Here is a 54,389-nt window from a genome sequence, read left to right as displayed (position 1 = left end):
GTGTTGAGCAGGGTAGAATTCGTTGCATTGCTTCACATCGCTGAAACAGCACTGCAACGATATGACCGACTCCGAATTTCCCTCCACCGACGACGCCATCCACGAAGACCGCCTCTGGCGCGACGACGGCTGGACTGCTCGTGTAATCAAGAACGAAGACGACGACGGCTGGGCCGTCGAGATGATCCAGGCAGGCGAGGCGGAACCCGCGCTCGTCGGCCCCTGGACGATGGGCCGCGACAAGAAGAATCCCAAGCCGCTGAGTTCGGACGCTTTCCGTACGCTGGTAAAGACCGCGTCGGAAGTGCTGCGACGCCACGAGCAGCAGCGGCACGCGATGCTGCACAAGAACGTGACCATCGACGTGGGCGGCGAGGAGATCACGGTGTCGCTGGAAATCGTTCCGGACGAGGACGACCCGTACGCGAACCTCAAGGCCTTCGATCCGTTCGGCACCCAACTGGCGCACGTACGCGTGTCGCCTGCGTTCAAGCTCACGAAGGCGAGCGCCGAGCGATGGGCCGAGAACGGCTTTTCCAAGCCGAACTGACGTTTTCTCCTACAGATACGCAAAAAAATGCCGTCGCGCTTGCGCGCGACGGCATTTCTGTCTGACAAACGAATCACGCGGCTTACTTCACGACGAACTCGATGCGACGGTTCGCAAAGCGCCCGCTGGCCGTCTCGTTGTCGGCCACCGGATTTGCGTCGCCGTAGCCCGTTGCCGTGAGCGACTGAGGCGGCACGCCGTTCTTCACGAGAAACGCACGAACGGCTGCGGCGCGTTCCTTCGACATTTCCATCTTGGCAGGCGCGCTGCCGACGCCGTCCGAATAGCCCGCCACTTCGAGCTTCACCATCGAGCCCTTCGCCGCGCAGTTCTTCAGCAGTTGCGCGGTTTCGCCGAGCGTCGCAAATGCGCCGTCGGGCACGGTGGCGCTCGATCGCGCGAAGTTGACGACCTGCAGGTCTAACACACGGGCGAGCTTGTCGCCGGAGCAGGCGTCGTCGGTGGCGAGCAGCGATTTCATCGCGCCGCGAAACGACTGCGTCGCCGTTGCTACGGCGGTGTCGACATCGAAAGAACTCACCTCGAACATGCCGCCCAAGGCCTTCTTCAGGCGTTCTGTCCAGCCGAGCCTGGAGTCGGCGGCCGCACCGCTCAGTTCGACCTTCGAGCCGATCAGCTTCGCCTCGGCGCCCGGCACCGCCATCAGCGGTGCAAGGTCGTTCAGGCGCGAGAGCCACGTGGCGGGAAGTGTGCCGGGAACGACGGAGACGTTCGCGGTGTAGCCGTTGCCGAAGCGGCGACTGAGCGCGTCGATCAGTTCCTGTTTCTCGGCCTCCGTGCCGACCGTTGCCTGCACCGAAGGAACGCCGGCGTCGCTGACATTGAACACGAGGCGTGCATCCTTGCGGTTCGCCGTCGATGCCGACGCGTTCGGCGCCGCAGCGGGCGCTTCGGTCGAAACTGCGGTCGACGCCGGCGCCGCGGCCGGCGCCGGCGCGTGGTCACTGAAGCCCCCGGTTCGCGCCGACGCGTCGCGCGCTGCCTGGCCAACGGTTGCGACTGGCGTGCCGGCGCTGGAACTCAGGTCGACGCTGTCCTTTTGCGTGAAGCCGCGGTAGTAGACCAGGGCGAGAATGCCGGCAAGGATCGCGAACAGCACCCAGACCCACTTGTTCGACCTCTTTTTCGGGCGTGCCTGCGTACGGGGGCGCAGGGGAGCGGACGCCGGCATGGCCGGCGACGCCGGAGCAGCCCGCGGTGGCGTAGGAAGCGGCTTGGGCGCGCTCATCGGCGCATAGGTGGTGGCAGCGCCAGGCGGGACCGCGACCATCGCTGCAGCGTCCTCGGGAAGTCCGAGCGTCGAGCCGACGGCGTCCAGCCGCGCGCCGATGCTGCTGACGAAGCCGTCCACATTGCCGAGTCCGAGCGCGCCTGCGACGCCGGGCGACAGCGATGCGCGCACCTCGCCGATCTGGTCGCGCAGCAAGCCGGGAAGATTCGATACGTTCGCTTGCGAGAGCAGGAAGTGATGCTTGAGGATGCCGAACAACACGGCGGCGAGCATGCCGGCGAGCGCCGAGGTAGCCTGAACGGGCACGCCGGTTTCGGCCGATACGGCATCGGTCAGGGCGTCGATACGCTGACCGCTGGCGCGCGAGGCGAGGGAATGGCCGGATACTTCGAGATGCTTGAGACCGGTCGTCGTGGTGATCGCATTGCGCAACTGGTCGACGACCAACGCGTTTGCCTCGGGCGACATGATGACTGCGTGCACCGACCGTGCACCGTCGCCGATCGCCGAACGGTCCATGATCGACGCGACCAGTCCCGGAACGGTGCGCGCGGCGAGTTGCTGGACGACCGGCGCAGGAATGCCGAATTTGTGCGATAGCTGTTCGGCGATCTCACTCGATATCGCGGTCTTGACCACCTGAACCAGATTGATACTCATCGACTGCTATCCTTTTACTAAAACGCCGAACGCGGGCGTAATGACGCGTGCATTCTATCCGCGCCGGTATCCTGAAAAGACACCGGCATATTTCTTTACAGAAGTGCCGTGCGCGCGCCACTCCATCGAGGATGGCGAGACTTCGCGCTTGACAGCGCGCGCTCAGTGCACATTCGGCACGCGCTTACAGCGGGCGTGATGAAGAATGGGAGAAGAGCCGCGCGACGCACCTGGCGGCGGCGGCAAGCCAGGACTGTTCGGCGAGGCTTTCCGCGCCTTCGTTCGGGCGCGCGGCGCGCACCGACAGAACCGAGCCCGGCGGAACGAACCTGCGATACGATGCGTCGAGCGGCGACGTCCAGGCGCATGTGCGGCAATCGTGCTTCGTGCACGCATTGCAAGGAGGTTGATCGCGATACATGGGAGGGTCCGAATTGGAGTACCTGCGCATGATGTGCGATCTCGTCGCGAATGACGATCGGACGAGTCTGAAGACCTCTTAGAATTGCAGCAAATGGCGGCAAAAAACGTTCGGATAGCCAATCGGCCGACGGATCGGCCCATCAACAAGGAGACGCGAATGCACTATTTATTGATCTACGAACTGGCGCCCGACTATCTGGAGCGCCGGGCGCAGTTTCGCGACGAACACCTCAAGCTGGCGTGGCAAGCGGTCGAGCGCGGAGACGTCGTGCTGGCGGGTGCGCTGGATAGCCCCGCCGACCGCGCGATGCTGCTCTTCGAAGGCGAATCGCCGGCGGCGGCCGAGGCGTTCGCGCAAAGCGATCCCTACGTGACGAACAAGCTCGTCGAACGCTGGGAAGTGCGCAAGTGGAATACGGTGGTGGGCGAGGACGCGGCCACGCCCGTGCGCTGAAGGCGCTGAACGGTCACGCGCCGGCGGTTTCTTCCGAGTGCTGATCGTCGGAACGCCGCCGTGCCGTGCGATACAGGCTCGTGAGCGTATCGTCCACCTGCTGCGAGCGCTCGAACAGCGCCGCGAGCCAGTCGACGAAAGCCGATACGCGCGGCGTCGCCTGCCGGCTTTTGACGAACGCAACCGATACCTTCAGCGGCGGCGATTTCCATTGCGGCAGCACTTCCCGCAACTGCCCGGAGCGCAGGAAAGGCTGCGCCGCGATCCGCAGCGGCTGAATGAGCCCGAGTCCTTCGAGGCCGCACGCGAGATACGCGTGCTCGTCGGCGACCTGCACGAAGCCGCGCATGCTCATCGTGTACGGCTTGCCGTTCACGTCGAATTCGAAATCGGCGGGGCGGCCGCTCTTTTCTGGCATGCAGTTCACCGCGACGTGCTGCGCCAGTTCGTCGAGATTTGCCGGGGCGCCGTGTTTTTCAAGGTACGCAGGGCTCGCGCACGTCACCTGTTCGAGCATTCCGAGCCGCCGCGCGATCAGCCCGGAGTCCGGCAATTCACCCAATTGCACGCTGCAATCGACACCTTCGCCCACCAGATCGACGTTCCGGTTGCCGATGCCGATCGACAGCTCGATCTGCGGATAGCGCGCATGAAACTCCGGCAGCGCGGGCACGACGATCGACGTCGCGACGGTATCCGGCATCTCCACGCGCAGGCGTCCGCGCAGCCGCTCTTCGCCCGCGGCGAAGCCGGAGTCGAGCTCGTCGATATCGGCGAGAATCCGGGCGCAGCGCTCGTAGTAGGCGGCGCCGTCGACGGTGAGGTTCAGGCGCCGTGTCGTGCGGGCGAGCAGTTGCACGCCGACGAGCGCTTCGAGTTGTTGCACGGTCGTCGAAACGCTCGCGCGCGGCATGCCGAGCGATTCGGCGGCGCGCGTGAAGCTGTTCGTATCGACGACACGCGTGAAGACACGCATGGCATGGACGCGATCGATCACGTGAGTTTTCCCTGGTTCCGATGAAATGGCGATGCGATGCGACGCACCGGCGATGACATCATCGTAAGGATCGTGACTGCGCGCGTGAATACATAAAAATCGAGGATTCTTGCCTGATTCTTCCGGGCACGGGTCAAAGCGTCGGCATCTCGCCGCGCAGCCGCCCGGCGACGCCCGAGAAGTCCGTTCCCGACGGCGCCTGATACAGCCGCAAGCCCATCTCCGGAAGAATGGACAGCAGGTGATCGAACACATCGCCCTGAATGCGCTCGTATTGCGCCCACGCGGTCGTCGCGGTGAAACAATACACTTCGATCGGAATGCCTTCCGACTCCGGCTCCATCATGCGGACCATGATCGCCATGTCCTGCCGTATCTCCGGATGATGCTGCAGATACGCAAGCCCGTACGCGCGAAACGTGCCGATGTTCGTGAGCCGCCGGCGATTCGCGGGCTCGGCCGCCAACTCGCCGAGATTGCGGTTCGCCTGTTCGACTTCGGTCTGCTTCTGCTGCAGGTAATCGTGCAGCAGCCGAAAGCGCAGCATGCGTTCTGTTTCGTCATCGGTGAGAAAACGCACGCATTGGGCGTCGATACGCATCGTCCGCTTGATGCGTCTGCCGCCCGATTCGAACATGTGCCGATAGTTGCGATAGCTCTCCGAGAAGAGCTTGTAGGTCGGCACGGTGGTGATCGTGTTGTCCCAGTTCTGCACCTTGACCGTATGCAGCGCGATGTCCTTGACGGCGCCATCCGCGAGCGCTTGCGGCATCTCGATCCAGTCGCCGATGCGCAACATGTCGTTCGACGTGAGCTGCGTGCTCGCCACGAGCGACAGCAGCGTGTCCTTGAACACGAGCAGCAGCACCGCGGATAGCGCGCCCAGACCCGAGAGCATCCAGAGCGGCGAGCGGTCGATGAGGATCGAGAGCACGAGCACGCCGCACACGAGCGCGAGCGCCAGCTTGCCGATCTGAATATAGCCCTTGATCGAGCGCGTCTGCGCCTCCTTGCTCGCGGCATAGACGTCCTGCCACGCCGAAAGCGCGCTGCCCGTCGCGAGGAACACGCAGATCCACGCGCCGCCGTGCGCAATGCGTCCGATCGGCTCGGCCCATCGCCCGATATGCGGCACTTCGCCGATGCAGAGCGCGACGACCGCGAAGGGCGCCGCATACCACAGCCGCTGATACGCGCGATGCCGGATGAACGCCAGGTCCCACGCCGAGTGCCCCGCGAGCACCAGAAGCCGGTGCGCGATGCGCAGCAGCACGCGCGCAATGATCCACTGCACGAACTGCGCGACGACGAACAGCGCGGCCAGCCCCACGATCAGTTGCGCCCAGGGTTGCGTCGGCAGGTGTTGCGTGAGGGCGTCGGGAAGAAGGTCGATATTCATGCGTCGATGTCGGCTCGTGAGCGATACGTCCCGTATTGTGCATGAACGTGCACATGCTTTTCGCGCGTCGCGCGGCCTCATCGAAAACCCGAGTCCGATGAAAATGAATTTTTTTCGACGGCCGTTTGGGGTAAATATGCTTTCATCGCGACTACCCGACGAGCGTGCCGCCGAGTCATGTCCCGCCGATTTCCGGTCTCCCCGCCGATGACCGCCGACGAACCGATCGCGACGCGCATCGCCACCGCCATGCCGACGCTCACGCCGATCCATCAGCGCATGGGCGCGTTCGTGATGGCGAACCTGTTTCGCTCGGCAACCATGCGCATCGACGAATTCGCCGATGCGGTCGGCGCGTCCATCGCGACGGCGAACCGCTTCGCGCGGGCGCTCGGCTTCTCGGGCTATCCGGCGTTCCGCGATGCGCTCGTGCGCGGCTTCGAAGCGACCATCGCACCGGTCGAACGCTTGCGCTCGTCGCTCGAAACGTCCGTGAGCGGGGCCGAGGTGTTCCAGGCGGCGCTCGTGCAGGCGGCGTCGAACGTGCGGCTCGCGCAGGCATCGGTCGATGCTTCGAAGGCCGACACGCTCGTCGACGCATTACTCGACGCGCATCGCGTGTTCGTGCTCGGCTACGGCGCGAGCGCGTTTCTCGCCGGGCTGATGGAGCACGGTCTCACGCCGTATTGCGCGAACGTGCAGTCGCTCGCGCTCGTCGGCGGACCGTCGCATGCGGCGCGGCGGCTCTTCACGGCATCGCGCGAGGACGTGCTCGTCGCCATTGCGTTTCCACGTTATGTCGACGACACCATCACGCTCGCGCGGCAGGCCCGCGAGCACGGCGTGCGCGTCGTCGCGCTGACCGACAGCGGCGTGTCCCCGCTTGCGCGCGTCGCGGATCTCGTGCTGACCATTCCCGCCGAACGACGGCTCGCCGCGAATTGCGACACGGCCGTGCTCGCAGTCATCGAAGCACTGTGCGATGCAGTCGCGCATCGCGCGAAACGATCGGTGGAAGCGGCGTCGGGGCTCGCCGAATGCGTATTGCCGTGGCTTGCGACGGCATCGACCGGACAACACACTCGACGGGAGCCGCGCGAATCATGAGCGCCATTCCAGTGATTGCGATACACGGCGGCGCGGGCACGATCCTGCGCTCGGCCATGAACGCCGACACCGAAGCGCGCTATCACGCGGCGCTCGCCGACGTGCTGCGCGCGGGCGAACGCATCCTCGCCAGCGGCGGCCGCGCGCTCGACGCCGTCACCGAAGCGGTGCGTCTGCTCGAAGACTGTCCGCTCTTCAATGCGGGCCACGGCGCGGTGTTCACGGCGGCGGGCACGCACGAACTCGACGCGTCGATCATGGACGGTTCGACGCTCGATGCCGGCGCGATCAGTTGCGTGACGCGCGTGAAGAATCCGGTGCTCGCCGCGCGCCGCGTTCTCGATGTCAGCGAGCATGTGATGTTCACTGCCGCCGGTGCGGAAGCGTTCGCGCGCGAACAAGGGCTGGAGTTCGTCGAGCCGTCGTACTTTCATACCGATGCGCGCTATCAGCAATGGCTCAAGGCCCGCGGCACATCGCGCACGCTGCTGGATCACGATGCAGCCGCGCAGGCCACGGACGAAGACGACCCCATCGATCCCGCGAGGAAGTTCGGCACGGTCGGCGCGGTGGCGCTCGATGCGAACGGTCATCTGGCCGCTGCGACATCGACGGGCGGCGTGACGAACAAGCAGGCCGGGCGCGTCGGCGATGCGCCTCTGATCGGCGCGGGCTGCTATGCGAACAATGCGACCTGCGCCGTCTCGACGACCGGCACGGGCGAGATGTTCATCCGCATGCTCGCCGCCTATGACGTGTCGGCGCAGATGGAATATCGCGGCCTCGCGCTCGAAGAAGCGGCACGCGATGTCGTGATGAACAAGCTGCCGCGCATCGACGGACGCGGCGGGCTCATCGCCATCGATGCGAAGGGCAATGTCGCGTTGCCGTTCAATACGGAAGGCATGTATCGCGGCCATGCGCGTGTGAACGAAGCACCCGTCACGGCGATTTACCGCACATGACCGCGACGCTCACCTTGCCCGATGCGCGCGTGATCGAGGTGCATGATCTCTCGGTCACGTTCCGCTCGCGCTCGCGGCTCATCGAAGCCGTGCGCGGCGTCTCGTTCACGGTGGATCGCGGCGAGACGCTTGCGATCGTCGGCGAATCCGGCTCGGGCAAGTCGGTGACGTCGCTTGCGCTGATGCGGCTCGTCGAGCACAGCGGCGGCGCGATTGCTGCGGGCAGCATCGCGTTTTGCAGGCGCAACGGGAACGTGCTCGATCTGGCGCGCGCTTCGTCCGCGACGATGCGTACCGTGCGCGGCGCCGATATCGCGATGATCTTTCAAGAGCCGATGACATCGCTCAATCCGGTTTTCACCGTCGGCGATCAGATCGCGGAGGCGATTGCGCTGCATCAGGGCAAGAGCCGTTCGCAGGCGCGCCAGGAAGTGTTGCGCCTGCTCGACCTCGTACGCATTCCCGAAGCGCGCCGCGTATTCGGACGTTATCCGCATCAGCTCTCGGGCGGGATGCGTCAGCGCGTGATGATCGCGATGGCGCTTTCATGCAGGCCCGCGCTGCTGATCGCCGACGAACCGACGACCGCGCTCGACGTGACCATTCAGGCGCAGATTCTGCAACTCGTGCGCGGCCTGCAGGACGAGATGAACATGGGCGTGATCTTCATCACGCACGATATGGGCGTCGTCGCGGAAGTCGCGGACCGCGTGCTGGTGATGTATCGCGGCGAGAAGGTCGAGGAAGGGGCGTCTGAGACGCTATTTCGGAACCCGAATCATCGCTACACGAAGGCGCTGCTCGCTGCGGTGCCGACGCTCGGCGCGATGCACGGCACGCATCGTCCGGCCAAGTTTCCGATCGTCGAAGTCGAACCGGCGGACGCTGCTCCCGACGATGCCAGCGCGCTGCGGCCATCGGCGGCGGTGGAACATCAGATGCAGCCCGCTGTCGACGAAAGCAGTCCGCCGATTCTGCGCGTGCGCGACCTGATCACGCGCTTTCCCGTCAAAACGGGCCTTTTCGGGCGTACGACCGCGGCGGTGCATGCGGTCGAGCGCGTCAGTTTCGATCTGCGGCAGGGCGAAACACTCGCGCTCGTCGGCGAATCCGGATGCGGCAAGTCGACGACGGGGCGATCGCTTCTGAGGCTCGTCGAAAGCCAGAGCGGTTCGATCGAATTCGACGGACGCGAGATCAGCGCATTGCAAGGCCCCGAGTTGCAGGCTTTGCGCCGCAATATCCAGTTCATCTTTCAGGACCCGTTCGCGTCGCTCAATCCGCGTCTGACTGTCGGATTCTCGGTGATGGAACCGCTGCTCGTGCATGGCGTGGCGAGCGGAAAGGAAGCGCAGGCGCGAGTCGACTGGCTGCTCGAAAAGGTCGGCTTGCCGCCGGAGGCCGCGCAACGCTATCCGCATGAATTCTCCGGCGGGCAGCGTCAGCGCATCGCGATCGCACGCGCGCTTGCGCTCAACCCGAAAGTCGTCATCGCCGATGAATCCGTCTCTGCGCTCGATGTCTCGGTGCGCGCTCAGATCGTCAATCTCATGCTCGATCTCCAGCGCGAACTGGGCATTGCGTATCTCTTCATCTCGCATGACATGGCGGTGGTGGAGCGCGTGAGCCATCGGGTAGCGGTGATGTATCTCGGGCAGATCGTGGAGATCGGGCCGCGCGCCGCCGTCTTCGAAGCGCCGCGTCATCCGTACACGAGGAAGCTGATGAGCGCCGTTCCGGTTGCGGACCCCGCGCGCCGTCATGCGAAGCGCATGCTCGCCGCCGATGAAATTCCGAGCCCGATACGCAAGCTCGGCGACGAGCCGACGGTCGCCAGGCTCGTTGCGGTGGGACCGGATCATTATGTCGCCGAGCATCACGTCGGCGGCGCGTATTAGATGCCGGAAAATCGCCGGAAGCACATCGTAGCGAACCATAACGTCAAGCAAAGGAGTTCACGATGCCGTCCTCTCGTTCGTTCAAGTTTCGCAGTTGCGTTGCAGCGAGTGCAGTCGCCTCGATGTTCGCGCTCGGGCCCGTGACCGCCCATGCGCAAAGCACCGCGGTCATGGCCGTCGCTTCGACGTTCACGACGCTCGATCCCTACGATGCCAACGACACGCTGTCGCAAGCGGTATCGAAGTCGTTCTATCAAGGGCTGTTCGGCTTCGACAAGGACATGAAGATTCAGAACGTGCTTGCGGCGAGCTACGAGGCGAGTCCCGATGCGAAGGTCTATACGATCCACTTGCGTCAGGGCGTGAAGTTCCACGACGGCACCGACTTCAACGCCGATGCAGTGAAGGCATCGTTCGATCGCGTGATCGATCCGGCGAACAAGCTCAAGCGCTACAACCTCTTCAACAAGATCGAGAAGACGGAAGTCATCGACCCTTACACGGTCAGGGTCACGCTGAAGATTCCGTTCTCCGCGTTCATCAACGTGCTCGCGCATCCGTCGGCGGTGATGATGTCGCCGGCCGCGCTCCAGAAGCATGGCAAGGAGATCGCGTTTCATCCGGTCGGCACGGGACCGTTCGAGTTCGTCGAATGGAAACAGACGGACGACCTCAAGGTGAAGAAGTTCGCGGGCTACTGGAAGAAGGGTTATCCGAAGATCGACATGATCGACTGGAAGCCGGTCGTCGATAACAACACGCGTGCGGCGCTCATGCAGACCGGCGAAGCGGACTTCGCGTTCCAGGTGCCGTTCGAACAGGCGGCCACGCTCAAGTCCAGCCCGAAGGTCGATCTGATCGCCGCGCCGTCGATCATTCAGCGCTACATCAGCATGAACATGGGCCAGAAGCCCTTCGATAACCCGAAGGTGCGCGAGGCGCTCAACTATGCGATCAACAAGGAAGCGCTGGTCAAGGTCGCGTTCGCGGGCTATGCGGTGCCGTCCGAAGGCGTCGTGCCGCAGGGCGTCGACTATGCGACGAAGCTCGGCCCCTGGAAATACGATCCGGCCAGGGCTCGCCAGTTGCTGAAGGAAGCCGGCTATCCGAACGGCTTCGAAACGACGCTCTGGTCCGGCTATAACCACACGACGGCCCAGAAGATCATTCAGTTCGTGCAGCAACAGCTCGGGCAAGTAGGCGTGAAGGCGTCGGTCGAAGCGCTGGAAGCGGGGCAGCGCGTGCAGCGCGTGGACAGCGCGCCCGATCCGGCCACCGCTCCCGTGCGGATGTACTACATCGGCTGGTCGTCGTCGACGGGCGAAGCGGACTGGGCCATCTCGCCGTTGCTCGCGAGCTCGTCGATGCCGCCGAAGCTGTCGAATACGGCGTACTACCGGAACGAAAACGTCGACGCCGACTTGCAGAAGGCGCTCGCCACCACCGATCGCAACGAGAAAGCCGCGCTCTATGCGGATGCGCAGAAGCGCATCTGGGCCGATGCGCCGTGGATCTTTCTCGTCACCGAGAAAGTGGTCTATGCGCGCAGCAAGCGGCTTTCCGGCGCATACGTGATGCCTGACGGCTCGTTCAATTTCGACGACATCGCCATCAAGTAACGATGCTCAACTTCCTCGCGAAGCGTCTGCTGGGGCTTCTGCCGACGCTTTTCATCGTCGCGGTGCTGGTTTTCCTGTTCGTGCATCTGCTGCCCGGCGATCCGGCGCGTCTCGCGGCCGGGGCCGAAGCGGACGAAGCGACGGTCGCCCTCGTGCGTGCCGATCTCGGTCTCGACAAGCCGCTGCCGCATCAACTCGTGAGCTTCTTCAGCAGGGTCGTGCACTTCGACTTCGGCATGTCGACGCGCAGCAAGCGGCCCGTCAGCACGGAAATCGCCGAGCGCTTCATGCCGACGCTATGGCTCACGCTCGCCAGCATGGCGTGGGCCGTGGTGTTCGGAATGGCGATCGGCATTGTGTCGGCGGTGTGGCGCAACAAGTGGCCCGATCGCATCGGCATGACGCTCGCGGTGTCGGGCATATCGTTTCCGGCGTTCGCGCTGGGGATGCTGCTCATCGAGATCTTCTCGGTCAAGCTCGGCTGGCTGCCCATCGTCGGCGACGGCACATGGCAAAGCTACGTGTTGCCATCGCTCACGCTCGGCGCTGCGGTGGCGGCGGTCATGGCGCGCTTCACGCGGGCATCGTTCGTCGAAGTGCTGGGCGAGGACTTCGTGCGTACGGCGCGCGCGAAGGGCGTGCATGAGCCGATGGTCATCGTCAAGCATTGCCTGCGCAACGCGATGATCCCGGTCGTCACGATGATGGGCCTGCAATTCGGCTTCCTGCTCGGCGGCTCGATCGTCGTCGAGAAAGTGTTCAACTGGCCCGGTCTCGGACGCCTGCTCGTGGATGCGGTCGAGATGCGCGACTACCCGGTGATTCAGGCGGAAGTGCTGCTGTTCTCGCTGGAGTTCATCGTCATCAATCTGGTCGTGGACGTGCTGTACGCGGTCATCAACCCGACCATCCGGTTCAAGTGAGGATCGCATGAGTGTGACCGCCCGAGTCGCCGGAAGCACGCAGCAGGAAGTACGCACGCCGTGGAGCGAGTTCTGGCGCAAGTTCCGGCAGCAGCATGTCGCGCTCGTGGCGGCGGTGTTCGTCCTGTTGCTCGTCGTGCTTGCGATCATCGCGCCATATATCGCGCCGTATGACCCCGAGAACTACTTCGATTACGATGCGCTCAACGCGGGGCCGTCGGCGGCGCACTGGTTCGGCGTCGATTCGCTGGGCCGCGATATCCTGAGCCGCATTCTCGTCGGCAGCCGTATCTCGCTGACGGCGGGACTCGTGAGCGTGGTGATCGGCGCGGTCATCGGCACGTTCTTCGGCCTGCTCGCCGGGTATTACGAAGGCTGGTGGGACCGCATCGTGATGCGCATCTCAGACGTCCTGTTCGCGTTTCCCGGCATTTTGCTTGCAATCGGCGTGGTTGCGATTCTCGGCAACGGCATGGTCAACGTCGTGTTCGCCGTCGCCATTTTCAGCATTCCCGCGTTTGCGCGGCTCGTGCGCGGCAACACGCTTGCGCTCAAGCATCTCACGTATATCGAGGCGGCGCGCAGCATCGGCGCTTCGGACTGGACGATCATCGTGCGGCACATTCTGCCGGGCACGATATCGTCGGTGGTCGTCTACTTCACGATGCGCATCGGCACGTCGATCATCACGGCGGCGAGCCTTTCGTTTCTCGGCCTGGGCGCGCAGCCGCCGACGCCCGAGTGGGGCGCGATGCTCAACGAGGCGCGCGCCGACATGACGATGGCCCCGCACGTCGCGATCTTCCCGAGCCTCGCGATCTTCTTCACGGTGCTCGCCTTCAATCTGCTGGGCGACGGCCTGCGCGATGCGCTCGATCCGAAGCTCGACCGGCCGTGATGAACGTACCGCATATCGGCGTGTTCGAAGCGGGAGCACGCGGCACGATCGCGGACGTGGCGGGCGTAGCGGTCGGGCATTGCACATTGAACGACGGCGATATCCGGACCGGCGTCACGGTCGTGCGTCCGCATGACGGCGACATCTATCGCGACAAGGTTCCCGCTGCGGCGTGCGTCATCAATGGCTTCGGCAAGAGCGTCGGACTCGTGCAGCTCGACGAACTCGGCGTCCTCGAAACGCCGGTCGCACTGACGAATACGTTCGGTATCGGCGCCGTCGCGCAGGCGCAGGTTCGTTCGGCATGCGAAGCAAATGCGAAGATCGGCCGCGACTGGCCGAGCGTGAATCCGCTCGTTCTCGAATGCAACGACGGATATCTGAACGACATGCAGGCTTTCGCCGTGGAAGAGGCGCATTATCGCGATGCCCTCGCCGCATGTTCCGCCGACTTCGCTCGCGGCTCGGTCGGCGCGGGACGTGGCATGTCGTGCTTCGAACTGAAGGGCGGCATTGGTGCGGCATCGCGCATTGTCCACATCGAAGGACACGCGTACACGACAGGCGCGCTCGTGCTCGCCAACTTCGGCCGCCTGCCGCAACTCACGATCGCGGGCGATACGGTCGGGCGCCGGCTGCACGCCGCGATGCAATCGAACGCCGCTCCGGAGCAAGGATCGATCATCATGCTGGTCGCCACCGACGCGCCGCTCGATTCGCGCCAGCTACGCCGCGTGGCGATGCGCGCCGCAGCGGGCCTCGCGCGCACCGGCTCCGTCTATGGCCACGGCAGCGGCGACATCGCGCTGGCGTTCTCGACCGCGTACACGGTCCCCCACGAAGCCGCTTTCATCGCGATGCCGCCGCTGCTTGGCGACGCCTTCATCGATCCGCTGTTTCAGTCGACCGCCGACAGCATCGAACAGGCCATTCTCGATGCGCTTTTCAGCGCGAAAAGCGTGACCGGCCGCGACGGTCATCGGCGACTCTCGCTGAAGGACGCGCTTCGAACGCAGCCATGAGCACGCTCGATTGCCATTCGGCAATATCCTTCGTGTTACGGTAAGAGGCTCAAGTATCGTTAGAATGCCGATAGCCGGCTTTCGCAGGCGACGTTCATGCACGATGTAAAGCTCGAACACAACGACGACATGGCGCTCGATCCCGCCGATCCCGCGCTGCTCATGCGCGGCTCGCTCTTCATCGACGGCCACGAGGCGGGCTGCTGGGAAGCGCGGCGCGACGGCACGTGGGCGGCGCATGTGCGGCACGAGCGGGGATGGATCGTCGAGCGAAGCCGGGCTGCGCTCGTCGAACGGCTCGCGCACCTTCATTCAGATAACTAAGCTTATTCATGTACCTGTCGATTTTCGCCGTGGGACTTGGCGGCGGCCTCGGTTCGCTGCTCCGATGGGCGCTCGGGTTGCGCCTGAACGCCATCTTTCCTAACTTGCCGCTCGGCACTTTCACGGCCAATGTCATCGCCGGGTACATCATCGGGGTGGCGGTGGCGTTTTTCGCACGTTTTCCGGATATCTCGGTCGAATGGCGGCTCTTCGTCATCACCGGACTGATGGGCGGGCTGTCCACGTTTTCGACGTTTTCCGCTGAGGTGGTCGCGCATCTTCAGCAGGGGCGGTTCGGCTGGGCGTTCATCGAAATCGCGACGCACGTCGGCGCTTCGCTGCTGATGACCGCGCTCGGAATCGCGACTGTCGCCGCCGCGAGTTGATGCCGCCACACCTTTTGGCGTTTCGCCCGCGCCTGTTTCCTACAATTTCGTCCTGCGTCCCCGACGCTCCACTTCGCTGCGCCTGCAGCGGCTCTACTCTTTGACCGCAAGAAAGAAGGTGAAATACATGTCCGTGTTCCCGCTTATCGAAATCAGACCGTACCGTCCGAGCGATCTCGACGGCATCATCGATCTGTTTCTCCGCGCGGTGCGCGAGACGGCATCGGCCGATTACAACGAAAAGCAGATCGAAGCGTGGGCGCAAGCCGACCCGGACGAATGGGCGCTGGCCCGCGCGAGCCGGCCGACCTGGGTTGCGTTCACGGACGGCCAGCTCGCGGGTTTCGCCGATCTCGAGAAGAACGGACTGATCGACATGATGTTCGTGCACCCGGATCACCAGCGCAAAGGCGTGGCGACGGCGCTGCTCGCGCGCATCGAAGCCGAAGCCGACGAAGCCGGCATCCGTGTGCTGCACACCTATTCCAGCGCGACCGGACGTGAGTTCTTCGAGTACTGCGGCTTCACCATGCTGCTCGCGCGTGCAGTCGTAAGAGGTCAGCGCTTCGTGCAGCTCATCATGGAAAAGGTGTTGTAAAAACACGCTTCATCTGTATAGACAACAGGATGCGTCGTTGGGATTTCATCTCAGTGGAATCCCGTAGTTCCCCTTGTTTCGCCGTTTATGCCCGTTTAGACTGGCGTCTAACTTGTATAGACAGGACGAAACATGATTACGCTGACGCCCGGACAACTCACGCTGCCGCAACTGCGCCGCATTGCGCGCGGCTCCGACTCGCTGCGCCTCGATCCCGCGAGCTTCGACGCCATCGACGCGAGCGCGCGCGCCGTTGCAGCGATCGCCGCCAAGGGCGATCCCGCCTACGGCATCAACACGGGCTTCGGGCGGCTCGCCAACACGCATATTCCGGCCGATCAACTCGAACTGCTGCAGCGTAATCTCGTGCTGTCGCATGCGGTCGGCGTCGGCGAGCCGATGTCCCGCCCGGTCGTGCGCCTCCTGATGGCGCTCAAGCTGTCGAGTCTCGGGCGCGGTCATTCGGGCATTCGCCGCGAAGTCATCGAGGCGCTCATCACGCTGTTCAACGCCGACGTGCTGCCCATCATCCCGGTCAAGGGCTCGGTCGGCGCATCGGGCGATCTCGCGCCGCTCGCGCATATGTCGACGGTGCTGCTCGGCATCGGCGAAGTGATGGTGCGCGGCGAACGCGCGAGCGCGGTAGACGGCCTTGCAGTCGCCGGACTCAAGCCGCTCACGCTGCAGGCGAAGGAAGGGCTCGCGCTGCTCAACGGCACGCAAGCGTCGGCGGCGCTCGCGCTCTATAACCTCTTCGCAATCGAAGACCTGTTCCGCACGGGGCTCGTGGCGGGTTCCCTATCGGTGGATGCGGCTGCCGGTTCCGTCGTGCCGTTCGATGCGCGCATCCACGAACTGCGCGGACATCGCGGGCAGATGGACGCGGCCGCTGCGTATCGCACGTTGCTGGAAGGCTCGGGCATCAATCTGTCGCACGCGGATTGCGAGAAGGTGCAGGACCCGTACAGCCTGCGCTGCCAGCCGCAAGTGATGGGCGCCTGTCTCGACCAGATGCGCCACGCCGCCGACGTGCTGCTCATCGAAGCGAACGCCGTTTCCGACAATCCGCTCATTTTCCCCGATACGGGCGAGGTGCTTTCGGGCGGCAACTTCCACGCCGAGCCGGTCGCGTTCGCCGCCGACAATCTCGCGCTCGCGGCGGCGGAAATCGGCGCGCTGGCCGAGCGCCGCATCGCGCTGCTGATTGACGCGACGCTCTCCGGCCTGCCGCCGTTCCTCGTGCGCGATGGCGGCGTCAACTCGGGCTTCATGATCGCGCATGTGACGGCGGCGGCGCTGGCATCGGAGAACAAGACGCTCGCGCATCCCGCTTCCGTCGATTCGTTGCCGACCTCCGCGAACCAGGAAGATCACGTTTCAATGGCCACGTTCGCCGCGCGCAAGCTCGGCGATATCGCGAGCAACACGGCCAACATTCTCGCCATCGAACTGCTCGCAGCGGCACAAGGCGTCGATCTGCGCGCGCCGCACCGGACGAGCGAGCGGCTCGACGCCGTGATGAAGACGCTGCGCGCGCGCGTGCCGCACTACGATATCGACCACTACTTCGCGCCCGATATCGCGGCCATCGCGACGCTCGTGCAGGACGGCGAGATCGCGAAGCACAGCCCGTTTTCGTTCGTATCCGAAGCGATGAACGCGGCGGAAACCGGCGCATGAGCACGCCTGCGTATCGCGAGATCAAGGATTACATCCTTGGGCGCATTCACGTCGGCGAATGGAAGGAGGGCGATCAGGTGCCCTCCGAAAACGAGCTGGCGCGGGAATTCAAGGTCGCGCGCATGACGGTGAACCGCGCGCTGCGCGAACTGACGGCCGAGCAGGTGCTGACGCGGGTGCAGGGCGCGGGCACCTTCGTCGCGCAGCCCAAGTACGCGTCGACGCTGGTGGAGATTCGCAGCATTTCCGATGAAATCGTCGCGCGCGGCCATGCGTATCGCGCGGAGGTGCTGCATCTGGGCGCATCCATCGTCGATGAAACGCTCGCCGCCGAAATGCAGCTCGCGCTCGGCAGCCCGGTGTTTCATTCGCGCGTGCTCCACTTCGAGAATGACGAGCCGGTTCAGCTCGAAGAACGCCATGTGAATCCGGCGCTCGCGCCCGAGTACGCGCGGCAGGATTTCACGACGATCACGCCCAATCAGTACCTGATGATCGCCGCGCCGCTGCAGCGTGTGGAGTACCGGATCGAGGCGTCGGTGCCGTCGGCCGGGATTCGTCACGCGCTCGCGATGACCGAGCACGAGCCGTGTCTGCTGCTGCATCGGCGGACGTGGTCGCGCGACACGGTCGCCTCGGTCGCCAATCTCTGGCATCCGGGCGATCGCTATCAGTTCACCGGACACTTCTGACGTGACGATCATTCCCGCCGCTTCGCTCATCGACATGCCGTGGAAAAACGGCGGCGGCGTCACACGCGAGATTGCGGCCAGCCCGCCGGGAGCGTCGCTCGATGCCTTCGCGTGGCGGCTCTCCGTCGCGGATGTATCGGCGGATGGGGCGTTTTCCGCGTTTCCCGGCGTGGACCGCGTGCTCGTGCTGCTCGGCGGCGCGGGCATGCGGCTTACCGAAACGGACGGGCGCGTGCATGCACTGGACCGGCCGCTCGCGATCGCGCGATTCGCAGGCGAAACGCCGATTCACGCGGCCTTGCTTGCCGGACCGACCCGCGACTTCAACGTGATGGTGCGGCGCGATCGGGCGCGGGCGTCGGTGGACGTGCGGCGCGGTGCGGTCTGCGAAACCACGGCCCGGCACGACGTCACGTTCATCCATTGCGTGAGCGGTGGCCTGACCCTGAGAGAGCACGGCGTCACGCTCGACGCCGGCGATACGTTGCGCATCGACCGCACCGCGTCATGCGTCGAAGCCGCGCCGGACAGCGCCTGGCTTCACATCGGCATCGACCTGCTTTGACGGCATCGGAGAGAAGTCACATGAACCTGTTCTTCGCCGACCACGCGCGCCTGCCCGACGGCTGGCGGCGCGACGTGCTCATCGAATGGAACGACGACGGCGCGCTCGTGCGCGTCGAAGCGGACAGCGCCGCGCCGGCCGGCGTCGAAAGGGCGAAGGGGCCGGTGCTGCCCGGCATGCCCAATCTGCATTCGCATGCTTTCCAGCGCGCGATGGCGGGCCTGACCGAATATCGCGCGAGCGCCGCCGATACCTTCTGGAGCTGGCGCGACCTGATGTACCGCTTCGCCGCGAAGATCGAGCCGGGCGTGCTCGCGGATATCGCGCACTGGCTCTACATCGAGATGCTGAAGGCCGGTTATACGTCGGTCTGCGAGTTCCATTACGTGCATCACGCGAACGACGGCGGCCCTTACGCGAACCGCGCCGAACTGGCCGAACGCGTCGTCGATTCGGCGGAGCGCGCGGGGATCGGCATCACGATGCTGCCGGTGCTCTACCAATACAGCGGATTCGGCAACGCCGCGCCACGCGACGATCAGCGGCGTTTCATCAACACGCCCGACAGCCTGCTGCACTTGCTCGATACGCTCGCGCAGGCGCGGCCCGAGAACGGCTCGCGGCGTTATGGCGTCGCGCCGCATTCGCTGCGGGCGGTGTCGGGCGAATCGCTGGCGGCGCTGCTCGAAGGGTTCGACGCGCGCTTCGATCGCGGGCCGGTGCATATCCACGTCGCGGAGCAGCTTGCCGAAGTCGATGCGTGCATCGCGCAGACCGGCCAGCGCCCGGTGCAATGGCTGCTCGACCGTTTCGACGTCGATGCGCGCTGGTGCCTCGTGCACGCGACGCATATCGACGCCGCCGAATTGCAGCGCCTCGCCGCGAGCCGTGCCGTCGCGGGCCTGTGCCTGACGACCGAAGCGAACCTCGGCGACGGCGTCTTTCCGGCGCGCGATTATCTCGATGCGGGCGGACGCATCGGCATCGGTTCGGATAGTCACGTGGGCGTCGACTGGCGCTCGGAGTTGCGTCTCTTCGAATACGGCCAGCGTCTATGGCGGCGCGAGCGCAACGTGCTCGCTTCTGCGGAGTCGAGCCGCCCGGCCGACCGTCTGTTCGACGCCGCGCTCGACGGCGGCGCAAGCGCGAGCGGGCGGCGCATCGGCGCGCTCGCGGCCGGCATGCGCGCGGACTGGATCGTGCTGGACGAAGCACATGCGGGCATCGGCGGACATCCATGCGAGAGCTGGCTTTCCAGCGCCGTTTTCTGCGAGCATGGCGAGACGCCCATCCGCGATGTGTTCACGAGCGGCCGCAAGGTGATCGACGCCCGCCGCCACGCCGGCGAAGAGGCGGCGCTCGGGCGTTATCGCGAGGCTGTGCAGACGCTGCTCGCGTGAGCTTCAATGACCGAGACCGCCGACATGGAAACCACCAGAGATTGTTCCATCTACACGCTCAAGCGCGGCACGGCGCCGCTTCTGATCTCGATTCCGCATCGGGGCACGCGCATTCCGGAAGCGCTCGTCGAAGAGATGACGCCGGTCGCGCTCTGCGTCGATGACTGCGACTGGCATCTCGAACGGCTTTATGCCTTCGCACGCGAGATGGGCGCGTCGATCCTGCTGCCGGAATACGCGCGCTACGTCATCGATCTGAATCGCCCGCCCGACGACGCGAACCTCTATCCGGGCCGCGACACGACCGGCCTCTGTCCCGTCGATACCTTCGACAAGGAACCGCTCTATCGGCCCGGGCATGCGCCGTCGCGCGAACAGATCGATGCCCGCCGCGCGTTGTACTGGCAGCCGTATCACGACGCGCTCGCGACCGAACTCGCCGCCCTGCGGGATACGCACGGCCGCGTGCTGCTGTGGGAAGCGCATTCGATCCGCTCGGTCGTGCCGCGCTTCTTCGAGGGCCGCCTGCCCGAGTTCAACTTCGGGACGGCGGATGGCGCGTCGGCGGCGGCGGGGCTGGCCGGGCGGCTGGCGGAAATCGTCGAACGCGACGGTCGATACTCCAGCGTGGCGAACGGACGTTTCAAGGGCGGCTACATTACCCGGCGCTACGGCGATCCTGCGAACGGCATCCACGCGGTTCAACTGGAGCTGACGCAGGCGACGTACATGGAGGAGTCGTCGCCCTATGCCTACGATGAAACCCGCGCGAGCCAGGTCCAGCCGTTGTTGCGCGAATTGCTCGGCGCAGCGACCGACTACGTCGCCGCGCGATGATTCTGGCGCGAACGTGACGGCGGACTGACGCCGGCGCAATGGCCGGTGCTTACAGGTTGCCTTCTCGAACAGCCAGCGCGCTGCTGATTCGCTAGAAAAATCAAGCCCCTGTGCCTTCCATCGATGCGCTAGTGCGTCCCAAGCCCGCGAAGTAGATTGTTGTCGATCCAACAAATATCTTTAGCTGAAATAGGGGTTTCCCCTAGTTCGCTGCCCTCCTAAACTTGCTTTCAACGAAACGAAATCAGACAGCGCTTAAAAAGCTCCCGATTCCGGTTTCGATCTCAAAACAAGACTACTGGAGGTTTCATCATGATCAAGTCCTTTGTTCCGGCTCTCGTCATCGCTTCGGCTCTGGCCGCTCCGACGTTCGCTTTCGCGCAAAACAACGGCGCGCTGACCCGCGAGCAAGTCCGTGCCGAACTCGTTCAACTGGAGAAGGCCGGCTACAACCCGTCGCAAGATCGCGTTTCGTATCCGCAAAATCTGCAGGCTGCGCAGGCGCGCGTGAACGCCGAAGAAGGTGTCGCCGCAACGTCGTACGGTCCGTCGGCGGCCGGCACGGCGCAGTCGGGCTCGCGTTCGGGTGCGACCCTCTCGATGTCGGATCGCAATTCGGTGTACTTCGGCCATTAAGGCGAAGCGCGGTAGTAGTAGAGGTTGGCAGTAGAGGTTGGCGGTAGCAGTGGAAGTGTCGGAAAGCGCCAGTCGTGACGTTCGCGGCTGGCGCTTTTTCATGTGCGCTCGATTCCCGGGGCTTTCACTGCTTTCACACGTCTGCCAGCATAATCCGGCACGCTAACCTTTTGCCCCGCTGGATTGCTGCCGATGCATGTCGTCAAGAAGCTCATCGTATCCGGCGTCGCCGCAACGCTCGGCCTCGCGCTGTCCGCCGCGCGCGCCGCGAATCCCGACGCGCTGTGGGATATCGTCAACGGACAGTGTGTCCCGGCAGCGCGGGGCGCGCCCGTCACGCAACCGTGCGCGGAGGTCGATCTCGCGGGCGGCTATGCCGTGCTGAAGGACATCGTCGGGGTCGCGCAATATCTGCTGATTCCGACGGCGCGCGTGAGTGGCATCGAAAGCCCCGAACTGCTCGCCGCCGACGCCCCGAACTACTGGCGCGATGCCTGGAAAGCCCGCCGTTATGTCGACGACGCATTGCGCCGTCCCTTGCCTCGCGACCGGGTCTCGCTCGCGATCAATTCCGCCAGCGGACGGACGCAAAACCAGTTGCACATTCATATCGATTGCCTCGCGGCGGATGTCGCCGAGGCGCTTCACGAGGCCGGGCCGGGCATCGGCGCGGAGTGGACGCCGCTGCCGATGCGCCTGCGCGGGCATCGCTATCGCGCGATGCGCATTGACGATGCCGATCTCTCGCACACCGATCCGTTCAGGCTGCTCGCAGCGACGCTCGCCCGCGAAGGCCGCGCGATGGGCGATCAGACGCTGCTGCTCGCCGGTGCGTTCCGCCGCGACGGCGCGCCCGCGTTCTATCTGCTCAACGATCAGGTCGGCTTCGGCGACTGGGCGTCGTCGGAAGAGCTTCAGGACCACACCTGCGGATTAGCCGATCGGTCTATCGAAAAACCGTGACGCAGAAGGAAGAATGAGGTGGTGCGGCACGCCGGGTCGCGAACGCAAAAGTTTGTGACACGCATCGCCGCGCGCCTTGTTATTCTTCTTTTTCGTAGTTACGATAAATGCAAATCGACATTCTGTTCGATCCGCTCAAGGACGCGCTGAATCGCAGCCGGCACGGCGTCTCGCTGGAACTGGCGCATCGTATCGACTGGCGCGAAGTCATGTCCGCCGTGGACGATCGGAAAGACTATGGCGAACTCCGCGAGATCGGCTATGCGCCGGTCGAGTCACGGCTCTATTGCGTGGTGTTCACCCAGCGGGGCGCGGCGCTGCGCATCATCAGCGTGCGCCGTGCGAATAATCGTGAGGTAGACAGATATGAACGCAGCATCGAAAAAATTGGCGCGGAACACGCCGGCGGAAGAAGCCGCGATCCAGCGCGGCATCCGGTCCGATCCGGCAACGTTCGTCCCTTCCGACGCCCTGTACGAGACCATGACACGGCGGATCGGCCGTCCGCCGAGTGAATCGCCGAAGGTTCAGCTCACCGTGCGGTATGACGCCGATATCGTCGCGGCGTTTCGCGCGGGCGGCGCGGGCTGGCAGACGCGCATGAACGACGCGTTGCGCGAGTGGCTGCGCGAGCATCCGGTCGCGAGCGGCGGGTGAGCGTCAAACGAATCACTCGCCGATCAGATGCAGCACCAGTTCGCGGTCATGCGGCGACGCCCGATGTTCGAACACGTAGATGCCTTGCCATGTGCCGAGCACCATGCGCCCGGCTTCCACGGGAATCGAAAGCTGCACGTTCGTCAGCGCGGTGCGCAGATGCGCGGGCATGTCGTCGGGGCCTTCCGCAGCGTGGATATAACGGCCCGGCGCTTCCGGCGCGACGGTTTCGAAATAGCGCTCGAGATCGGCGCGCACATCGGGATCGGCATTCTCCTGAATCAGCAGCGATGCCGACGTATGCCGGCAGAAAACCGTCAGCAGACCGGAGCGGATGTCCTGCATGTCGATCCACCGGTCGATATCGCGCGTGACTTCGTGCAGCCCGCGCGAGCGCGTGGCGAGCCTTAGATGATGCATTGCCTGTTTCATTTGGTTTCCGTATCGAGCTGAGTGTTCATGTTGATGTTCTATGCTTTGCCATGGCTGGCTCACGGACGTCACCGATGCGCACATCGCTTTCCAGCAAGTATGCAACGCGCGTGCTCGCTCTTGCGACGCTGATGAGCGCCGCTCACGCCGACGATACGCCCGCCAATCGCGGCAACGATCCCTTCCTCCACGTCTCCAGCGCCATTGTCTCCTGCCCCGCGCCGCGCGGCCCGTTCGAAACCGGGAACGAATGGATCGACGAAGCGCACTACCGCATCGAACGCGGCAATAGCTGCTGGCTGGCGGGCCGCTGCCGTCTGCCGAATAGCTACGCCTATGACAAGGAAATCGCCGAAAGCGTCGCACGCCGCCTGAACGCGCTGAACGCATCGCTGCAATGGCGCGAGAAAACGAGCCTGTGGCTCACCTTGCAGCGCCGCTTCGTTTATATCGACGGCTGCGTGTCGCCCGATTTCGACACGGCGCGCTTCGTCTCCGAACTGGGCGAGACGGCCGATGTCGAGAAAGTCATCGACCGGACGACTGTTCTATCGCCTAAGCTGAAAGCGAGACCGTGAGCGACGCCGGCTGCGGCCGGCGATTGCCGATGACAACGATTTTCGCTGACTGGCTGCTTCTTTTCGTGCGACGCCTCGTGCTGGCGGCCGCGCTCGGCTTCGTCGCGCTGCCGGCCGATGCCGCCGCTCCGGTCGTCGTGATCCCGCTGTCGGGCGCCATCGGCCCGGCGAGCGCGGATTTCGTCGTGCGCTCGCTGTCCCGCGCCGCCGACGAGCACGCGCAACTCGCCGTGCTGCGGATCGACACGCCCGGCGGCCTCGACCTGTCGATGCGCTCGATCATTCAGGCGATGCTCGCGTCGCCCGTGCCGGTGGCTGCGTTCATTGCGCCGAGCGGGGCGCGGGCGGCGAGCGCGGGCACGTACATCGTCTATGCGAGCCATATCGCCGCGATGGCGCCCGGCACGAATCTGGGCGCGGCCACGCCTGTTCAGCTCGGCATGGGCGGCAAGGAGCGGGCGGCGTCATCGCCCGATGAATCGTCCGCCGAAACACGCAAGCAGGTGCAGGACGCCGCCGCGTATATCCGCGGCCTCGCGCAATTGCGGGGCCGCAACGAGCAATGGGCGGAGCGCGCGGTGCGCGAGGCCGTCGCGCTGTCGGCGAACGAGGCGCTCGCGCAGAAAGTCATCGACGTGACCGCGACGGACACGCCCGATCTGCTCGCGAAACTCGACGGCCGCCACGTCCGCACGGCGCTCGGCGAACGCACGCTCGCGACGCGCGCGGCGCCCGTCATCGTCCTTCAGCCGGACTGGCGCAGCCGCTTTCTCGCGGCGATCACCGATCCGAGCGTCGCGCTGATCCTGATGATGATCGGCATGTACGGGCTGTTCTTCGAGTTCGCCAATCCGGGATTCGTGCTGCCGGGCGTCGCGGGCGCGATCTGCCTGCTCGTCGGACTGTTCGCGTTGCAGCTTCTGCCGATCAGCTACGTCGGCCTGGGCCTGATCCTGCTCGGCACCGGCTGTCTGATCGCGGAAATGTTCCTGCCGACGTTCGGTGCGCTCGGCATCGGCGGAATCGTCGCGTTCGCGATCGGCGCGCTGATGCTGATCGATACCGACGTGCCCGGCTTCGGCATTCCGGTGAGCGTCGTGCTTGCGCTCGCGGCGACCACGGCGCTCTTCGTGTTCGCGGTGTCGGGCGCCGCGTTGAAGGCGCGCAAGCGCCCCGTCGTGAGCGGCGGCGAGGCGATGCTGGGCAGCATCGGCGTGATGCTGGAGTCGAACGGCGACAGCGGATGGGCTCGCGTGCACGGCGAACGCTGGCGCGTGCAGACAACAGAGGCGCGCGGCTTGCCCGGCGCGGGCGAGCGAGTGCGGGTCGTCGCGCGCGACGGTCTCACGCTCACCGTCGAGCCGCTCGAAGATCAACGTCAGCAGGCAGCTTGAGAGGCTAGAAACATGGGGCTTACCTTCGGCTTTAGCGGCATCGTGATTGCGCTCGTCGTGTTCATCCTGGCGTCGGCGGTGCGGATTTTTCGGGAGTACGAGCGCGGCGTCGTGTTCATGCTCGGGCGCTTCTGGAAGGTGAAGGGACCGGGGCTCGTGCTGATCATTCCGGTCGTGCAGCAAGTCGTTCGCATGGACCTGCGCACCGTCGTGTTCGACGTGCCGCCGCAGGACGTCATCACACGCGACAACGTGTCTGTGAAGGTGAACGCCGTCGTGTACTTTCGCGTCGTCGATCCGGAGAAGGCCGTGATTCAGGTCGCGCGCTTTCTGGATGCGACGAGCCAGCTGTCGCAGACCACGCTGCGCGCGATTCTCGGCAAGCATGAACTCGACGAACTCCTGTCCGAGCGCGAGCGCCTCAACAGCGACATTCAGCGCGTGCTGGATGCGCAGACCGATGCGTGGGGCATCAAGGTATCGAACGTCGAGATCAAGGACGTGGACATCAACGAGACGATGATTCGCGCGATCGCCCGTCAGGCCGAAGCCGAACGCGAGCGTCGCGCGAAGATCATTCATGCGGAAGGCGAGTTGCAGGCGTCCGAGAAACTGCTGCAGGCGGCGCAGATGCTTGCGCAGGCGCCGCAAGCGATGCAGTTGCGCTATCTGCAGACGCTCACGACGATTGCCGGTGACAAGAACTCGACGATCGTGTTTCCGGTCCCGGTGGATCTCGTGAGCGCGATCGTCGAGCGGTTCTCGAAGAGCTAGACGAGCGCCGGAAAATCCACCGTCGTGTCGTTCACCCGGTTCACCAGGTTCGTGAAGTTGATGACGCTCATCGCGAACAGCGCGTCGATGACCTGCGCCTCCGAATAGCCGGCTTCGCGCACATCTCCGAGCACGCGGGCATCGACCGTACCGCGTGAATCGGCGACTTGCCGCACGAAGCGCACGAGGGCGTCGCGCTTCGCGTTGCCGGTCGCTTCGCCCGCGCGAATCTGCTGCGTTTCCAGTTGCGTCAGGCCGGCCATCTTGCCGACGACCGTATGCGCCGCTGCACAGTAATCGCAACCCGCCAGTTCACTGATGGCGAGCTTGATCGCTTCGGCATCCGCCTTGTCGAGACTGCTCTTCGCGAGCACGGCATCGTTGGCGAGCGCCGCGCCCAGTGCGCCGGGGCTGTGCGTGCCGATCGTCGCGTACGCGTTCGGCACGCGGCCGGCGGCCTTCCTGATGGCGGCGAAAAGCTCCGCAGTCTTGCCGCTGGCTTCGTTGACGTTGACCTGAGAAAGACGTGACATGGTGTGCTCCTGGTTTCGTTGATCGCCATCTGCATGGCATGGCTCAACTGTAGGGGCGCACCGCATCGACGTGAATGCGCGCGCGTCTCATAGACACGCGCGATCGTCTCAAAGCTACTTCACGCTCTCCAGCACCTTCCGCACGGTCCCGAAGATGTGTTCGATCTGATCATCCTCGACGATGAGCGGCGGCGAGAACGCGAGGATGTCGCCGGTATAGCGCACGAGCAAGCCCGCCTCGAAGCACTTGACGAACACCTCGTAGGCGCGTGCGCCCGGCGCGCCATCGCGCGATTCGAGCTCGATTCCCGCGACCAGTCCGAGATTGCGAATGTCCTTCACGAAAGGCGCGTCGCGCAGCGCATGCGCCGCGTTTTCGAACTTCTCCGCCTTCGACGCCGCGCGCTCGAAGAGCTTGTCGCGCGAATAGAGATCGAGCGTGGCGATGGCCGCCGCGGTCGCCGCCGGATGCGCGGAGTACGTGTAGCCGTGAAAGAGTTCGATGGCGTTCGCCGCGCCGGCATCGACGATCGCGTCGTGCACGCGGCGATGCGCCGCGACCGCGCCCATCGGAATCGTCGCGTTGTTGATCGCCTTGGCCATCGTGATGATGTCGGGCGTCACGCCAAAGTACGCGCTCGCCGTGGCCTTGCCGAGACGGCCGAAACCGGTGATGACTTCATCGAAGATCAGCAGGATGCCGTGTTTCGTGCAAATGTCGCGCAGCTTCTGCAGATAGCCCTTCGGCGGAATCAGCACGCCGGTGGAACCGGCGACGGGTTCGACGATCACGGCCGCAATCGTCGATGCATCGTGCAGCGCGACGATGCGCTCGAGTTCGTCCGCGAGGTGTTCGCCCCACGCAGGCTGGCCCTTCGAAAACGCGTTGTGGGCGAGATCGTGCGTATGCGGCAGATGATCGACCGACGGCAACAGCGCGCCCGAGAACGTCTTGCGATTCGGCGCAATGCCGCCCACCGAAATGCCGCCGAAGCCCACGCCGTGATAGCCGCGCTCGCGCCCGATGAACCGCGTGCGCTGTCCTTCGCCGCGCGCGCGATGGTAGGCAATCGCGATCTTCAGCGCGGTATCGACGGACTCGGAACCCGAATTCGTGAAGAAGATGCGATCCAGCCCTTCCGGCATCAGCGCGGCAACCTTCGACGCCGCCTCGAACGCGAGCGGATGGCCCATCTGGAACGTCGGCGCGAAGTCGAGCGTGGCGAGCGCCTTCTGCACGGCATCGACGATCTCGTCCCGGCAATGTCCCGCGTTCACACACCAGAGCCCCGCGCAGCCGTCGAGCACTTCCCGGCCATCGGTCGAGCGGTAGTACATGCCTTTTGCGCTCTCGAGAAGGCGCGGCGCGGCCTTGAACTGGCGGTTGGCGGTGAAGGGCATCCAGAACGACGACAGATCGTCGATGACAGGGCGAGCATTCATAACGGGTCTCCAGGAAGAACGGTCACTCTAGTCGCGGAAAAAATGGTGCGGCATAGACAGTTCTTCTACTGCCCTGCCGACTGTGCTGGCAAAATGCGGCAAACTGTGCTGGCCGGTAGCGGCCGATCGATCCCATGATAGAACTGAAGCTGGAGCGCGGCTCGCGGCAGGCGCCGACGCTCGTCGAACAAATCGTGCGCGCGTTTTCGTCCGCGATCGAAGCGGAAACACTGCGCGCGGGCGCGTTATTGCCGTCGGTGCGGCGTCTCGCCGGGCAGCACGGCTTGAGCACGTTCACGGTGACGGAAGCCTATGGCCGGCTCGTGTCGATGGGGCTCGTCACCGCCCGGCACGGATCGGGCTATCGCGTGGCCCTGCGCGATCATGCCGAACGTGCGCGCCCGGTCGAGTGGCAGCCGCCGAGCCTCACCGCGACATGGCTGCTCTCCGATGTCTTCGCCGATCATTCGGTGCCGATCAAATCCGGCTGCGGCTGGCTGCCGAACGAATGGGTCAACGAAAGCGGCCTGCAACATGCGTTGCGCGCGACGAGCCGCGTGCCGGCGGCGCGCATCGCGGATTACGGGCATCCGTACGGTTTCGCGCCGCTGCGCGAACGCATTGCCGAGCAACTGGATCGTCACGGCTTGCCGGTCGATGCCGCATCCAACGTGCTTCTTACGACCGGCGCGACGCAGGCGCTCGATCTGATCGTGCGTACCTTGCTGCGCCCCGGCGACGCCGTGGTGGTCGAAGATCCCGGCTACTGCAATCTGCTGCAGATTCTCCGGCTCGCCGGACTCGACGTGCATGGCGTGCCGCGTACCGTCGCGGGCATCGATACGGACGTGTTCGAGCGCATTGTCGTCGAGCATCGGCCGAAGGCTGTCTTCCTCAATACCACGCTGCAGAATCCGACGGGCGCGACGTTCAGCATGGCATCGGCGTTCCGCCTGATGCAGATCGCGGAGCGTCATGGCCTGTGGGTCGTCGAGGACGACGTGAACCGCGAGCTCGCGCCACCCGGCGCGCCGGTGCTCGCGGCGATGGAAGGACTCAATCGCGTGTTGTATGTCGGCGGCTTCGCAAAGACCATCACGCCTTCGCTGCGCTGCGGCTATATCGTCGCCGAGCGCGACGTGCTGCGCGAACTGGCGCGCACGAAGATGGCCGTGGGCCTGACGTCCTCGGAGGCGACGGAGCGTATCGTCGAGAAAGTGCTGACGGAAGGTCGTTATGCGCGCCACGTCGAGTTCGTCGCCGACAAGCTCAAGGACGCGCACGCGCTCGTCGAAGAGCGCATGGATGCGCTGGGCGTGACCTTGTTCCGTCGTCCGCGCGCAGGTCTTTTCCTATGGGCGGCCTTACCGATCGATCCGTCCGAGGCAGGCGCGGTCGCGACGCGCGCGCTCGAGCACGGCATCTGGCTCGCGCCCGGTTCGTATTTCCGGCCGGGCGATGCGCCGAGTGCGTGCTTTCGCTTCAACGTCCCTTATTCGGTCGACGACGCGCTCTGGAATTTCTTAGGCGAATTGCTTTAACCGTCCGAGCATTTTCAAGCGCGATGTTCCGCCGTATTCGAACGATGCGAGTGAGTGCGCTGGCGCGCCGGGTTTTTGTTCCCGTTGCGCGACGCCGCGAGATGGGCCTGCAAACGCTCGCATACGTCCTTTCTGCGCACGGGGTTCAGCGGATCGCACAGACGAATGGTCAGCGTTGCCGCTTGCATATGCAGTGGCAATAAAGCATCCGGTTCCGGCGCTTCCCATAGCACGACGGTGTTCGTGCCATCGGAAACCTGCACGATCTGAAAGCGTGCGAGGTCGATCTTTCCGAGCTCGTGAGGTTCGATCGAGTGATGCATGATGTCCCCGAAACAGTTCTCCATGTGCCGCCATCGCATGCAAGCACCGTGCCGATGGCGGCCATCCGCGCAACGCCGAAAACAGCTTGTTTCTCAGTGTAATTTTCAGCGTGGCGTTCGTGCAATAACGACAGTCGCTAACGCATGGGCGCGTCAATCGTCGGAGAAAACCGGACAGTCACTCGCCGTAGATGTCGAAGTCGAAGTACTTCTGCTCGATGCGCTTGTACGTGCCGTCCTTGATCATCGCGGCGATCGCGCCGTCGAGCTTTTCCTTCAGATCAGTGTCTTCCTTGCGCAAGCCGATTGCCGTCCCGGCGCCGAAAATGGCGCTGTCTTCGAGCGCCGGACCGGCGAAACCGTAAGGCTTGCCGCGCGGCGTATCGAGAAAGCCGCGTTCCGCTTGCACCGCGTTTTGCAGCGATGCATCGAGGCGGCCCGTAAGCAGGTCTGCATAGACCTGGTCCTGATCCGCATACGAAACGACCGTCACGCCCTTGGCGCCCCAATGCGCTTTGGCATACGTTTCCTGCATGGAGCCTTGTTCGACGCCGACCGATTTGCCCGCAAGTGATTCGGCCGTAGGCTCGATTTTCGAATCGCGTTTGGCGACGAGGCGCGTCGGCACGTGAAAGAGTTTGCTGGAGAAAGCGATCTGCTTGACGCGCGCGGGCGTCATCGACATGGTGGAGAGCACGCCGTCGAACTTGCGCGATTTGAGGCCCGGAATCATGCCGTCGAATGCGTTTTCAATCCACACGCATTTTGCTTGCACGCGCCGGCACAACTCATTGCCGACATCGATATCGAAACCGACGAGCTTGCCGTCCGGCGCTTTGGATTCGAACGGCGGATAGCTTGCGTCGACGCCAAAGCGAATGGTCGACCAGTCTTTAGCATGCGCGCCGATGGACACGGTCAGCATGGAACCCAACAACACAGTCAACAGCCTGTTCACGATCGTCCCTTTTCTTTAGCAATAGATTGGAATATTTCTGAACTGCCACAAGAATTATAAGGGGCCGCTTAACTGGAATAAAAAATGGCCGCGAGATTCGCGGCCATCGACAGCTTGAGGATTCTTTAGTTCGCACGCACTTCGATGCGGCGCGGACGTGCTTCTTCGCGGCGCGGAATGGTCAGCTTCAGCACGCCATTCGTGAGATTGGCATCGATCTTCGTGGTGTCGAAATCATCGCTGACGGTGAAGGCGCGGGCAAAGCGCGGCGCGCGCACTTCGGTGTGATGGACCCGCAATCCCGCCTGCGCGGATACCACCGCCTCGGCTTCGATATAGAGCCTTGCGTCATGCACTTTCACGTCGAGCCGGTCGCGCGGCACGCCGGGCAGGTCGGCCCATAGCGTGATGCCGTGGCTGTCTTCGACGATATCGACGGACGGGGTGATCGTTGCGCGGCGCACCGTGTCGTCGTTCTTGCGCGTGACTTCGCCTTCGTTGCGCTGGGCAATCTGGGTGGTGTCGGTCATGGTGAACTCCGGTCTTCGATTATTGAATGGTGATGGCGCGCGGCTTCGATGCTTCGCGCTTGCCGACGGTAATGGACAGCATGCCGTTTTCATAACGGGCCGCGACCTTGTCGACGTCCGCGTTCTGCGGCAGTTCGATCACGCGGCGGAAGCTGCCCGTGAAGCGCTCCTTGGCGTAGGTGCGCGCGCCTTCGGTCAGGGCTTCGGCCTTGCGCTCGCCGCTGATCGTGAGCGTGCCTTTGTCGACGGTGACATCGAGCGAGGAAGGATCGACGCCTGGCGCGAACGCCACGATTTCCACTGCGTCATCGGTGCTGCCGATATTCAATTGCGGAAAGACATCGGTGCGGCTCGAACGAATGCTCGAAGGGAGATTGCCGAACACTGTCGACATTTGCCGCTGCATGCGGTCGAGCTCATGGAACAGGTCGCCGCCAAAGTAGAAGTCACCCATGGTCCGGTCTCCAATAACGTGGATAAGTTGATCGATGAAGGCAGTGAGTGGCCACCGCCGTTGCATCGAAAATAGGAGCCGTGTCTATCGTTTCAATAGTGGACGACGTATTTTCCAGGCGTTTTTTTATTCGCTCTCGAACTCTTGAAAAGCGCTTCCTTGTGCCTAGATTCGATCGTTTGCACCAGTCGTGCGGACAACGCGACTGCTCTTACAATGAGCGCTTCACGGCTCATGGCGAGGACGGCACGATGAAGGTTGGCATATACGGCGCAGGCGCGATCGGCGGGTGGATCGGCGTGAAGCTCGCGCAGGCAGGATGCGATGTCAGCGTCGTCGCACGCGGCGCGACGCTCGACGCGCTCAGGACGCACGGCCTGCGGCTCGTCGAGCAGGACGCAACGCATGCGCTGCAGCTCGAAACGAGCGCGGCACCGGCCGATCTCGGGCCGCAGGACCTCGTCGTGATCGCGGTCAAAGCCCCGGCGATGGAATCGGTGGCCGCGCACATCGCGCCGCTCATCGGACCGCATACGACCGTGCTGACCGCGATGAACGGCGTGCCGTGGTGGTTCTGCGAAGGCCTGGGCGAAGCCTTCGCCGGCAAGCGCCTCGCATCGGTCGATCCGCACGGCGCGATCGCCGCGGCGATCCCCGTTGCGCAGACGGTCGGCTGCGTCGTCCATGCGAGCTGCTTCGTCGAAGCGCCGGGCTTGATTCGTCATCGGCAGGGCAAGGGGCTCATTCTCGGCGAAGCGGGCGGCACGCGTAGCGCGCGCGTCGAATCGCTCGTCGAACTCTTCGCCAGGGCGGGATTCGATGCGTCCATGTCGCCGCAAATTCAGCGTGATGTGTGGTTCAAGCTCTGGGGCAACATGACGATGAACCCGATCAGCGCAATCACCGGTGCGACGACGGACCGCATTCTTAGCGACGACCTGGTGCGCGATTTCGTCACGCGCGTGATGCTGGAAGCGAAAGATATCGGCGCGCGCTTCGGCATTGAAATCGAACAGGAACCGGCCGACCGTCACGCGGTCACGCTCAGGCTCGGGGCGATGAAAACCTCGATGCTGCAAGATGTCGAGGCACGCAAGGCCGTCGAACTCGATGCGCTCGTTGCTTCCGTGCGCGAACTCGGCGTGATGACCGGCGTGCCCACGCCGTTCACCGATGCGCTGCTCGGACTCGCGCGGCTGCATGCGCGCACGCTTGGACTTTATCCCGCGCAATGAGTGAGATCACGAATGAATCAGCAAGAGCCCACGAAGGAAACAAGCGAACTCACTGCGATGCGCGACCTTCTGCGCGAGTTCGTCCGTGAACGCGACTGGAGCCGTTTTCATTCGCCCAAGAACCTCGCGGCGGCGCTAAGCGTCGAAGCAAGCGAATTGCTTGAGCCGTTCACCTGGCTTTCGACCGGCGACAAAACCGAGCTCGATGACGCGAAGCTGCGCGCAGTCCGCCACGAAATGGCCGACGTCCTCGCGTATCTGGTGATGCTCGCCGATGCGCTCGATGTCGACCTGCATGGCGCACTGCTCGAGAAGATGGCGATCAATCGCGCGAAATATCCGGTGCATAAAGTGCGCGGCGATGCGCGCAAGTACAGCGAATACGATGAATGACGAAGGGCGCGCACAGGCTTGAGCTCGTCCGAACCCCAACGAAAACCAAGGACCGCCGATGGACTTTTCGCTTTCGCCAGAACTGACCGATTTGCAAGCCCGCGTGCGTACGTTCATTGCAGAAGAGATCGTGCCGTTCGAGCGCGATCCGCGTTGCACGCCGCATGGGCCCAACGAAGACTTGCGCGCCGAACTCATCGCCAAAGGGCGCAAGGCAGGCTTGTTGTCGAGCCATGTGTCGCCGGAGTTCGGCGGGCTTGGACTGGGACATGTCGCCAAGGCGATTCTTTTCGAAGAAGCGGGTTATTCGCCGCTTGGGCCGGTCGCACTGAATATTGCTGCGCCCGATGAAGGCAACATGCATCTGCTCGAAGCCATCGCGACGCCCGGGCAGAAAGAGCGATGGCTGCGTCCTCTGGCCGCCGGCGACATTCGCTCGTGCTTCTGCATGACGGAGCCGCCGCCGGGTGCGGGCGCCGACCCCGCGATGCTGCAAACCATCGCCACGCGCGATGGCGACGGGTACGTGATCGACGGCCGCAAGTGGTTCATCACCGGTGCGGAAGGCGCGGCCGTTGCGATCATCATGGCGAAGTTCGCCGACGGCCCCGCGACCATGTTTCTCGCCGATATGAAGAGCGAGGGCATCGTGATCGAGCGCTCGATGGATTCGCTCGATACATGCTTTCCGGGCGGTCATGGCGTCGTGCGCTTCGAGGGCCTGCGAGTGCCGGCCGAGAACGTGCTGGGCGAGCCGGGCGAAGGGTTTCGCTATGCACAGGTGCGTCTTTCGCCCGCGCGTCTTACGCACTGCATGCGCTGGCTCGGAGCGGCGCGCCGCGCTCACGATGTCGCGAGCGATTATGCGCGACGGCGTCAGGCGTTCGGCAAGGCGCTCGGCGAACACGAGGGTGTCGGCTTCATGCTTGCGGACAACGAGATGGACCTGCATGTGACGCGCCTCGCCATCTGGCACTGTGCGTGGGTGCTCGACCAGGGCGTGCTCGGCAAGCATGAATCGAGCATCGCGAAGGTCGTGTCGTCGGAGGCGCTATGGCGCGTCGTGGATCGTTCGGTTCAAGTGCTGGGCGGACAGGGCGTTACGCATGAAACCGTTGTCGCGCGGATTTTCGCGGACATGCGCGCGTTTCGCATCTACGATGGCCCGTCAGAAGTGCATCGCTGGAGCATCGCGCGACGCATCCTTCGCGCGGACAAGCCGCGCGCATAGTGTTTCAGGAGCCGGTCAACGCTCGTTGGGTTGCGCCGGCGCAGCGCGTTGCGTGATGACGCGGTTTGCCCTTATCGCGTTGTCGGGATAGTGAAGCCAGTCGTTCGGATCGTAGCCTGCCGCGATCCAGGCAGCCGCTTCCTGACGGACCTGGTCGCGCGTTCTCGGGGCATCGCCCGAAAGGGGTTGCGCGAGGGCGGATACAGTCGAGAATGCAGCCAGTGCAAGGACTGTCGATCGTGCGATTGCTTTCATGACGGTTCTCCAACGAAGCGGACCGGACGTCACGGCGTAACGGTATGTGCTGCACATGCACGGCGTATGCCCGTTACATCTGGTAGCGAACGGGCTTCCATTTTTACTACTTCGCGCGCTAAACGTTTCATCGACACCACGCTCGGGGAAAGCCCGTGTTGCGACGCAGCATTGCATTGATTATGCTGTTTAAGCAGCCGGCAATGCCGCAAAGAAACATCGTCCCTGAAAGGGGCTTAAACGAAGCGCCCGTCATCAAGGGCGTTCGTCTGCTGAACAGCGCGGCGAACGTCGACGTAGGAGCCGCATTTATGGAACTCACGAGATCATCGAATCCGACGTTACACGTCTTCCATCAGGAAGGCGGCTGGCATTGGGGAATCACTGTCGAACGCGCCGCAGGCGGCGGGATGAAAGTGGTCGCCTATAGCGACGAAGGGTTCGACTCCGAAGGCGAAGCACGCGAAGACGGCGAATACGTGCTGCGCTCGGAAGACTGGCGTTCGCGTCAGAGCTTCAGCCGCAGCGAGCGGCGCACGGGCTGCACGTAATCCTGGCGTAGCCGTTGCCGCTGCGCCTAAGTCGTTCACGTTCTCCTTCTTCGCTGCTTCTCCCGCCTTTCTTTTCCCTGAACCGCAAACGCGCGACACTGCATGTACCGCCGACACCGACGAGGCGCGCGACATGTCCCCCAGCCCCGATGACCCTCGTTTCATCATCCGCCGCATGAGCCAGGCCGACCTCGTGACGGCGCTCGACTGGGCCGCGGCCGAAGGCTGGAATCCCGGCCTCGACGATGCGCGCTGCTTCCACGCCGCTGATCCGGACGGTTTCTTCGTCGGCACATGGGATGGCGAGCCCATCGCCTGCATTTCCGCCGTGGCTTACGACGACGCGTTCGGTTTCATCGGCCTCTATATCGTGCGGCCGGAGTGGCGCGGCAAAGGCTTCGGCATACGTCTGTGGCGCGAGGGCATTGCTTGTCTCGGCGAGCGCAACATCGGCCTCGACGGCGTCGTTGCCCAGCAGTCCAACTATCGCAAGTCGGGCTTCGTGCTGGCGTATCGTAATGTGCGCTATCAGGGCATGGCGATGCACTATGACGCGCGATTGCCGGGCGTGACGGTCGTGGATGCCTCGAGCGTTCCGTTCGATCGTCTGCTCGACTACGACGCACGGTGCTTCGCGTCGATGCGTCCGGTGTTCCTGCGCGCGTGGCTCGCACAACACGAAGCGCGTGCTCTTGCCGCGCTCGATGGCGAAGTCCTGCGAGGTTACGGCGTCATTCGCCGTTGCCGGAGCGGACACAAGATCGGGCCGCTTTTCGCAGACGATTTACCGACTGCACGCGCGCTTTATCGTACGCTGGTTTCATCGGCCGAAGGCGAGGCCGTCTTTCTCGATGTCCCTGAAAGCAATGCATCGGCCGTCGCGCTCGCCGCCGGGCACGACATGACGATGGTGTTCGAAACGGCGCGCATGTACACGCGAGCGGCCCCGGCAGCGCCGCTCGATCATGTATTCGGCGTGACGACGTTCGAACTCGGCTAGCGCGACAAAGATTGCGAGCACCTACGCGCGCGGCCGGTCGATCGGCGGCGTGCCGTCGTGGAATAGCTTCTTCAACTCCGAGCGCAACTCGGGCGAATCTTCATGCCGATGGACGCTTACCGCGTGCTGCACGGCCGCTTCCATCAATTCGTCTTCGGAGTCGGCGGATAAAGCGACCGTGCAGTTCGTGTCGCTTGGAAATTCACGGCAATCGATGAATTTGCGTGCCATGGCATCCTCCTCGCATGAGACGCTATGTTGAGTATAGGCGTTGCTGCGCGCGTGAGGACTGGGTTTGCACGCGGGTTGGCACTCCGGTAACGTGTCGCCATGAATGCGATTCCCGACAAGACGCTCGACGCTTACCGCCTGGCGATTTATCGCGTTGAAGGCGAACCGCCGATCGACATGATCGTCGGAAAGAAAAATGACGCCATTGCTCCGCTCCTGACGCGCCACGGCGTGGCAAGCGCCGTGTTCGTCACGGCGTTCAATCCGTTCGGGCGGGAACTGAGCCAAGACGAGAACACGGCTTTGCAGAAGGCGCTCATCGCGCAGGTTCAACAGTCTGGGCGGACCGCATTGCCGGGCGCGGGCCTCGATCCCGATGGCGCGTGGACAGCAGAGGCCAGTCTTCTCGTGCTCGGCGCCGACGATCACACCGCCGATGAGCTGATGACCGCATTCAAACAAAACGCAGTCGTGATCGTGCAGCAAGACGGTGTGCCACGGCTGCGTCTGCATCCGCGATATCGTTGAACAAGGAGAGATTAATGCCGCTGGTTCGAATCGACCTGATGCAGGGCAAGGACGCGAGTTATCGCGCGACGATCGGAGAAGTGGTCTATGACGCGATGCGCGCCACCCTCGACGTGCCGGAGAACGATCGCTTCCAGATCATCGCGGAGCACGGCGCGGCGCAGTTCATCGTCGATCGCGGTTATCTGGGCATTAGCCGCACGGACGATTGCATCGTCATTCAGGTGACGTTGAATGAAGGACGTGACCTCGCGAAGAAGCGCGCGTTCTACAAGGCAATTGCCGATGGCTTGCACGAGCGGCTCAGCCTGCGACGTGAGGACGTTTTCATCAGCCTCGTCGAAGTGAAGAAGGAGAACTGGTCGTTCGGCAACGGCGAAGCGCAATACGCAGCAACGTAATACGAATGCGGACACAACTCTTGGCAGCAGGCGCGCCATCGGACGTGCGGGTGTGGCGCGTCGATATCGATCTGACCGCAACGCTTCCGCAAGCCGGCGCAAACGAACTGAATGCCACCGAACGCGCCCGCGCGCACCGCTTCTTGCGGCACCAGGACGCCGTTCGCTTCGTGGCAATGCGCGCGGCGCTGCGACGCGTGCTCGCAGCCGAACTCGACGTCGATCCGTCCAGGCTCGCATTCGACGTCGACGCCAACGGCAGACCGTTTCTATCGATGCCCGATGCTCCCGACTTCAACGTGTCGCATTCCGGCATGCACGGTCTGATCGCGGTTTCGTTCGGGCGGCGCGTGGGCGTGGATATCGAGGAAGCGCTGCCTCCGTTCGACTGGCGCGCACTGGAAGGCTCGGTGCTTCATCGCGATGACAAGCGTGCCATCGACGCCATGCCGCAAGCCGAAGCACGCGGCGCATTCTTCGCATGCTGGACCGCCAAGGAAGCCGTGTTGAAAGCACATGGCGATGGCATCGGCGGCAATACGCTGACCATGCCAGGCTTTTCCGTCTTGCCGCGCGAAGGCGTGCGTTATGCGATATCAGCCGAAGCGGGTGCGTTTCAGGCGATTGCGATTGCCGCACCGGCCGGCTATGCCGCAGCGCTGGCGTGGTCCGCAGTCACTCGGCCTTGGTGCGAATCAGATCCCGATGCGTGAGATAAAGCCGCAAATCGAATTCGATCTGATGGTAGCCAGGCTGCATTAATTCGCAAAGGCGATAGAACGCCTTGTTGTGCTCGCTTTCCTTGAGATGCGCGAGTTCGTGCACGATGATCATCCTGAGAAATTCGGGCGCCGTGTCCTTGAACAACGAGGCGACGCGTATCTCTTTCTTCGCCTTGAGCTTGCCGCCCTGCACGCGCGAGATGGCGGTATGCAGGCCGAGCGCATGACGCAGCACATCGAGCTTGCTGTCGTAGCACACCTTGTCGATGGCGGGCGCGACGCGCAAAAACTCATTCTTCAGATCCGTGCAGTACTGATACAGCGCGCGATCCGACTGAACCGCGTGCCGGTTGGGATAGCGCGCGTCGAGATAAGGCCCGAGTTGTTGCTGGGCGATGAGTCGGCGCACCTTGTCCTGTAGCGTATTCGGATAGGCGCTCAGGTATTTCAGGTGTTGCATGACGGCTTGATCGTTAAGAGGCTGATTGGGTCGATCGCACGCGAATTCCGCGCGCAACGGTTCTTGCAATCATTTTAGTCATAGCCGCGCCGGCTCGCCGGCGATGTGCGTCAGCGCCTGTCATCGACGCTCGCATTTGCGTAAGTTTATGTATCCGCATGCTCAGGAAAGGAAGCGTCATGCGAACATGCGCGGTTTCCTCAGCATGCGTTCCCAGGCAGGTTCCCTATGGCATCGAGCAAGGCCCATCACGCGACCGGATGGGCGGCGGGCATCATCGCGGCGGCGCTCGTCACCAAGGCCGCGGCAAGCGTCGATTACTTTGCGTGCGCGCTTGCGCTTCTCGGCGGCGTGGTCGGCGCGACTGCGCCGGATTGGCTTGAAGTGGCGTGGTGGACGAGAAAGCGCAAGCTGTGGATCACGCACCGGACGCTCACGCACTGGGGCATCGGCTGGGCCGCGCTTTTCGCTTTATGCTGGCATTACGTGGGAAGTCATCCGGCAGTGCCTTTCGCTTTGGGCTTTGCATGTGGCGGAATCATGCATCTGCTGGCGGACTGGCCGAATCCGATGGGCGTGCCGTGGATCGCCGGGCGTCACTCGCTGAAGCTATGGACGAGCGGTCATTGCGATCTCATTGTCGTCGGCGCGGCGTGGGTTGCAGCACTCTATGTGGCCGATGGCGTCTGGTTTCACCACGAGTATGGCCGCATGCTGCTTCATGCGCTGCGTGCCTAGAATATCCCGCTGCCTTACATATCGCTCAAGGAAAATTGCCCATGCACTCGAAACACGCGCTACGCGGCTTCTTTATCGCGCTTACCGTCTTTTTCACGATGCTCGCGCTCGGCGGTTGCGCGGGCTTCCTGAATCGTGATCCCATGCGCGTGAATGTTGCGGGCATCGAACCGCTCGAAGGGCAGGGACTCGAGATGCGCTTCGCGGTGAAATTACGCGTGCAGAATCCCAACGATACGCCGATCGATTTCGATGGCGTCGCGCTCGACCTCGATCTGAATGGCCGACCATTTGCGAGCGGCGTCAGTGCGCAGCGTGGCACGGTGCCTCGCTTCGGCGAGACGGTGCTGTCGGTGCCGGTGACGGTATCGGCGTGGTCGGTGGCGCGGCAAGCGCTCGGCTTTGCAAGCGGCGATGCATCGACCAAGGTGGCCTATGAAGCGCGCGGCCGGCTCGCGGGCGGCGCATTCGGCGGCGCACGTTTTTCGGACAAAGGCGCGATCGACTTTCCTGCCGGTGGCGGATTCGGCTATTGATCGTACCGGTTAGCGGCGCTTCTTTCGTCGCGTGCTCTTGGGCGGCGCAAGAGGCGTCAGGGCGGCCGTCCAGAAGTCCTTCATCTGCTTTCGCGCCTGGCGCTTGACGGCGGCTGTCGCATGACCGCGTGCCGATCCCGCGACCGCGTTTGCGCCGGAAAGCCACATGCCCAAATAAGGGTTCTTTCTGGTCCAGGGATTCTTCATGCGGTTCTCCCGTCTGACGCGTGTCATCAGGCGTCGAGAGGCGCATGCTTCGTGCCCGCGACGAGCGCCATGGGCGCTCGTCGCGTTGCACGGCCTGTCGACTGCGCTACTTAATGCGACAGTTGCAGGCCATTCGCGTGATCGTTGCGAATGTCGACGCGTGCGTTGCCCAACGTGGTATCGCGACGGCCAGCTTCTTCTACGCGCTTGTGTTCCTCGCGCACTTCACGATGCTCACGCTCATCGCGATGTTCGCGAGCTTGCTTGACGTTCTCGCGATGCTCTTTGCGCTCGGCCTTTTCGTAGTGCTTGAACTCGTGCGGCTTTGCAAAGACACCCGCCGACAGGCAAGCGATGACAGCGGCGGCAAGCAGTTTCTTCGTCATGGAACAACCTTTCTTGAGGACAGAGCAGACCGGGATGATCTGCATGTCCGAGAAACGCGCGCATCGTCCGAACGTTGACGCTCGCTATTCTGGTGTAAGGACATTTAACACTTAGTACCAAATCTGCCGTATGGGATTCTTCCAGAGACAGTAAGCGATCCATAACTTCACTTAAGACCCGTTTCCGGAAAAGTTGGCCGATGCATGCTAGATGTCATGCGTGAATTTACTGGCGCAGCACTTTACATTCTGCAATGTCGGTCCTTTAATCAACGAGCGGACAGTCACGTCCGTCATCGCAATCCCGCCTTATCGGGCGGATTCCTTGCGCTCTAGCGTTCCAGATGGCAGGGTCAGGCACGTCGCGGCGCGGTTTCTGATGCAGCGAGGTCTTCCATGGTCAACATTCCGGTCGAATCGATCGATACCCTCAAGACGGCAGTGCGCGGCAAGGTCATTGCGCCCGCCGACCCCGATTACGACGAAGCGCGCAAGGTGTGGAACGCGACCATCGACAGGCGCCCCGCATTGATCGTGCGTTGCGCCGGCACGGCCGATGTCATCGCGGCGATCGCGTTCGCGCGCGACAACGGGATGCTGTTATCGATACGCGGCGGCGCGCACAACATCGCGGGCAGCGCGGTCAGCGACGACGCATTGATGATCGATTTGTCCGCGATGAAGTCAGTGCGCGTCGATCCGCAATCGAAACGCGCGTATGTGGAGCCCGGCGCGTTGTTATCGGATCTCGATCACGAAGCGCAAGCCTTCGGACTGGCGACACCGCTCGGCATCAATTCGACGACGGGCGTTGCCGGCCTCACGCTCGGTGGCGGCTTCGGATGGATCAGCCGCAAGTTCGGCGTCACCGTCGATAATCTCGTCGCTGCGGACGTCGTCACGGCGGATGGCCAATGGCGGCGCGTGAGCGTGGAGTCGGAACCCGACTTGTTCTGGGCGTTGCGCGGCGGAGGCGGCAATTTCGGCGTGGTCACGCTGTTCGAATTTCGCCTGCACGAAGTGGGGCCGCAAGTGTATGGCGGGCTCGTGGTGTATCCGCTCGAACAGGCCGAAGAAGTGCTGCCGAAGTATCGTGACTTCGTCGCGGCCAGCCCCGACGAAATGACGGTATGGGCCGTGATGCGTCTTGCGCCGCCTTTGCCGTTCCTTCCGGAGGATGTGCATGGCAAGCCGGTCATTGCGCTAGCAAGCTGCTTTATCGGCCCGGTGGAGGACGGCGCGAAGGCGCTCGAACCCGTGCGGTCGTTCGGCACGCCGTATGGCGAACATCTGGGACCGATGCCCTTCGCCATGTGGCAGAAGGCGTTCGACCCGCTGCTCACGCCGGGTGCGCGCAATTACTGGAAGTCCCACAACTTCGCGTCCTTGAGCGACGAGACCTTCGACGTGCTCACGAAGGCCGTGCTCGCGGTGCCGTCGCCGCATTGCGAAGTGTTCATCGGGGCCATGGGCGGGCAGACCAACCGCGTTCCCGTCGACGCCACCGCGTATGCAAATCGCGACTCCATTTATACGATCAACATCCACGGCCGATGGACCGAAGCTGCGGATGACGAGAAGTGCACGCAATGGACCCGCGACATGTTCGCCGCGTTGACGCCACATGCGATAGGCAGCGTCTACGTGAACTTCCTGACGGGCGACGAGGGGGATCGCGTCAAAGCGGCGTATGGGCGGAACTTCGAGCGGCTTGCGGAAGTCAAGCGGCGTTACGATCCGGATAATCTGTTCCGCAGCAATCAGAACATCCAGCCCGCTTAAGGAATGACACGCGCCGCATAAGCGCTTCAGCGGCGCGCGTCCTGTACATTCACGTTCGATACCTCGTTGCTGCGCGCTTCGTACACCAGCTTCAGCGTTTCGCTGCTCAAACGCTCGCGCAATGCGCCGAGGAACTCCGGCTCGACCGCAAGCCGCAAGCGGTCGAAGCGATGACGCAACCGGCTTTCTTCAAGAAACGATGCGAGTGCTTTAGCGAAAGAGTCGCGGCCTTTGTCGATCGAATCGGCAGCCTGCAGCGCGGGATTTCGAATGTCCTCGACTTGCTGGAGATCGAGCGCGAGGCCCCGCGTTTCGAAGATCCGGGCGCGGCGGCCGTCTGCGGCGAGAACCCACGTAATGGCGGTCATGGTGCTCCTCCTGTCCGCCCGCCTTCGGGCGACGTTCAGGCATTGTGCGCCGAATCTTCGCCGTTGCGAATGCCTCACGTTGTCGATCAGTCGGGAAGCATGGAGCCGGCTTGTGCAAAGCGGGTGTGCAGGGCGAACGCTGCATCGAGCCGATGCGGTGTATGTCCGCCGAGCGCTGCTGCATCGCGATAGTAGTCACGCAAGAGATCGCGATAAAGCGGATGCGCGCAATGCTCGATCACTGCAAGCGCGCGCTCACGCGGCGCCAGACCCGTGAGATTCGCAAGCCCGCGTTCCGTGACGATCACGTCCACGTCGTGCTCGTTGTGATCGCAGTGCGGGACCATCGGAACGATGCTGGAGATGCGGCCGTCCTTCGCGATGGACTTCGTTGCAAACACCGCATACGACGCATTGCGCGCGAAGTCGCCGGAGCCGCCAATGCCGTTCATCATGTGCGTGCCGCCGACATGCGTGGAGTTGACGTTTCCGTAGATGTCCGCTTCGAGCGCGGTGTTGATGGCGATGAGCCCGAGGCGGCGAATCGCTTCGGGATGATTGCTCACCTCTTGCGGACGTAGAACAAGGCGCTCGCGATAGCGGTCGATCTCCCTGAACACTTGCTCCTGGCGCGTGGCAGAAAGCGTGATCGATGCGCCCGATGCAAACGAGAGCTTGCCTGCATCGAAGAGATCGAAAGTGGAATCCTGCAGGACTTCCGAATAAAGCGAGAGCGCTTCGAACGGCGATGCCGCAAAGCCGGACAAAACTGCATTGGCGATCGTGCCGATGCCCGCCTGCAGCGGCGGCAATCGTTTCGGCAGACGGCCGCGCGACACTTCATGCTGGAAGAATTCGACGAGATGTCCCGCGATCAGCGCGGTGTCTTCATCGGCGGGCAGCACAGTCGACGGACTGTCCGGCTGATTCGTCACGACGATCGCCGCGATCCTTTCCGGCGCGATGTCGATAGAGGGCGTCCCCACTCGATCCTCGACGCGCATCAAAGGCAGCGCCGCGCGCCCCGGACGCGGCGCAGGCGACCATACGTCGTGCAGTCCTTCGAGGCCCAGCGGCTGCGCAAGGTTGATCTCGACGATGACCTTCTTCGCCAGCATGGCGAAGGTCGCTGAATTACCGACCGACGTGCTCGGCACGATGCCGCCCGCTTCGGTGATGGCGACGGCTTCGATGATCGCGAGATCGAGCGCGCCGAGGCGATTGTCGCGCAAGAGCTCGACGGTCTCGGACAGATGCTGGTCGATGAACATGACTTCGCCGCGATTGATCGCGCGGCGCAAGGTAGCGTCGACCTGAAAGGGCAGGCGGCGTTCAAGCGCGCCGGCTTCGGTAAGAATGCGATCGATGTCGTTGCCGAGCGATGCACCGGTCATCAACGTGATGCGAAGCGGGCCGCTTTCTTCGCGCGCACGTCGCGCGATTTCCAGCGGCACGGCCTTGGCGTCGCCGGCGCGCGTGAAGCCGCTTGCCCCCACGCGCATGCCGTTGTGTACGAGCTGCGCGGCGACGGCTGCGGAAGTGATCTTTCCGCGCAGGGCGGCACAACGAATACGGTCATCCAACATCGATATCTCCACTAACACTGACTGGCTCGTGCCCCGGCCAGGGTCTCGTCTTCCGCCATTGAAACGGCGTATCAAAGCACGCGCGCTTCATTCAGCATGCATCGATGCGGCGCGTTAATCGGGTATGTCTTGCGTAGGCTTCGATGGTTGGCGGCAATGCGCGACGCCAGGATGCTGCGGACAGAGAGGGCAGGGCAACGGCGCGATTATTCGTTATCCCTCGCTGTTTTCATAGGCGGCGCATCGAAAGCGCAGCCTGCACCATGCGACTCTTTGCGCTTTGTCTAATTCGGCGCGCTTCAGTGTTGCAAACGCGCCGACATCGAACGCGAAGAATCAACTGCCGCCGAAGAAGACACTGCAATAGCTTGCAGGTCCCACGCATTCCTGCGCTCGCTGCGGCGCTTGCTTGGACTGCTGATTCGTGTCGCCTGCGGCTTTGTCAGAGGCAGGCATGGACGTTTGCGCAATCGCGAGCGATGCGCCCGTGAAAATGATTGCGGCAAGCATGATCTTCAACGGCTTCATGGTCTTTTCCTTTGAGACGTGTGCGCTGCGTCGGATGGTCAGGCACGCGGGCACTATAAGTCGCGTCATCCGGCGGATAAATCGTCCTGCGGGTAAGGCACATTTCCAGCTTGAGGAAGGATCGGCCTAGCGATGGGTATCGAAGGGCGCCGTGGGATCGACGAGTGCGCTGCGGATGAAATGCAGGCACGCCAGAACGCGCCGCAGGTCGCGTGCTGCCTGGGGCGCGCGCAGGCATTGGAGCAACGCATCGCTTGCGAATATCGACGATACGACAGCGTTGATCGCACGGCGCAGCGTCGCGCTCGATGGCGTGCGAAACAGCATTGCAACGCCATGCAGCATCTGTGCGATCGATGACGACCATGCGATGCGTACGGATACCGGTGCTTCGTCGATATTCACTGAAGCGCGCAGCGTGCGCAGATCGATCATCCCGTGTCCCACTTCGAGTGTGACGAGCATCCACGCGAGTGCGCGACGATGCTCGCGCGAGGAAGGCGTCATGAGTCCGAGCAATTGCGCCATGAGATCGTGCGTGCCCGAATGAAAGCGCTCGTTCAATCCGGAAAGCCGGCCTTCGCAGGCGAGCGCGGCCTGAGCGCGCAATGCGGCCAGCGTCTTGCCGACGAGCCACGGTGTACGAGGCGGCACGATGACAGCGCACGCGGTTGCGGTAACGAGCATCGATACGACGATCGCAATGCCGTTGTTGAGCAAGAGGCCGGGATCGTAGACGACGGCGTTATCCGGTGCGGCGAGCAGACAGAAGAACACGCAGAAGCCGATGCCATACCCGGCGATGACAGAACGCATCGCGATAAATGCGCCTGCTGCAAGCGGCGGCGCGAGCACCACGCACAGGAGCGCAAAGCCGTCGATAGCGGGATACACATGACACAGGTAGACGTAGCCGAGTACCGTTGCAAGGGCCGCGCCGGCCGCCATTTGCGCGACGAACTTCGCCGGCTTCGCCGATGCGGACGACAATGCGCAAGCGAGCGTCGCTGCAATGACCGCGAGTCCGCCGCTCGGCCACGCTGTCGCGATCCAGAACCATGCGACCGCCGCAATGACCACGCCCGAGCGAACGAAAGTCGCCGCGACGACGAAACGATTCGTCGTCGCGGCATAGCGCGGACCGGTGCGCTCATCGCGTGAGGATGGGTAATGCTCTCCGCTTGCGATGGATGCGCGCATCCGCATCAGACGAACGATGTCGCGCGTAAAGCGGCCGAGCAATTCCAGACTGGTCGTGACATCGATGTTCGATGTATCGCTAAGACGTTCGTCTAGCGATGTGGCGAAGCGCTTCAGCGCGCGTTCATCGCAAGGCGATGAAGCCAGCAGGTTCGCGAGCTCGTGAAGACATAATGCAAGCGCGGAATGCTCGTCGATCAAACCGAGCCGTTTGATGCACTGGTCCAGCGCATGCAGACGCGCACAGGCATCCATGAATGCGTTGTTCAATTGCGCGAGTAGCAGACGTTGGCGGCGCAGGGCAGGGTTCTCGTAAGCCGCAATACGCCGTGTCGATTCGAATCCGACAATCTCTTCGACAAGCCTCGCATATCGGCGCTCACGCACGCGGCGCTTCAGGCCACCGCGCAGCACGCTTGCGGCGAAGTCATTGAAACTGGCTTCCCGTTGCTCGAGCGCGGAAACAAGTGTCGCGCTTGCATGACGCGGCAACACGAGCGCACTGACCACGCTCGAGCACAGTATGCCGATCATCACTTCGGCGCCGCGCGTGAGCGTTGCGAGCAGCAATTGATCCGGCGCGGTCACGACAGGCACGCCGATCAAGGCAGCCGTGTATCCCGCCAGCACGAAGCCATACCACCGGAATTGCCGATGCCGCACAGCGAGGGCCGTGCATGCCGCGACCCAGATCGTCAATCCGAATGCATAGAGTTCTGCCGCCTGAACGAACACCGCGCCGAGCAGGAGCGCCGCGATCATGCCGAGCGCCGTGCCCGCGAAGCGATACACGCTCTTTGCGAGTACCATGCCCGAGAACGGCTGCATCAGCACGAACGTCGTCGTCATTGCAATGCGCGGCTGCGAAAGTTCCAGGCGCATGGCGACGCCCATCGCAATGAACGAGGCAAGCAGCGTCTTCAGAAGATGCAGCCAGACACTGCCATCGGTGGCGATCCAGTCGCGCAGGCCGTCGATGACTTCTCGCGCACAAGCTGCGCCTGCACGCGGCTGATCCATGAACGACATGCTTTTGCCCGCTGCGTCCCTTTCGTGAAGCAGCCGATTGTAGGCAGCACCGGATCATGGATTAATGAGGGAATCAGGGAACATTCTTTCCAGATTCGATAACAATGCTTGTGGCAATTGAGCGGACAATACCGTCCCTCTGGCAACTGTGAAGGTTTGATGGACACCCTACAGAACATGCGGGTATTCGCCCGCGTGATCGAAGCCGGCAGCTTCACGGCCGCGGCTCAATCGATGAACTCGACGACAGGCGCGATGTCGCGCGCCGTGTCGGAACTCGAAGCTCACTTGCGCACGCGATTGATGAACCGCTCGACGCGGCGTCTCGCGCTCACGTCGGCTGGCGAGCGCTATCTGAAGCGCGTCTTGCAGATACTCGCCGATATCGACGGCGCGGAAGAAGAAGCAAGCGGCGCGCATGAGCATCCATCGGGCACGCTGCGCATGTTCAGTTTCGCAAGCGTGGGTCAGCACTATATTCTTCCGGCCATCGCCCGTTATCGCGCGCTCTATCCCGACGTGAAGGTGGAGTTGACGCTATCGCAGCGCATGCCGGATCTTTTCGAAGGCAGCAGCGATGTCGCGGTGGTATCGGCGGGAACGTTGTCGGATTCGGAAGTGATATCACATCGGCTCGGAAGCACGTTCAGCATCCTTTGCGCATCGCCGGGCTATATCGATGCACGCGGCACGCCCGAGCAGCCCGCCGACCTCGCCAGTCACGATTGCCTCACCTTGCAGACGCCTGCGTTTCCCGCACGCGAATGGACGCTCGAAGGACCGCAAGGCCGCGAGACGTTGCAGATCAGCGGGACGGTGCAGGTGAATATCGCAGAATCACTCGTGGTGGCGATACGCGAAGGCATGGGTATCGGCATGTTGCCGCTCTACGCTGCAATCGACGGCTTGCGCAATGGCTCGCTCGTGCGCGTGCTGCCGCAGTACACGCTGCAGCATACGAATCTCTATGCGCTTTATGCGTCGCGCAAGTTCGTCGATGCAAAGACGCGCACGTGGGTCGAGTTTCTGCGTGCACATCTGCCCGATGTGATCGCGCGTGATGAAGCGCTGCTCGAGGAACTCGCGCAAGACCATTGAGCGGTCACGTTTCGCTCCACATGCGCAGCAGATTGTGATAGCAGCCGACGAGCGTGCGTTTGGCGGCTTCATCGCCGTTGGTCGCATTCAGGCGTTGAATGGAGTTGTCGAGATCGAATAGCAGCGCGCGCTGGGCGTCGTCGCGAACGAGGCTCTGCGTCCAGAAGAAACTCGCCACACGTGCGCCGCGCGTAACGGGGCGCACCTGATGCAAGCTCGTCGCGGGATACACGATTGCGTGTCCCGCGGGCAGCTTCACTTCCTGCACGCCATACGTGTCTTCGATCACTAGCTCGCCGCCGTCGTAGTCTTCGGGGCGTGAAAGAAACAGTGTGACGGACACATCGGTGCGAACGCGAGCGCCATGTCCCGGCACGATGCGAATGGCGCCATCGACATGACTGCCGAAATGCATGCCGCCTTCATAGCGGTTGAATAGCGGTGGATACACGCGATTCGGCAGCACCGCGCTGATGAAAAGCGGATGACGCTCGAGCGCGCCGACGATCATATCGCCCAGTTCGCGCGCGATGGGCGAGCCTTCTGCAATCTGCTGATTGCGCTTGACCGGCGCGCCCTGATAGCCCGCGGTCGCGCGCCCATCGACCCATGCGTCGCTGGCTTCGAGACGTGCACGCATCGCGGCGGCGTCTTCGGGACTGAGTACGTTCGGTATCGAAAGAATCATGATTCGGCAAGTCACTTGACGCGCGCGCCGCTTCTTCGAGCGATGAAACGGCGCGCGTGGGCATCAACGGAAGCGGTAATTCAACGTCGCGAGGAAGGTGCGGCCGATGCCCGGCACCGCGCGTCCGCCATCGGATGGAATCAGGGCGTCGTAGTACTTCTTGTCCGTCAGATTCCACACGTTGAACTGGATATCGTAGCGCTTCTGATGATACGCGGCCATCACGTCCCAGCGCGTATAGCCGCCCACCTTCACCAGGTTATTGTTGGCTGCATAGCGAGAGGACACATAGGAAGGTCCGCCCCCGAACTCCCAGTTCGGCGTGAAGTTATAGGTCGACCACAGCGTAAGCATGTTGTGCGGCGTATTCGCGAGGGTATTGCCGGTGGTGCCGTCGAGCGCCTTTTCCACCGTGCCGTTCATGTACGTGTAGCCGCCGAACAGCTGCCATTTGTTCGTGAGGTGGCCCGCCACGCCAAGTTGATAGCCCCGCACTCTGACATCGCCATCGAGTGTGTATTCGCCGGTCGAGACCTGCGTGCGCGCGTTCGTCTTTTCGATATTGAAAAGCGATTGCGTCACCGATAGCCCGCCGTTCAACAGGTCCCACTTCGATCCGATCTCATACGAGCGGTTCTTCTCGGGCGGCGTGTTCTGCTGATTGTTCGTGAGCGTGAGCGCTTCGAGCGACGGGTTGAACGATGTCCCATACGACACGTAATAAGACTGCCATTCCGTCGGCTGCCAAACGATGCCGGTGCGGACGCTCGTGAAGTAATTCGTCTGCGTCGCATAGCGCGGCGCGTTGATCGAGTTGTTGATCGACGCTTCGTAGCGGTCCCAGCGCACCCCGCCGATCCACTTCCAGTGCTCGCCGATGGAAATCGTATCGTTCAGGTAGAGGCCGATGCCGTTCGCGCTCGATTCCGCGAGATTGGTCGCCACTTCGCGATAGTTCGAAGGACGCGGCGTATAAGCCGGATTGACGAGCGGCACAATGGCCAGCGTGTTCGAGGGCAGTCCCGGCGTCGTTGCGGTGAAGCTCTGGTTGCTGTACGTCTCGTGACTCAGATCGACGCCCACCAGCATGTCATGCTTGAGAAAGCCGGTTGCGAATTTGCCCTGAAAATCGGTCGCGTTATAGACCGAATGATCGTTGATGTTGCGATCCTTGCCTTGCAGGCGCACATACAAAGAGGACAGCGGCAGCGTCGTGTAATTGCCGTTCGTGAGCGCCGTCGATGTGCCGAGTGGGCCGGTCAGTACGGCCGCTGCGTTCGTCGCGCGCGCTTCGGTGCTGTAGTGGCTGAATTGCGTTTGATTGCGTACCGTGAACATGTCGTTGAAGCGATGCTCGATCCGCGCGTTCAGCGTCTGCACGTCCTGAATGGTGCGATCGTCGGTGAAGCCGTAGAAGGTCTTCGTATCGACAGGAGCGGGATGGCCGTTCAACGGCGGGATGCCGTAGTCAGGCTGATCGTAGTTGTGCTGAATAAGTGCAGACAGCGTGACTTGCGTGGGCGTGCCGATGCCGAACTTCACCTCCGGCGCAATGCCGAAGTCCTTGTTTTTCATCTCGTCGCGCGTCGAGCCGAGCGACTGGCCGAACGCGTTGATGCGAAAGGCGGCGGTATCCGTCAACGGCTGATTGATGTCGACCGTCGTGCGATAGCGGTCATGCGTGCCTGCCTGCAAGGACACGTCGGCGCGCGGCTTGAGGTTCGGCTGCTTGCTGACCTGGTTGATGACGCCGCCCGTCGAGCCGCGTCCGAAATACAGCGACGAAGGACCGTACAGCACGTCGATCGATTCGAGGTTGAAGGTGTCGCGATAGTACTGGCCGCGGTCACGGAAGCCGTCGAGATAAATGTCCGTGCGCGCCGTGAAGCCGCGCAAGTTGATGTTGTTGCCGATCTGGCCGCCTTCGGCCGCGCCCAGCGTTACGCCCGGCACGTTGCGCAGCGCGTCGGAGAACGAGCTCACCGCCTGAGATTGCAGCACGGCTTTCGGCACGACCACGACCGCCTGCGGAATGTCGCGCAGCGCGGTCGGCACTTTGGCGCCGACGCTCGACATCTCGGGCTGGAAGTCGGCAGCGGCGTCGCTTTGTCCGGTCACGGCGACGGCCGGCAGCGTGGCGGCCTGCGCGATGGTCTGGCTGGCCGAAGCGTCCGTGGCGGAAGAGGCTTGCGTCGCGGGCGCTGCTGCTTGCGTGGCTAGCGCGCCCTGCGGTGCGGTCTGCGCATAAAGCGGTGCGGCCATCGGCGCCGCGGCAATAGTGACCAGAGCCGCTGCAAGCGGCGTTTTCCTCAACATGTCGTTCCCCGATACTTGTTAGTAGATTCCGACTGGCGCGAAACGGGATTTCAGCGCCCAGAAGCGATGACGAAACAGCTCGCCCATGTGTCGTTCCAAGGCGGCTGTCGTCATTGGGTCAAGCTATGATCGCAATTGTTAATGCGAATCAGTATCATTACACATTACGGAAATATTTGGAAATGAACGGGTCGACGAGTAGGGCTTTTCGGTGGCTCGGATGCACGCGTGCGGAATTCTGCGTGTTACATGCACGCCGGCGGTGCGCCGCATGCAACACGATCGGTCGGGCCGCACCAAAGCAGCGCGAACGTCACGAGTTGCGGGACGCTGTCGGCACCGACCGGGCGCATGTACGGCAGGGTCCAAGCACCAACCGCATGCAAGATGCACTCGCATGGCCCGGATCTTGCAAAAAGCGCCGCTTTTCAAGATGAGCCACGCACCATGCAGGCCCTTCAATCCGGAACCAACACGCTCTTTCTGCTCCTCGGCGCAGCAATGGTGCTCGCGATGCACGCGGGGTTCGCCTTTCTCGAACTCGGCACCGTCCGCCGCGAGAATCAGGTCAACGCGCTCGTGAAGATCCTCGTCGACTTTGCGGTGTCGACGCTGGCGTACTTCTTCATCGGCTACAACATCGCCTATGGCGTGCAGTTCATGCACGGCGCCGATATCCTCGCGCAGCACAACGGCTATGCGCTCGTGCGCTTCTTCTTCCTGCTGACGTTCGCGGCGGCCATTCCGGCGATCGTCTCCGGCGGGATTGCGGAACGTTCGAAGTTCAATCCGCAATTGTTCGCGACGTGCGTGATCGTCGGCTTCGTCTATCCGCTGCTGGAAGGCGTCGCGTGGAACGAGCGGTTCGGGATCCAGCACTGGCTTGCGCAGACCTTCGGCGCGCCGTTCCATGACTTCGCGGGCTCGGTCGTCGTGCATGCGTTCGGCGGCTGGGTGGCGCTGCCTGCCGTGCTGCTGCTCGGCCCGCGTCATGGGCGCTATCACAAGGACGGGCGCATCGCCGCGCATCCGCCATCGAGCATTCCGTTTCTTGCATTGGGCGCATGGGTGCTCGCGGTCGGCTGGTTCGGCTTCAACGTGATGAGCGCGCAGACCGTCGACAAGATCAGCGGCCTGGTCGCGGTCAACTCGCTGATGGCAATGGTCGGCGGAACGCTCGCCGCATGGTTCGCGGGACGCAATGATCCGGGCTTCACTTATAACGGACCGCTTGCCGGGCTCGTCGCGGTATGCGCAGGCTCGGACCTGATGCATCCGCTGGGCGCGCTGATCGTCGGCGCAGTCGCGGGCGTGTTGTTCGTCCAGATGTTCACTTGCGTTCAGAACCGCTGGCGTATCGACGACGTGCTCGGCGTGTGGCCCCTGCACGGCATGTGCGGCGCATGGGGCGGCATCGCGGCGGGCATCTTCGGGCAGCGGTCGTTCGGCGGCATCGGCGGCGTATCGGTATGGTCGCAGTGCATCGGAACGCTGGGCGCGGTGTTGCTCGCGCTCGCGGGCGGTGCGGCCGTGTATGGCGCCATCAAGATGACCGTTGGCTTGCGGCTCGAACGCGAAGACGAATTCAACGGCGCGGACCTTGCGATACATCGCATATCGTCGACGCCGGATCGCGAACTGGCAGGGTGATGCATCGTTGACAGGGCGGGTGCATGTGGCTATGCGCCATACGCGCCCGCCGGTTACGATAGACGGCCGACTCACGAAAAGGCCGAACGCTTGAACCCTACCGAGAACGGGACACTGGACTTACGGCTTCCGTCGCGCAACTTCGCGCTGACGCGGCGCGTGCTGCTGCTCGTGCTGGCAGCGTCGGTGCTGATACCGCTCGCGTGCCTTTGCATTTATGGCTACTACGACTATCAGCGCCGCTTCGCCGATGCGGAAGAACTGACCGAACGTCTCGCGCGCATCGCAAACGAACATGCGCTCAAGGTGCTGGACCTGAATCAGCAACTCGAGACGCGCGTGGTGGATACGCTCGGTGACAGCGACGATGCCAGCGTCGCGAGCCGTCAGGAAGCGCTGCATCGCGCGCTCGACGACATGAGCGGCACGCTTGCGCAGGTCGCGGCCGTTTCGGTGTTCGGCGCGAACGGTGCGCTGCTCGTGAATAGCCGCTGGTACCCTGCGCCTCAAGTGTCTATCGCGGATCGCGACGACTTCCGCGCTGCGCGCGCCATCGCACCGGTCACGTACTTCTCGCTGCCGTTGCGCGGCAAGGTCGCGAACTCCGACGTCTTCACCACGACGATGGGACGCGTGAGCCAGGACGGTCACTTTCTCGGCGTCGTATCCATTGCGCTGAAACGCGATTATTTCAGCGACTTCTATCATGAGATCGCCGCGGGCGATAACGCGCTCGTCATCGGACTCTATCGACGCGACGGCAGGGTGCTCGTGCGCTACCCTTCAGCGGACGCCGCCGCGCAGCCCGCCACCGACACGCCGTTCACCAACGCCTTTCGCGATAACGAGCTCTATGGCCGGCTGCGGATGACGTCGACCATCGATCAGATCGAACGCGTGCTCGCCTACCGCCGCGTCGCCGATTTCCCGCTCTATGTGGCCACGGGCTACGCGACTTCCGCCGTCAAGGCGCGATGGCGGCATAACCTCGCGCTCGTCTGCGCAATCGCCGCCTTTCCCTGCATGGCCGTGTGGCTGCTGATTGCGTTCTCGATCCGTCGCCTCGATGCCGAACGTGCCGCATGGGAGCGCTGGCAAGCAGAGGTCGCCATGCGCCTTTCCGTCGAAGCATCGAGCCGTCAATTGCGGCGCATGGGGGCGCTCGGCAATCTGGTCGCGAACGTCGCGCATGACTTCAATAACCTGTTGATGGTCGTGTCGTCGAACATGGCGCTTGCGCGTCGAAAGCATTTCAACGATGTCGAAAGCGAAGTGCTCGCGGTCGAACGCGCCACCGCCGGCGCGGAATCGCTTGCTCGCCGGCTCATGAGCGTGGCGCGCAAGCATCCGCGCAAGCAGGAAGCCATCGACCCGTCCGCGTGGCTGACAAGCGTGCTGGATACCG

60 protein-coding genes (1 of these 60 running past the window's edge) are annotated in these 54,389 nt (G+C 63.3%); 39 read left to right on the top strand and 21 right to left on the bottom strand.

Features of this window, described 5'->3' with window-relative positions; translation table 11 throughout:
- The first annotated feature begins 61 nt into the window (after window positions 1-61).
- Window positions 62-550, top strand: coding sequence for a hypothetical protein (locus P9220_RS18025; protein WP_309766441.1), 489 nt, complete (start codon window positions 62-64; stop codon window positions 548-550).
- Between the two features lie 82 nt (window positions 551-632).
- Here the strand turns inward: P9220_RS18025 and P9220_RS18020 are convergent, their stop codons facing one another.
- Entirely contained in the window at window positions 633-2,462 is a 1,830-nt protein-coding gene (locus tag P9220_RS18020; RefSeq protein ID WP_309766439.1) for an OmpA family protein, read from the bottom strand.
- Between the two features lie 580 nt (window positions 2,463-3,042).
- Here P9220_RS18020 and P9220_RS18015 point away from each other — a divergent pair.
- Window positions 3,043-3,339 carry a YciI-like protein gene (locus P9220_RS18015; RefSeq protein WP_309766438.1) on the top strand — a complete coding sequence of 99 codons (297 nt, stop codon included), beginning with the start codon at window positions 3,043-3,045 and terminating at the stop codon, window positions 3,337-3,339.
- 13 nt (window positions 3,340-3,352) lie between these two features.
- Here P9220_RS18015 and P9220_RS18010 read toward each other — a convergent pair whose 3' ends face one another.
- Both P9220_RS18010 and P9220_RS18005 read right to left on the bottom strand, forming a co-directional pair.
- The gene (locus P9220_RS18010; protein ID WP_309766437.1) at window positions 3,353-4,336 is read right to left on the bottom strand and encodes a LysR substrate-binding domain-containing protein; all 984 of its coding nucleotides are present in this window, start codon (window positions 4,334-4,336) and stop codon (window positions 3,353-3,355) included.
- Between the two features lie 133 nt (window positions 4,337-4,469).
- Window positions 4,470-5,735 carry a mechanosensitive ion channel domain-containing protein gene (locus P9220_RS18005; RefSeq protein ID WP_309766436.1) on the bottom strand — a complete coding sequence of 422 codons (1,266 nt, stop codon included), beginning with the start codon at window positions 5,733-5,735 and terminating at the stop codon, window positions 4,470-4,472.
- A 177-nt stretch (window positions 5,736-5,912) separates the two neighbouring features.
- On the opposite strand from P9220_RS18005, the gene P9220_RS18000 reads away from it, so the two are divergent.
- From P9220_RS18000 to P9220_RS17910, 19 genes are all read left to right on the top strand, one after another.
- Entirely contained in the window at window positions 5,913-6,842 is a 930-nt protein-coding gene (locus tag P9220_RS18000; RefSeq protein ID WP_309766435.1) for a MurR/RpiR family transcriptional regulator, read from the top strand.
- The gene (locus tag P9220_RS17995) at window positions 6,839-7,807 is read left to right on the top strand and encodes an isoaspartyl peptidase/L-asparaginase (protein WP_309766434.1); all 969 of its coding nucleotides are present in this window, start codon (window positions 6,839-6,841) and stop codon (window positions 7,805-7,807) included. Before P9220_RS18000 ends, P9220_RS17995 begins: the two co-directional genes overlap by 4 nt.
- The gene (locus P9220_RS17990; protein ID WP_309766433.1) at window positions 7,804-9,705 is read left to right on the top strand and encodes a dipeptide ABC transporter ATP-binding protein; all 1,902 of its coding nucleotides are present in this window, start codon (window positions 7,804-7,806) and stop codon (window positions 9,703-9,705) included. The genes P9220_RS17995 and P9220_RS17990 overlap by 4 nt, the downstream gene beginning before the upstream one ends.
- 62 nt (window positions 9,706-9,767) lie before the next feature.
- The gene (gene gsiB / locus P9220_RS17985) at window positions 9,768-11,324 is read left to right on the top strand and encodes a glutathione ABC transporter substrate-binding protein GsiB (RefSeq protein ID WP_309766431.1); all 1,557 of its coding nucleotides are present in this window, start codon (window positions 9,768-9,770) and stop codon (window positions 11,322-11,324) included.
- Between the two features lie 2 nt (window positions 11,325-11,326).
- The gene (gsiC, locus tag P9220_RS17980; protein WP_309766429.1) at window positions 11,327-12,247 is read left to right on the top strand and encodes a glutathione ABC transporter permease GsiC; all 921 of its coding nucleotides are present in this window, start codon (window positions 11,327-11,329) and stop codon (window positions 12,245-12,247) included.
- 7 nt (window positions 12,248-12,254) lie between these two features.
- Window positions 12,255-13,145, top strand: a complete 891-nt coding sequence (gsiD, locus tag P9220_RS17975) for a glutathione ABC transporter permease GsiD (protein WP_309766428.1) — start codon at window positions 12,255-12,257, stop codon at window positions 13,143-13,145.
- Complete coding sequence (locus P9220_RS17970; RefSeq protein ID WP_309766426.1) at window positions 13,145-14,167, top strand: P1 family peptidase; 1,023 nt, start codon at window positions 13,145-13,147, stop codon at window positions 14,165-14,167. The genes gsiD and P9220_RS17970 overlap by 1 nt, the downstream gene beginning before the upstream one ends.
- Window positions 14,168-14,263: 96 nt before the next feature.
- A complete protein-coding gene (locus P9220_RS17965) occupies window positions 14,264-14,491 on the top strand; it encodes a hypothetical protein (protein ID WP_309766424.1) in 228 nt (75 codons plus the stop codon).
- Between the two features lie 8 nt (window positions 14,492-14,499).
- Window positions 14,500-14,877, top strand: a complete 378-nt coding sequence (crcB, locus tag P9220_RS17960; RefSeq protein WP_309766422.1) for a fluoride efflux transporter CrcB — start codon at window positions 14,500-14,502, stop codon at window positions 14,875-14,877.
- Window positions 14,878-15,004: 127 nt separating this feature from the next.
- Window positions 15,005-15,475 carry a GNAT family N-acetyltransferase gene (locus P9220_RS17955; protein WP_309766420.1) on the top strand — a complete coding sequence of 157 codons (471 nt, stop codon included), beginning with the start codon at window positions 15,005-15,007 and terminating at the stop codon, window positions 15,473-15,475.
- 132 nt (window positions 15,476-15,607) lie between these two features.
- Window positions 15,608-17,155, top strand: a complete 1,548-nt coding sequence (gene hutH, locus P9220_RS17950; protein ID WP_309766418.1) for a histidine ammonia-lyase — start codon at window positions 15,608-15,610, stop codon at window positions 17,153-17,155.
- Window positions 17,152-17,847: a histidine utilization repressor gene (hutC, locus tag P9220_RS17945; RefSeq protein WP_309766416.1), complete on the top strand. Its 696-nt coding sequence runs from the start codon at window positions 17,152-17,154 to the stop codon at window positions 17,845-17,847. The genes hutH and hutC overlap by 4 nt, the downstream gene beginning before the upstream one ends.
- A gap of 34 nt (window positions 17,848-17,881) precedes the next feature.
- Entirely contained in the window at window positions 17,882-18,412 is a 531-nt protein-coding gene (locus tag P9220_RS17940; protein ID WP_309766823.1) for a HutD family protein, read from the top strand.
- A 20-nt stretch (window positions 18,413-18,432) separates the two neighbouring features.
- Complete coding sequence (locus tag P9220_RS17935) at window positions 18,433-19,812, top strand: formimidoylglutamate deiminase (protein WP_309766414.1); 1,380 nt, start codon at window positions 18,433-18,435, stop codon at window positions 19,810-19,812.
- A 24-nt stretch (window positions 19,813-19,836) separates the two neighbouring features.
- Window positions 19,837-20,649 carry an N-formylglutamate deformylase gene (hutG, locus tag P9220_RS17930; RefSeq protein ID WP_309766412.1) on the top strand — a complete coding sequence of 271 codons (813 nt, stop codon included), beginning with the start codon at window positions 19,837-19,839 and terminating at the stop codon, window positions 20,647-20,649.
- A 315-nt stretch (window positions 20,650-20,964) separates the two neighbouring features.
- A complete protein-coding gene (locus P9220_RS17925; RefSeq protein ID WP_309766822.1) occupies window positions 20,965-21,285 on the top strand; it encodes a DUF4148 domain-containing protein in 321 nt (106 codons plus the stop codon).
- A gap of 192 nt (window positions 21,286-21,477) precedes the next feature.
- Window positions 21,478-22,248, top strand: a complete 771-nt coding sequence (locus P9220_RS17920; protein WP_309766411.1) for a CDP-diacylglycerol diphosphatase — start codon at window positions 21,478-21,480, stop codon at window positions 22,246-22,248.
- Between the two features lie 107 nt (window positions 22,249-22,355).
- Complete coding sequence (locus tag P9220_RS17915) at window positions 22,356-22,763, top strand: BrnT family toxin (protein WP_309766410.1); 408 nt, start codon at window positions 22,356-22,358, stop codon at window positions 22,761-22,763.
- Complete coding sequence (locus P9220_RS17910; protein ID WP_309766820.1) at window positions 22,669-22,905, top strand: BrnA antitoxin family protein; 237 nt, start codon at window positions 22,669-22,671, stop codon at window positions 22,903-22,905. The genes P9220_RS17915 and P9220_RS17910 overlap by 95 nt, the downstream gene beginning before the upstream one ends.
- A 12-nt stretch (window positions 22,906-22,917) precedes the next feature.
- Here P9220_RS17910 and P9220_RS17905 read toward each other — a convergent pair whose 3' ends face one another.
- Window positions 22,918-23,337, bottom strand: coding sequence for a secondary thiamine-phosphate synthase enzyme YjbQ (locus P9220_RS17905; RefSeq protein ID WP_309766408.1), 420 nt, complete (start codon window positions 23,335-23,337; stop codon window positions 22,918-22,920).
- Between the two features lie 74 nt (window positions 23,338-23,411).
- On the opposite strand from P9220_RS17905, the gene P9220_RS17900 reads away from it, so the two are divergent.
- The 3 genes from P9220_RS17900 to P9220_RS17890 are packed head-to-tail and all read left to right on the top strand — an operon-like array spanning window position 23,412 to window position 26,083.
- Window positions 23,412-23,915 (top strand): BON domain-containing protein, encoded by a 504-nt coding sequence (locus tag P9220_RS17900; RefSeq protein ID WP_309766406.1) that lies wholly within the window; start codon window positions 23,412-23,414, stop codon window positions 23,913-23,915.
- A 29-nt stretch (window positions 23,916-23,944) separates the two neighbouring features.
- Window positions 23,945-25,309: a nodulation protein NfeD gene (locus P9220_RS17895; protein WP_309766404.1), complete on the top strand. Its 1,365-nt coding sequence runs from the start codon at window positions 23,945-23,947 to the stop codon at window positions 25,307-25,309.
- A 12-nt stretch (window positions 25,310-25,321) separates the two neighbouring features.
- A complete protein-coding gene (locus P9220_RS17890; RefSeq protein ID WP_309766403.1) occupies window positions 25,322-26,083 on the top strand; it encodes a slipin family protein in 762 nt (253 codons plus the stop codon).
- Here the strand turns inward: P9220_RS17890 and P9220_RS17885 are convergent.
- Both P9220_RS17885 and P9220_RS17880 read right to left on the bottom strand, forming a co-directional pair.
- Window positions 26,080-26,616: a carboxymuconolactone decarboxylase family protein gene (locus tag P9220_RS17885; protein WP_309766402.1), complete on the bottom strand. Its 537-nt coding sequence runs from the start codon at window positions 26,614-26,616 to the stop codon at window positions 26,080-26,082. The genes P9220_RS17890 and P9220_RS17885 overlap by 4 nt on opposite strands.
- A 114-nt stretch (window positions 26,617-26,730) precedes the next feature.
- A complete protein-coding gene (locus P9220_RS17880; RefSeq protein ID WP_309766401.1) occupies window positions 26,731-28,059 on the bottom strand; it encodes an aspartate aminotransferase family protein in 1,329 nt (442 codons plus the stop codon).
- Between the two features lie 134 nt (window positions 28,060-28,193).
- Here P9220_RS17880 and P9220_RS17875 point away from each other — a divergent pair, with 134 nt between their 5' ends.
- Window positions 28,194-29,600, top strand: a complete 1,407-nt coding sequence (locus tag P9220_RS17875; protein ID WP_309766399.1) for a PLP-dependent aminotransferase family protein — start codon at window positions 28,194-28,196, stop codon at window positions 29,598-29,600.
- Window positions 29,601-29,614: 14 nt separating this feature from the next.
- Here P9220_RS17875 and P9220_RS17870 read toward each other — a convergent pair whose 3' ends face one another.
- The 4 genes from P9220_RS17870 to P9220_RS17855 form a co-directional block, all read right to left on the bottom strand.
- On the bottom strand, window positions 29,615-29,947 hold the full coding sequence (locus P9220_RS17870) for a hypothetical protein (protein ID WP_309766397.1): 333 nt from the start codon (window positions 29,945-29,947) through the stop codon (window positions 29,615-29,617).
- A 154-nt stretch (window positions 29,948-30,101) separates the two neighbouring features.
- On the bottom strand, window positions 30,102-30,881 hold the full coding sequence (locus tag P9220_RS17865; RefSeq protein ID WP_309766395.1) for an ABC transporter substrate-binding protein: 780 nt from the start codon (window positions 30,879-30,881) through the stop codon (window positions 30,102-30,104).
- A 125-nt stretch (window positions 30,882-31,006) separates the two neighbouring features.
- Window positions 31,007-31,411: an Hsp20/alpha crystallin family protein gene (locus P9220_RS17860; RefSeq protein ID WP_309766393.1), complete on the bottom strand. Its 405-nt coding sequence runs from the start codon at window positions 31,409-31,411 to the stop codon at window positions 31,007-31,009.
- A 19-nt stretch (window positions 31,412-31,430) separates the two neighbouring features.
- Window positions 31,431-31,865 carry an Hsp20/alpha crystallin family protein gene (locus P9220_RS17855; RefSeq protein ID WP_309766390.1) on the bottom strand — a complete coding sequence of 145 codons (435 nt, stop codon included), beginning with the start codon at window positions 31,863-31,865 and terminating at the stop codon, window positions 31,431-31,433.
- Window positions 31,866-32,116: 251 nt separating this feature from the next.
- Between P9220_RS17855 and P9220_RS17850 the strand changes: the two genes are divergently transcribed.
- The 3 genes from P9220_RS17850 to P9220_RS17840 are packed head-to-tail and all read left to right on the top strand — an operon-like array spanning window position 32,117 to window position 34,724.
- Window positions 32,117-33,100: a 2-dehydropantoate 2-reductase gene (locus P9220_RS17850; RefSeq protein WP_309766389.1), complete on the top strand. Its 984-nt coding sequence runs from the start codon at window positions 32,117-32,119 to the stop codon at window positions 33,098-33,100.
- A gap of 12 nt (window positions 33,101-33,112) precedes the next feature.
- Complete coding sequence (locus P9220_RS17845; RefSeq protein WP_309766387.1) at window positions 33,113-33,493, top strand: nucleotide pyrophosphohydrolase; 381 nt, start codon at window positions 33,113-33,115, stop codon at window positions 33,491-33,493.
- Between the two features lie 58 nt (window positions 33,494-33,551).
- Window positions 33,552-34,724 carry an acyl-CoA dehydrogenase family protein gene (locus P9220_RS17840; RefSeq protein WP_309766386.1) on the top strand — a complete coding sequence of 391 codons (1,173 nt, stop codon included), beginning with the start codon at window positions 33,552-33,554 and terminating at the stop codon, window positions 34,722-34,724.
- A gap of 15 nt (window positions 34,725-34,739) precedes the next feature.
- Here the strand turns inward: P9220_RS17840 and P9220_RS17835 are convergent, their stop codons facing one another.
- The gene (locus tag P9220_RS17835) at window positions 34,740-34,979 is read right to left on the bottom strand and encodes a DUF4148 domain-containing protein (RefSeq protein ID WP_309766385.1); all 240 of its coding nucleotides are present in this window, start codon (window positions 34,977-34,979) and stop codon (window positions 34,740-34,742) included.
- Between the two features lie 311 nt (window positions 34,980-35,290).
- Here P9220_RS17835 and P9220_RS17830 point away from each other — a divergent pair, with 311 nt between their 5' ends.
- Together P9220_RS17830 and P9220_RS17825 are read left to right on the top strand one after the other, a co-directional pair.
- On the top strand, window positions 35,291-35,530 hold the full coding sequence (locus P9220_RS17830; RefSeq protein ID WP_309766818.1) for a hypothetical protein: 240 nt from the start codon (window positions 35,291-35,293) through the stop codon (window positions 35,528-35,530).
- 133 nt (window positions 35,531-35,663) lie between these two features.
- Window positions 35,664-36,530 (top strand): GNAT family N-acetyltransferase, encoded by an 867-nt coding sequence (locus P9220_RS17825; protein WP_309766384.1) that lies wholly within the window; start codon window positions 35,664-35,666, stop codon window positions 36,528-36,530.
- A 21-nt stretch (window positions 36,531-36,551) separates the two neighbouring features.
- On the opposite strand, the gene P9220_RS17820 is transcribed toward P9220_RS17825, so the two are convergent.
- Entirely contained in the window at window positions 36,552-36,761 is a 210-nt protein-coding gene (locus tag P9220_RS17820; RefSeq protein WP_309766382.1) for a DUF1059 domain-containing protein, read from the bottom strand.
- A gap of 99 nt (window positions 36,762-36,860) precedes the next feature.
- On the opposite strand from P9220_RS17820, the gene P9220_RS17815 reads away from it, so the two are divergent.
- From P9220_RS17815 to P9220_RS17805, 3 genes are read left to right on the top strand one after another with little or no spacing between them, the layout of a single operon-like run.
- Window positions 36,861-37,289 carry a DUF3293 domain-containing protein gene (locus P9220_RS17815; RefSeq protein WP_309766380.1) on the top strand — a complete coding sequence of 143 codons (429 nt, stop codon included), beginning with the start codon at window positions 36,861-36,863 and terminating at the stop codon, window positions 37,287-37,289.
- 14 nt (window positions 37,290-37,303) lie between these two features.
- Complete coding sequence (locus P9220_RS17810; RefSeq protein WP_309766379.1) at window positions 37,304-37,690, top strand: tautomerase family protein; 387 nt, start codon at window positions 37,304-37,306, stop codon at window positions 37,688-37,690.
- 5 nt (window positions 37,691-37,695) lie between these two features.
- Complete coding sequence (locus tag P9220_RS17805) at window positions 37,696-38,403, top strand: 4'-phosphopantetheinyl transferase superfamily protein (protein WP_309766378.1); 708 nt, start codon at window positions 37,696-37,698, stop codon at window positions 38,401-38,403.
- Here P9220_RS17805 and P9220_RS17800 read toward each other — a convergent pair.
- Window positions 38,366-38,872: a M48 family metallopeptidase gene (locus P9220_RS17800; protein WP_309766376.1), complete on the bottom strand. Its 507-nt coding sequence runs from the start codon at window positions 38,870-38,872 to the stop codon at window positions 38,366-38,368. The two genes, P9220_RS17805 and P9220_RS17800, sit on opposite strands and share 38 nt — an antisense overlap.
- A gap of 228 nt (window positions 38,873-39,100) precedes the next feature.
- On the opposite strand from P9220_RS17800, the gene P9220_RS17795 reads away from it, so the two are divergent.
- Both P9220_RS17795 and P9220_RS17790 read left to right on the top strand, forming a co-directional pair.
- On the top strand, window positions 39,101-39,610 hold the full coding sequence (locus P9220_RS17795; RefSeq protein WP_309766375.1) for a metal-dependent hydrolase: 510 nt from the start codon (window positions 39,101-39,103) through the stop codon (window positions 39,608-39,610).
- Window positions 39,611-39,651: 41 nt separating this feature from the next.
- Complete coding sequence (locus tag P9220_RS17790) at window positions 39,652-40,146, top strand: LEA type 2 family protein (RefSeq protein ID WP_309766374.1); 495 nt, start codon at window positions 39,652-39,654, stop codon at window positions 40,144-40,146.
- A gap of 9 nt (window positions 40,147-40,155) precedes the next feature.
- Here P9220_RS17790 and P9220_RS17785 read toward each other — a convergent pair whose 3' ends face one another.
- Together P9220_RS17785 and P9220_RS17780 are read right to left on the bottom strand one after the other, a co-directional pair.
- Entirely contained in the window at window positions 40,156-40,353 is a 198-nt protein-coding gene (locus P9220_RS17785) for a hypothetical protein (protein WP_309766372.1), read from the bottom strand.
- 110 nt (window positions 40,354-40,463) lie between these two features.
- The gene (locus tag P9220_RS17780) at window positions 40,464-40,739 is read right to left on the bottom strand and encodes a hypothetical protein (RefSeq protein WP_309766370.1); all 276 of its coding nucleotides are present in this window, start codon (window positions 40,737-40,739) and stop codon (window positions 40,464-40,466) included.
- 396 nt (window positions 40,740-41,135) lie between these two features.
- Between P9220_RS17780 and P9220_RS17775 the strand changes: the two genes are divergently transcribed.
- On the top strand, window positions 41,136-42,521 hold the full coding sequence (locus tag P9220_RS17775) for an FAD-binding oxidoreductase (protein ID WP_309766368.1): 1,386 nt from the start codon (window positions 41,136-41,138) through the stop codon (window positions 42,519-42,521).
- 26 nt (window positions 42,522-42,547) lie between these two features.
- Here P9220_RS17775 and P9220_RS17770 read toward each other — a convergent pair whose 3' ends face one another.
- From P9220_RS17770 to P9220_RS17755, 4 genes are all read right to left on the bottom strand, one after another.
- Window positions 42,548-42,889, bottom strand: a complete 342-nt coding sequence (locus tag P9220_RS17770; protein ID WP_309766367.1) for a host attachment protein — start codon at window positions 42,887-42,889, stop codon at window positions 42,548-42,550.
- A gap of 86 nt (window positions 42,890-42,975) precedes the next feature.
- The gene (locus P9220_RS17765; protein ID WP_309766366.1) at window positions 42,976-44,475 is read right to left on the bottom strand and encodes a succinate CoA transferase; all 1,500 of its coding nucleotides are present in this window, start codon (window positions 44,473-44,475) and stop codon (window positions 42,976-42,978) included.
- Window positions 44,476-44,811: 336 nt separating this feature from the next.
- Window positions 44,812-45,003 carry a hypothetical protein gene (locus P9220_RS17760; protein ID WP_309766365.1) on the bottom strand — a complete coding sequence of 64 codons (192 nt, stop codon included), beginning with the start codon at window positions 45,001-45,003 and terminating at the stop codon, window positions 44,812-44,814.
- 126 nt (window positions 45,004-45,129) lie between these two features.
- The gene (locus tag P9220_RS17755) at window positions 45,130-47,223 is read right to left on the bottom strand and encodes an FUSC family protein (protein ID WP_309766364.1); all 2,094 of its coding nucleotides are present in this window, start codon (window positions 47,221-47,223) and stop codon (window positions 45,130-45,132) included.
- Window positions 47,224-47,391: 168 nt separating this feature from the next.
- On the opposite strand from P9220_RS17755, the gene P9220_RS17750 reads away from it, so the two are divergent.
- Window positions 47,392-48,330: a LysR family transcriptional regulator gene (locus P9220_RS17750; protein WP_309766363.1), complete on the top strand. Its 939-nt coding sequence runs from the start codon at window positions 47,392-47,394 to the stop codon at window positions 48,328-48,330.
- Window positions 48,331-48,334: 4 nt separating this feature from the next.
- On the opposite strand, the gene P9220_RS17745 is transcribed toward P9220_RS17750, so the two are convergent.
- Together P9220_RS17745 and P9220_RS17740 are read right to left on the bottom strand one after the other, a co-directional pair.
- Window positions 48,335-49,018 carry a Fe2+-dependent dioxygenase gene (locus P9220_RS17745; protein WP_309766361.1) on the bottom strand — a complete coding sequence of 228 codons (684 nt, stop codon included), beginning with the start codon at window positions 49,016-49,018 and terminating at the stop codon, window positions 48,335-48,337.
- 63 nt (window positions 49,019-49,081) lie between these two features.
- Window positions 49,082-51,334, bottom strand: a complete 2,253-nt coding sequence (locus P9220_RS17740; RefSeq protein ID WP_309766359.1) for a TonB-dependent siderophore receptor — start codon at window positions 51,332-51,334, stop codon at window positions 49,082-49,084.
- A 447-nt stretch (window positions 51,335-51,781) separates the two neighbouring features.
- Here P9220_RS17740 and P9220_RS17735 point away from each other — a divergent pair, with 447 nt between their 5' ends.
- Window positions 51,782-52,984 (top strand): ammonium transporter, encoded by a 1,203-nt coding sequence (locus tag P9220_RS17735; RefSeq protein WP_309766357.1) that lies wholly within the window; start codon window positions 51,782-51,784, stop codon window positions 52,982-52,984.
- Between the two features lie 90 nt (window positions 52,985-53,074).
- Window positions 53,075-54,389, top strand: partial view of an ATP-binding protein gene (locus tag P9220_RS17730; protein WP_309766355.1) — the 5' portion only. The gene runs 875 nt beyond the window's last position; only the first 1,315 of its 2,190 coding nucleotides appear in the window; its start codon is at window positions 53,075-53,077; its stop codon lies off the right edge, out of view.

The organism is Caballeronia sp. LZ016 (assembly GCF_031450805.1).
Classification (GTDB): Bacteria; Pseudomonadota; Gammaproteobacteria; order Burkholderiales; family Burkholderiaceae; genus Caballeronia.
The sequence above is the reverse complement of the archived record's forward strand: the minus strand, read 5'-3'. Positions and strand labels throughout refer to the sequence as shown.

Coding starts and splice junctions, on each gene's coding strand:
- P9220_RS17810 (WP_309766379.1), top strand. CDS start 37,304: ATGCCGCTGGTTCGAATCGACCTGATGCAGGGCAAGGACGCGAGTTAT.
- P9220_RS17775 (WP_309766368.1), top strand. CDS start 41,136: ATGGTCAACATTCCGGTCGAATCGATCGATACCCTCAAGACGGCAGTG.
- P9220_RS17770 (WP_309766367.1), bottom strand. CDS start 42,889: ATGACCGCCATTACGTGGGTTCTCGCCGCAGACGGCCGCCGCGCCCGG.
- P9220_RS17825 (WP_309766384.1), top strand. CDS start 35,664: ATGTCCCCCAGCCCCGATGACCCTCGTTTCATCATCCGCCGCATGAGC.
- P9220_RS17870 (WP_309766397.1), bottom strand. CDS start 29,947: ATGGAGAACTGTTTCGGGGACATCATGCATCACTCGATCGAACCTCAC.
- P9220_RS18000 (WP_309766435.1), top strand. CDS start 5,913: ATGTCCCGCCGATTTCCGGTCTCCCCGCCGATGACCGCCGACGAACCG.
- P9220_RS17965 (WP_309766424.1), top strand. CDS start 14,264: ATGCACGATGTAAAGCTCGAACACAACGACGACATGGCGCTCGATCCC.
- P9220_RS17735 (WP_309766357.1), top strand. CDS start 51,782: ATGCAGGCCCTTCAATCCGGAACCAACACGCTCTTTCTGCTCCTCGGC.
- P9220_RS17890 (WP_309766403.1), top strand. CDS start 25,322: ATGGGGCTTACCTTCGGCTTTAGCGGCATCGTGATTGCGCTCGTCGTG.
- P9220_RS17740 (WP_309766359.1), bottom strand. CDS start 51,334: ATGTTGAGGAAAACGCCGCTTGCAGCGGCTCTGGTCACTATTGCCGCG.
- P9220_RS17880 (WP_309766401.1), bottom strand. CDS start 28,059: ATGAATGCTCGCCCTGTCATCGACGATCTGTCGTCGTTCTGGATGCCC.
- P9220_RS18020 (WP_309766439.1), bottom strand. CDS start 2,462: ATGAGTATCAATCTGGTTCAGGTGGTCAAGACCGCGATATCGAGTGAG.
- P9220_RS17875 (WP_309766399.1), top strand. CDS start 28,194: ATGATAGAACTGAAGCTGGAGCGCGGCTCGCGGCAGGCGCCGACGCTC.
- crcB (WP_309766422.1), top strand. CDS start 14,500: ATGTACCTGTCGATTTTCGCCGTGGGACTTGGCGGCGGCCTCGGTTCG.
- P9220_RS17845 (WP_309766387.1), top strand. CDS start 33,113: ATGAATCAGCAAGAGCCCACGAAGGAAACAAGCGAACTCACTGCGATG.
- P9220_RS17935 (WP_309766414.1), top strand. CDS start 18,433: ATGAACCTGTTCTTCGCCGACCACGCGCGCCTGCCCGACGGCTGGCGG.
- P9220_RS17885 (WP_309766402.1), bottom strand. CDS start 26,616: ATGTCACGTCTTTCTCAGGTCAACGTCAACGAAGCCAGCGGCAAGACT.
- P9220_RS17970 (WP_309766426.1), top strand. CDS start 13,145: ATGAACGTACCGCATATCGGCGTGTTCGAAGCGGGAGCACGCGGCACG.
- gsiD (WP_309766428.1), top strand. CDS start 12,255: ATGAGTGTGACCGCCCGAGTCGCCGGAAGCACGCAGCAGGAAGTACGC.
- P9220_RS17900 (WP_309766406.1), top strand. CDS start 23,412: ATGCGCACATCGCTTTCCAGCAAGTATGCAACGCGCGTGCTCGCTCTT.
- P9220_RS17745 (WP_309766361.1), bottom strand. CDS start 49,018: ATGATTCTTTCGATACCGAACGTACTCAGTCCCGAAGACGCCGCCGCG.
- hutC (WP_309766416.1), top strand. CDS start 17,152: ATGAGCACGCCTGCGTATCGCGAGATCAAGGATTACATCCTTGGGCGC.
- P9220_RS17750 (WP_309766363.1), top strand. CDS start 47,392: ATGGACACCCTACAGAACATGCGGGTATTCGCCCGCGTGATCGAAGCC.
- P9220_RS18005 (WP_309766436.1), bottom strand. CDS start 5,735: ATGAATATCGACCTTCTTCCCGACGCCCTCACGCAACACCTGCCGACG.
- P9220_RS17895 (WP_309766404.1), top strand. CDS start 23,945: ATGACAACGATTTTCGCTGACTGGCTGCTTCTTTTCGTGCGACGCCTC.
- P9220_RS18025 (WP_309766441.1), top strand. CDS start 62: ATGACCGACTCCGAATTTCCCTCCACCGACGACGCCATCCACGAAGAC.
- P9220_RS17915 (WP_309766410.1), top strand. CDS start 22,356: ATGCAAATCGACATTCTGTTCGATCCGCTCAAGGACGCGCTGAATCGC.
- P9220_RS17765 (WP_309766366.1), bottom strand. CDS start 44,475: ATGTTGGATGACCGTATTCGTTGTGCCGCCCTGCGCGGAAAGATCACT.
- P9220_RS17835 (WP_309766385.1), bottom strand. CDS start 34,979: ATGAAAGCAATCGCACGATCGACAGTCCTTGCACTGGCTGCATTCTCG.
- hutH (WP_309766418.1), top strand. CDS start 15,608: ATGATTACGCTGACGCCCGGACAACTCACGCTGCCGCAACTGCGCCGC.
- P9220_RS17995 (WP_309766434.1), top strand. CDS start 6,839: ATGAGCGCCATTCCAGTGATTGCGATACACGGCGGCGCGGGCACGATC.
- P9220_RS17820 (WP_309766382.1), bottom strand. CDS start 36,761: ATGGCACGCAAATTCATCGATTGCCGTGAATTTCCAAGCGACACGAAC.
- gsiC (WP_309766429.1), top strand. CDS start 11,327: ATGCTCAACTTCCTCGCGAAGCGTCTGCTGGGGCTTCTGCCGACGCTT.
- P9220_RS17855 (WP_309766390.1), bottom strand. CDS start 31,865: ATGGGTGACTTCTACTTTGGCGGCGACCTGTTCCATGAGCTCGACCGC.
- hutG (WP_309766412.1), top strand. CDS start 19,837: ATGGAAACCACCAGAGATTGTTCCATCTACACGCTCAAGCGCGGCACG.
- P9220_RS17990 (WP_309766433.1), top strand. CDS start 7,804: ATGACCGCGACGCTCACCTTGCCCGATGCGCGCGTGATCGAGGTGCAT.
- P9220_RS17830 (WP_309766818.1), top strand. CDS start 35,291: ATGGAACTCACGAGATCATCGAATCCGACGTTACACGTCTTCCATCAG.
- P9220_RS17780 (WP_309766370.1), bottom strand. CDS start 40,739: ATGACGAAGAAACTGCTTGCCGCCGCTGTCATCGCTTGCCTGTCGGCG.
- P9220_RS17860 (WP_309766393.1), bottom strand. CDS start 31,411: ATGACCGACACCACCCAGATTGCCCAGCGCAACGAAGGCGAAGTCACG.
- P9220_RS17760 (WP_309766365.1), bottom strand. CDS start 45,003: ATGAAGCCGTTGAAGATCATGCTTGCCGCAATCATTTTCACGGGCGCA.
- P9220_RS17840 (WP_309766386.1), top strand. CDS start 33,552: ATGGACTTTTCGCTTTCGCCAGAACTGACCGATTTGCAAGCCCGCGTG.
- P9220_RS17815 (WP_309766380.1), top strand. CDS start 36,861: ATGAATGCGATTCCCGACAAGACGCTCGACGCTTACCGCCTGGCGATT.
- P9220_RS17920 (WP_309766411.1), top strand. CDS start 21,478: ATGCATGTCGTCAAGAAGCTCATCGTATCCGGCGTCGCCGCAACGCTC.
- P9220_RS18015 (WP_309766438.1), top strand. CDS start 3,043: ATGCACTATTTATTGATCTACGAACTGGCGCCCGACTATCTGGAGCGC.
- P9220_RS17785 (WP_309766372.1), bottom strand. CDS start 40,353: ATGAAGAATCCCTGGACCAGAAAGAACCCTTATTTGGGCATGTGGCTT.
- P9220_RS17755 (WP_309766364.1), bottom strand. CDS start 47,223: ATGGATCAGCCGCGTGCAGGCGCAGCTTGTGCGCGAGAAGTCATCGAC.
- P9220_RS17795 (WP_309766375.1), top strand. CDS start 39,101: ATGGCATCGAGCAAGGCCCATCACGCGACCGGATGGGCGGCGGGCATC.
- P9220_RS17800 (WP_309766376.1), bottom strand. CDS start 38,872: ATGCAACACCTGAAATACCTGAGCGCCTATCCGAATACGCTACAGGAC.
- P9220_RS17905 (WP_309766408.1), bottom strand. CDS start 23,337: ATGAAACAGGCAATGCATCATCTAAGGCTCGCCACGCGCTCGCGCGGG.
- P9220_RS17955 (WP_309766420.1), top strand. CDS start 15,005: ATGTCCGTGTTCCCGCTTATCGAAATCAGACCGTACCGTCCGAGCGAT.
- P9220_RS17940 (WP_309766823.1), top strand. CDS start 17,882: ATGCCGTGGAAAAACGGCGGCGGCGTCACACGCGAGATTGCGGCCAGC.
- P9220_RS17850 (WP_309766389.1), top strand. CDS start 32,117: ATGAAGGTTGGCATATACGGCGCAGGCGCGATCGGCGGGTGGATCGGC.
- P9220_RS17805 (WP_309766378.1), top strand. CDS start 37,696: ATGCGGACACAACTCTTGGCAGCAGGCGCGCCATCGGACGTGCGGGTG.
- P9220_RS17790 (WP_309766374.1), top strand. CDS start 39,652: ATGCACTCGAAACACGCGCTACGCGGCTTCTTTATCGCGCTTACCGTC.
- gsiB (WP_309766431.1), top strand. CDS start 9,768: ATGCCGTCCTCTCGTTCGTTCAAGTTTCGCAGTTGCGTTGCAGCGAGT.